At 54.9% G+C, this 57,671-nt stretch carries 56 protein-coding genes (2 of these 56 running past the window's edge); 42 read left to right on the plus strand and 14 right to left on the minus strand.

The features are described from left to right. A protein-coding gene (locus QE396_RS02935; protein ID WP_230075024.1) for an HD domain-containing phosphohydrolase crosses the window boundary here: on the minus strand, positions 1–1,749 show its 5' portion. 351 nt of this gene lie to the left of the window's left edge; only the first 1,749 of its 2,100 coding nucleotides appear in the window; the start codon lies at positions 1,747–1,749; its stop codon lies off the left edge, out of view. A gap of 301 nt (positions 1,750–2,050) precedes the next feature. Here QE396_RS02935 and QE396_RS02940 point away from each other — a divergent pair, with 301 nt between their 5' ends. The 3 genes from QE396_RS02940 (at position 2,051) to QE396_RS02950 (ending at position 3,284) form a co-directional block, all read left to right on the plus strand. Next, positions 2,051–2,689 carry an RpiB/LacA/LacB family sugar-phosphate isomerase gene (locus QE396_RS02940; protein WP_020883367.1) on the plus strand — a complete coding sequence of 213 codons (639 nt, stop codon included), beginning with the start codon at positions 2,051–2,053 and terminating at the stop codon, positions 2,687–2,689. Between the two features lie 150 nt (positions 2,690–2,839). After that, complete coding sequence (gene azuC, locus QE396_RS02945) at positions 2,840–2,923, plus strand: stress response protein AzuC (protein ID WP_014832437.1); 84 nt, start codon at positions 2,840–2,842, stop codon at positions 2,921–2,923. Positions 2,924–3,032: 109 nt separating this feature from the next. Continuing rightward, positions 3,033–3,284, plus strand: coding sequence for a DUF2766 family protein (locus QE396_RS02950; RefSeq protein WP_014170688.1), 252 nt, complete (start codon positions 3,033–3,035; stop codon positions 3,282–3,284). A gap of 49 nt (positions 3,285–3,333) precedes the next feature. On the opposite strand, the gene QE396_RS02955 is transcribed toward QE396_RS02950, so the two are convergent. Further along, positions 3,334–4,677, minus strand: a complete 1,344-nt coding sequence (locus tag QE396_RS02955; protein WP_020883368.1) for an anaerobic C4-dicarboxylate transporter — start codon at positions 4,675–4,677, stop codon at positions 3,334–3,336. 175 nt (positions 4,678–4,852) lie between these two features. Continuing rightward, complete coding sequence (locus QE396_RS02960; protein WP_020883369.1) at positions 4,853–5,356, minus strand: non-heme ferritin-like protein; 504 nt, start codon at positions 5,354–5,356, stop codon at positions 4,853–4,855. 506 nt (positions 5,357–5,862) lie between these two features. Here QE396_RS02960 and QE396_RS02965 point away from each other — a divergent pair. The 6 genes from QE396_RS02965 (at position 5,863) to otsA (ending at position 12,686) form a co-directional block, all read left to right on the plus strand. Beyond that, entirely contained in the window at positions 5,863–6,420 is a 558-nt protein-coding gene (locus QE396_RS02965) for a DJ-1 family glyoxalase III (protein WP_020883370.1), read from the plus strand. A gap of 316 nt (positions 6,421–6,736) precedes the next feature. Further along, positions 6,737–7,726: an arabinose ABC transporter substrate-binding protein AraF gene (gene araF, locus QE396_RS02970; protein ID WP_020883371.1), complete on the plus strand. Its 990-nt coding sequence runs from the start codon at positions 6,737–6,739 to the stop codon at positions 7,724–7,726. A 71-nt stretch (positions 7,727–7,797) separates the two neighbouring features. Continuing rightward, positions 7,798–9,312, plus strand: a complete 1,515-nt coding sequence (gene araG, locus QE396_RS02975) for an L-arabinose ABC transporter ATP-binding protein AraG (protein WP_020883372.1) — start codon at positions 7,798–7,800, stop codon at positions 9,310–9,312. 14 nt (positions 9,313–9,326) lie between these two features. Continuing rightward, entirely contained in the window at positions 9,327–10,307 is a 981-nt protein-coding gene (gene araH, locus QE396_RS02980; RefSeq protein ID WP_014884358.1) for an arabinose ABC transporter permease AraH, read from the plus strand. Between the two features lie 176 nt (positions 10,308–10,483). Then, a complete protein-coding gene (otsB, locus tag QE396_RS02985; RefSeq protein WP_020883373.1) occupies positions 10,484–11,287 on the plus strand; it encodes a trehalose-phosphatase in 804 nt (267 codons plus the stop codon). After that, the gene (otsA, locus tag QE396_RS02990; RefSeq protein ID WP_014170680.1) at positions 11,262–12,686 is read left to right on the plus strand and encodes an alpha,alpha-trehalose-phosphate synthase; all 1,425 of its coding nucleotides are present in this window, start codon (positions 11,262–11,264) and stop codon (positions 12,684–12,686) included. Before otsB ends, otsA begins: the two co-directional genes overlap by 26 nt. A gap of 15 nt (positions 12,687–12,701) precedes the next feature. On the opposite strand, the gene uspC is transcribed toward otsA, so the two are convergent. Beyond that, positions 12,702–13,130, minus strand: a complete 429-nt coding sequence (gene uspC, locus QE396_RS02995; protein WP_014170679.1) for a universal stress protein UspC — start codon at positions 13,128–13,130, stop codon at positions 12,702–12,704. Between the two features lie 796 nt (positions 13,131–13,926). Here uspC and flhD point away from each other — a divergent pair. From flhD to cheW, 6 genes are all read left to right on the plus strand, one after another. Beyond that, the gene (gene flhD / locus QE396_RS03000; protein WP_020883374.1) at positions 13,927–14,277 is read left to right on the plus strand and encodes a flagellar transcriptional regulator FlhD; all 351 of its coding nucleotides are present in this window, start codon (positions 13,927–13,929) and stop codon (positions 14,275–14,277) included. Positions 14,278–14,279: 2 nt separating this feature from the next. Next, entirely contained in the window at positions 14,280–14,858 is a 579-nt protein-coding gene (gene flhC, locus QE396_RS03005; RefSeq protein WP_014170677.1) for a flagellar transcriptional regulator FlhC, read from the plus strand. A gap of 123 nt (positions 14,859–14,981) precedes the next feature. Next, positions 14,982–15,869, plus strand: coding sequence for a flagellar motor stator protein MotA (gene motA / locus QE396_RS03010; RefSeq protein ID WP_008500417.1), 888 nt, complete (start codon positions 14,982–14,984; stop codon positions 15,867–15,869). Next, positions 15,866–16,795, plus strand: coding sequence for a flagellar motor protein MotB (gene motB, locus QE396_RS03015; RefSeq protein WP_014170676.1), 930 nt, complete (start codon positions 15,866–15,868; stop codon positions 16,793–16,795). The genes motA and motB overlap by 4 nt, the downstream gene beginning before the upstream one ends. Positions 16,796–16,799: 4 nt before the next feature. Beyond that, entirely contained in the window at positions 16,800–18,833 is a 2,034-nt protein-coding gene (gene cheA, locus QE396_RS03020) for a chemotaxis protein CheA (protein ID WP_014170675.1), read from the plus strand. A 19-nt stretch (positions 18,834–18,852) separates the two neighbouring features. Next, positions 18,853–19,356 (plus strand): chemotaxis protein CheW, encoded by a 504-nt coding sequence (cheW, locus tag QE396_RS03025; RefSeq protein WP_014170674.1) that lies wholly within the window; start codon positions 18,853–18,855, stop codon positions 19,354–19,356. A 189-nt stretch (positions 19,357–19,545) separates the two neighbouring features. Here the strand turns inward: cheW and QE396_RS03030 are convergent, their stop codons facing one another. Continuing rightward, positions 19,546–20,805 (minus strand): dicarboxylate/amino acid:cation symporter, encoded by a 1,260-nt coding sequence (locus QE396_RS03030; RefSeq protein WP_025203835.1) that lies wholly within the window; start codon positions 20,803–20,805, stop codon positions 19,546–19,548. A gap of 430 nt (positions 20,806–21,235) precedes the next feature. Here QE396_RS03030 and QE396_RS03035 point away from each other — a divergent pair, with 430 nt between their 5' ends. The 16 genes from QE396_RS03035 (at position 21,236) to QE396_RS03110 (ending at position 39,739) form a co-directional block, all read left to right on the plus strand. Then, positions 21,236–21,808 (plus strand): spore coat protein U domain-containing protein, encoded by a 573-nt coding sequence (locus QE396_RS03035; RefSeq protein ID WP_020883378.1) that lies wholly within the window; start codon positions 21,236–21,238, stop codon positions 21,806–21,808. Between the two features lie 12 nt (positions 21,809–21,820). Continuing rightward, positions 21,821–22,369 (plus strand): spore coat U domain-containing protein, encoded by a 549-nt coding sequence (locus QE396_RS03040; protein WP_014170670.1) that lies wholly within the window; start codon positions 21,821–21,823, stop codon positions 22,367–22,369. 16 nt (positions 22,370–22,385) lie between these two features. Beyond that, a complete protein-coding gene (locus tag QE396_RS03045; RefSeq protein WP_014170669.1) occupies positions 22,386–23,147 on the plus strand; it encodes a molecular chaperone in 762 nt (253 codons plus the stop codon). Further along, entirely contained in the window at positions 23,123–25,507 is a 2,385-nt protein-coding gene (locus QE396_RS03050; RefSeq protein ID WP_014170668.1) for a fimbria/pilus outer membrane usher protein, read from the plus strand. Before QE396_RS03045 ends, QE396_RS03050 begins: the two co-directional genes overlap by 25 nt. Then, on the plus strand, positions 25,504–26,466 hold the full coding sequence (locus tag QE396_RS03055; protein ID WP_032680768.1) for a spore coat U domain-containing protein: 963 nt from the start codon (positions 25,504–25,506) through the stop codon (positions 26,464–26,466). Before QE396_RS03050 ends, QE396_RS03055 begins: the two co-directional genes overlap by 4 nt. 84 nt (positions 26,467–26,550) lie before the next feature. Beyond that, entirely contained in the window at positions 26,551–28,215 is a 1,665-nt protein-coding gene (gene tar, locus QE396_RS03060) for a methyl-accepting chemotaxis protein II (RefSeq protein WP_020883382.1), read from the plus strand. A gap of 44 nt (positions 28,216–28,259) precedes the next feature. Beyond that, entirely contained in the window at positions 28,260–29,861 is a 1,602-nt protein-coding gene (gene tap / locus QE396_RS03065; RefSeq protein ID WP_041162739.1) for a methyl-accepting chemotaxis protein IV, read from the plus strand. A 19-nt stretch (positions 29,862–29,880) separates the two neighbouring features. Further along, positions 29,881–30,747 (plus strand): protein-glutamate O-methyltransferase CheR, encoded by an 867-nt coding sequence (gene cheR / locus QE396_RS03070; RefSeq protein ID WP_014170664.1) that lies wholly within the window; start codon positions 29,881–29,883, stop codon positions 30,745–30,747. Then, the gene (locus QE396_RS03075) at positions 30,744–31,793 is read left to right on the plus strand and encodes a chemotaxis response regulator protein-glutamate methylesterase (RefSeq protein ID WP_014170663.1); all 1,050 of its coding nucleotides are present in this window, start codon (positions 30,744–30,746) and stop codon (positions 31,791–31,793) included. The genes cheR and QE396_RS03075 overlap by 4 nt, the downstream gene beginning before the upstream one ends. A gap of 17 nt (positions 31,794–31,810) precedes the next feature. Further along, the gene (cheY, locus tag QE396_RS03080) at positions 31,811–32,200 is read left to right on the plus strand and encodes a chemotaxis response regulator CheY (protein ID WP_000763862.1); all 390 of its coding nucleotides are present in this window, start codon (positions 31,811–31,813) and stop codon (positions 32,198–32,200) included. 13 nt (positions 32,201–32,213) lie between these two features. Then, the gene (cheZ, locus tag QE396_RS03085) at positions 32,214–32,858 is read left to right on the plus strand and encodes a protein phosphatase CheZ (protein WP_013096065.1); all 645 of its coding nucleotides are present in this window, start codon (positions 32,214–32,216) and stop codon (positions 32,856–32,858) included. A 277-nt stretch (positions 32,859–33,135) separates the two neighbouring features. Beyond that, a complete protein-coding gene (gene flhB, locus QE396_RS03090; protein WP_014170659.1) occupies positions 33,136–34,284 on the plus strand; it encodes a flagellar biosynthesis protein FlhB in 1,149 nt (382 codons plus the stop codon). Beyond that, positions 34,277–36,355: a flagellar biosynthesis protein FlhA gene (flhA, locus tag QE396_RS03095; RefSeq protein ID WP_014170658.1), complete on the plus strand. Its 2,079-nt coding sequence runs from the start codon at positions 34,277–34,279 to the stop codon at positions 36,353–36,355. The genes flhB and flhA overlap by 8 nt, the downstream gene beginning before the upstream one ends. After that, complete coding sequence (locus QE396_RS03100; RefSeq protein ID WP_123266835.1) at positions 36,352–36,747, plus strand: flagellar protein FlhE; 396 nt, start codon at positions 36,352–36,354, stop codon at positions 36,745–36,747. The genes flhA and QE396_RS03100 overlap by 4 nt, the downstream gene beginning before the upstream one ends. A gap of 264 nt (positions 36,748–37,011) precedes the next feature. Beyond that, positions 37,012–38,595, plus strand: a complete 1,584-nt coding sequence (locus tag QE396_RS03105) for an MFS transporter (protein WP_025203842.1) — start codon at positions 37,012–37,014, stop codon at positions 38,593–38,595. Between the two features lie 4 nt (positions 38,596–38,599). Continuing rightward, a complete protein-coding gene (locus QE396_RS03110) occupies positions 38,600–39,739 on the plus strand; it encodes a glycoside hydrolase family 105 protein (RefSeq protein ID WP_309949888.1) in 1,140 nt (379 codons plus the stop codon). A gap of 34 nt (positions 39,740–39,773) precedes the next feature. Here the strand turns inward: QE396_RS03110 and argS are convergent, their stop codons facing one another. Further along, the gene (argS, locus tag QE396_RS03115; RefSeq protein WP_014170653.1) at positions 39,774–41,507 is read right to left on the minus strand and encodes an arginine--tRNA ligase; all 1,734 of its coding nucleotides are present in this window, start codon (positions 41,505–41,507) and stop codon (positions 39,774–39,776) included. A gap of 239 nt (positions 41,508–41,746) precedes the next feature. Between argS and QE396_RS03120 the strand changes: the two genes are divergently transcribed. Beyond that, positions 41,747–42,307, plus strand: a complete 561-nt coding sequence (locus tag QE396_RS03120) for a VOC family protein (RefSeq protein ID WP_020883387.1) — start codon at positions 41,747–41,749, stop codon at positions 42,305–42,307. 76 nt (positions 42,308–42,383) lie between these two features. Then, positions 42,384–43,127: a copper homeostasis protein CutC gene (cutC, locus tag QE396_RS03125; protein WP_020883388.1), complete on the plus strand. Its 744-nt coding sequence runs from the start codon at positions 42,384–42,386 to the stop codon at positions 43,125–43,127. A gap of 177 nt (positions 43,128–43,304) precedes the next feature. Here the strand turns inward: cutC and cmoB are convergent, their stop codons facing one another. The 5 genes from cmoB to QE396_RS03150 are packed head-to-tail and all read right to left on the minus strand — an operon-like array spanning position 43,305 to position 46,885. Further along, positions 43,305–44,276, minus strand: a complete 972-nt coding sequence (gene cmoB / locus QE396_RS03130; protein ID WP_020883389.1) for a tRNA 5-methoxyuridine(34)/uridine 5-oxyacetic acid(34) synthase CmoB — start codon at positions 44,274–44,276, stop codon at positions 43,305–43,307. After that, positions 44,273–45,016 carry a carboxy-S-adenosyl-L-methionine synthase CmoA gene (gene cmoA / locus QE396_RS03135; protein ID WP_020883390.1) on the minus strand — a complete coding sequence of 248 codons (744 nt, stop codon included), beginning with the start codon at positions 45,014–45,016 and terminating at the stop codon, positions 44,273–44,275. The genes cmoB and cmoA overlap by 4 nt, the downstream gene beginning before the upstream one ends. Positions 45,017–45,056: 40 nt before the next feature. Next, on the minus strand, positions 45,057–45,452 hold the full coding sequence (locus QE396_RS03140; RefSeq protein WP_020883391.1) for an MAPEG family protein: 396 nt from the start codon (positions 45,450–45,452) through the stop codon (positions 45,057–45,059). A gap of 51 nt (positions 45,453–45,503) precedes the next feature. Continuing rightward, the gene (locus tag QE396_RS03145) at positions 45,504–46,322 is read right to left on the minus strand and encodes a DUF72 domain-containing protein (RefSeq protein ID WP_020883392.1); all 819 of its coding nucleotides are present in this window, start codon (positions 46,320–46,322) and stop codon (positions 45,504–45,506) included. Next, the gene (locus QE396_RS03150; RefSeq protein ID WP_014170646.1) at positions 46,319–46,885 is read right to left on the minus strand and encodes a hydrolase; all 567 of its coding nucleotides are present in this window, start codon (positions 46,883–46,885) and stop codon (positions 46,319–46,321) included. The genes QE396_RS03145 and QE396_RS03150 overlap by 4 nt, the downstream gene beginning before the upstream one ends. Before the next feature lie 264 nt (positions 46,886–47,149). On the opposite strand from QE396_RS03150, the gene aspS reads away from it, so the two are divergent. The 6 genes from aspS (at position 47,150) to ruvB (ending at position 52,417) form a co-directional block, all read left to right on the plus strand. Next, complete coding sequence (gene aspS / locus QE396_RS03155; RefSeq protein ID WP_309949892.1) at positions 47,150–48,937, plus strand: aspartate--tRNA ligase; 1,788 nt, start codon at positions 47,150–47,152, stop codon at positions 48,935–48,937. A gap of 1 nt (position 48,938) precedes the next feature. Continuing rightward, on the plus strand, positions 48,939–49,382 hold the full coding sequence (gene nudB, locus QE396_RS03160) for a dihydroneopterin triphosphate diphosphatase (RefSeq protein ID WP_014170644.1): 444 nt from the start codon (positions 48,939–48,941) through the stop codon (positions 49,380–49,382). 27 nt (positions 49,383–49,409) lie between these two features. Next, a complete protein-coding gene (locus QE396_RS03165; RefSeq protein WP_014170643.1) occupies positions 49,410–50,150 on the plus strand; it encodes a YebC/PmpR family DNA-binding transcriptional regulator in 741 nt (246 codons plus the stop codon). A gap of 34 nt (positions 50,151–50,184) precedes the next feature. Beyond that, positions 50,185–50,706: a crossover junction endodeoxyribonuclease RuvC gene (ruvC, locus tag QE396_RS03170; protein WP_020883394.1), complete on the plus strand. Its 522-nt coding sequence runs from the start codon at positions 50,185–50,187 to the stop codon at positions 50,704–50,706. Between the two features lie 80 nt (positions 50,707–50,786). Beyond that, positions 50,787–51,398, plus strand: coding sequence for a Holliday junction branch migration protein RuvA (gene ruvA / locus QE396_RS03175; protein ID WP_020883395.1), 612 nt, complete (start codon positions 50,787–50,789; stop codon positions 51,396–51,398). 8 nt (positions 51,399–51,406) lie between these two features. Beyond that, the gene (gene ruvB / locus QE396_RS03180; RefSeq protein WP_014170640.1) at positions 51,407–52,417 is read left to right on the plus strand and encodes a Holliday junction branch migration DNA helicase RuvB; all 1,011 of its coding nucleotides are present in this window, start codon (positions 51,407–51,409) and stop codon (positions 52,415–52,417) included. 39 nt (positions 52,418–52,456) lie between these two features. On the opposite strand, the gene znuB is transcribed toward ruvB, so the two are convergent. Both znuB and znuC read right to left on the minus strand, forming a co-directional pair. Next, positions 52,457–53,242, minus strand: coding sequence for a zinc ABC transporter permease subunit ZnuB (gene znuB / locus QE396_RS03185; protein ID WP_014170639.1), 786 nt, complete (start codon positions 53,240–53,242; stop codon positions 52,457–52,459). Next, positions 53,239–53,994: a zinc ABC transporter ATP-binding protein ZnuC gene (gene znuC / locus QE396_RS03190; RefSeq protein ID WP_020883396.1), complete on the minus strand. Its 756-nt coding sequence runs from the start codon at positions 53,992–53,994 to the stop codon at positions 53,239–53,241. The genes znuB and znuC overlap by 4 nt, the downstream gene beginning before the upstream one ends. 77 nt (positions 53,995–54,071) lie before the next feature. On the opposite strand from znuC, the gene znuA reads away from it, so the two are divergent. The 3 genes from znuA (at position 54,072) to lpxM (ending at position 57,442) form a co-directional block, all read left to right on the plus strand. After that, entirely contained in the window at positions 54,072–55,016 is a 945-nt protein-coding gene (gene znuA / locus QE396_RS03195; protein ID WP_025203849.1) for a zinc ABC transporter substrate-binding protein ZnuA, read from the plus strand. Positions 55,017–55,031: 15 nt separating this feature from the next. Beyond that, the gene (gene mepM, locus QE396_RS03200; RefSeq protein ID WP_014170636.1) at positions 55,032–56,351 is read left to right on the plus strand and encodes a murein DD-endopeptidase MepM; all 1,320 of its coding nucleotides are present in this window, start codon (positions 55,032–55,034) and stop codon (positions 56,349–56,351) included. Between the two features lie 119 nt (positions 56,352–56,470). Then, on the plus strand, positions 56,471–57,442 hold the full coding sequence (gene lpxM, locus QE396_RS03205; RefSeq protein WP_020883398.1) for a lauroyl-Kdo(2)-lipid IV(A) myristoyltransferase: 972 nt from the start codon (positions 56,471–56,473) through the stop codon (positions 57,440–57,442). Between the two features lie 52 nt (positions 57,443–57,494). Here the strand turns inward: lpxM and pyk are convergent, their stop codons facing one another. After that, on the minus strand, positions 57,495–57,671 hold the final stretch of the coding sequence (pyk, locus tag QE396_RS03210; RefSeq protein WP_020883399.1) for a pyruvate kinase. It continues 1,266 nt past the right edge of the window; 177 of the gene's 1,443 nt are visible here — the last part of the coding sequence; the start codon falls outside the window, past its right edge; it ends in the stop codon at positions 57,495–57,497.

Below are 57,671 nucleotides of genomic sequence, written 5' to 3' on the forward strand. Positions count from 1 at the left end.
CTCGTCCTGGGTCAGTGGGCCTTGCTTACGCAGAATACGCTCTGGCACGGCAATTTTTCCGACATCGTGAAGTGAGGCAAAATGTTCTATCTCACGGGTCATTTTGCGCGAAAGCCCAAGCTCACGCGCCATCAAGCCGCAATATCGGGCGACGCGCTGAATATGGCTGCCGGTCTCGTCATCGTGCGCGCGGTTTACCTTCTCCAGCGCCTGCACCATATTGCGGTTAACCATCCGGTTCTGGCGTAAATGGCGACGCATCATGATCAGCATACCGATGCTGAACAGGGCCACGATCAGCAAAATCACGCTGATAATCTTCAGCGTGTTTTTAGAAAAATCGGGTAAGTAACTCTGCTCATCCTGACGTTCTATTTGCGTGCGGTATTCTGACAGGCGATGAACCTGAGTCAGCAGATGAAAGAGCGGATGCTGCGGATCCACCCAGGGGCCAATAATAAATTCAGAGCGGGTGACCCCCGCGACTTTCAGCACCCCGCGAAACAGTTCGTTGCCGCGAAGCGTGGACTCCAGCGAACTGAGGTCGCCCAGAATATAGTCAATCTCATCGTTCTCAATCGCGTCGATAAGACCGTCAATGGTTGGCCGGGTCACGATGATCACATCGCTGCCAAAACGCTGGCGTAAATAGGCTGCGGCAAACGAACCGTCGATTACGCCGACGCGCTGGCTGCGAATACTCTCTTCGTTCCACAAGAAGGGCTGACTGCTGCGATTGTAATAGGCGTTGTGCCAGGCGATGTCGGGGCCGATACGACCCTGTGCATGCGCACTGTCGCTTCGATCAACGATATCAATCAATCGAACCGCCCACTGCTGTCGCGGAAGACTCGAATAGTGATCGATAAAATTGACATCAACCTTCATGCCCAGTAAATCGCGCATGTCGTTAATCATATCAATGGCTGTGCCGTGGTAGCCCTTGCTGTCCCGCCAGATAAGCGGGGCAAAATTCTCGTTTTTGGGCAGGTTGATCTGCAGGCGGTTATGCGCGATCCAGGTTCGCTCCTCCTCTGACAGGGTGATACGGCTTAGCAGGTAATTGCGCTTGCTCTCCTCCAGCATCGTGTTGATTTCGCCGTTGCGATACCAGGTGCCAATCAGCGCATTGATTTTATCCCGCAAGGGAAGCAGGTCAGGGCTGAAGGCGAGGACGACAGGAATGCGTAGCTCAGGAAAGGGCCGGGAGACCAGATAATAGCGCTGGGTATTCTCCATCTCCGGAGCGTCATTAATATAGAAATCAGCCTGGTTGTCGCTCAGTAAGCGAAAAGCCTCGTCGCTGGTGGCGACGAGGCGCAGAGAACGAAATTTAAGGTCGGGATAACGTTGTTGCACACTGTCGAGCGTCGCGTCATCTTTACGGAACAGCACCCGGGCATGGCTGAGCTGTTCGGCAGTTGTCACCGTCATCGATGGACTGGCGGCCACCACGTCGTTATCAAACAAACGTGCTGAGAGAATTTTGGTTCTGGCTCGCTTCTCCGTGCGCAATACCCCGGCATACACGCCATACTCATTTTGTGCAAAACGCTGGCTAATATCGGCTCCGGAGAGCGGTCGCAGCTGCAGCTGCGTACCCGCCTGTTTATTGATGGCCTTAATCAGTTCAGGATAAAAACCCTGCCACTCTCCTTGCGGTGTGCGCCAGAATTCGAAGTTGTTAGCATCAAAGATCCAGACCGGTACAGGCTCTTCTGCCCGGGCAGGGGGGCAAGCAAGCAACATACCCGTCAACGCGAGTAGAAAGAGGGAGCGAAGCATCCGGCAGCGCTGATTCACAGGTCAACCCCATACGGTTTTAGCGTGTACTTTTGCAGTCTAGCTAACGGGCTGAAGCGGCAACAGGTTTGCTTTAACTTTTTAATGCACGTTTGGCGTACGGTCTCATTCTCGCTAAATTGTGAACCCGTCTTTGTTTTTTAAAACAACCTTTCATTTAATTTGAAAGGTTGTTTGTTTGATAGTAGGGTGAACAGGTAAAGGTATCCATAGCGGGATCTCCCGCCACGCATTCAGGAGAGATGAAATGAAAATTGCACTGATGATGGAAAACAGCCAGGCCGCGAAAAACCCAGTGATACTGAAAGAGTTGAAAACGGTAGCCGATGAAAAAGGGTTCCCGGTTTATAACGTGGGCATGAGCGACGAGAATGACCATCACCTGACCTATATCCATCTGGGGATTATGGCGAGCATTTTACTGAATGCGAAAGCCGTTGATTTTGTTGTGACCGGCTGCGGTACGGGGCAGGGGGCATTGATGTCGCTGAACATCCACCCGGGTGTTATCTGCGGCTATTGCATTGATCCTGCGGATGCGTTCCTGTTTGCTCAGATCAACAACGGTAACGCGCTCTCCCTGCCGTTTGCCAAAGGCTTCGGTTGGGGGGCTGAACTGAACGTTCGGTTTATCTTTGAAAAAGCGTTCACTGGTCGAAACGGTGAAGGTTATCCGCCCGAGCGCAAGGAGCCGCAGGTGCGTAATGCCGGTATTCTGAACCAGGTTAAAGCGGCGGTCGTGAAAGAGAACTATCTGGATACGCTGCGCGCAATCGATCCCGAGCTGGTGAAGACGGCCGTTTCGGGTCAGCGTTTCCAGCAGTGCTTCTTTGAGAATTGCCAGGACAAAGAGATCGAAGCTTTTGTTCGCGGGATCGTAGGCTGACGCTTTAAGGTGCCGTGAGCCCCACTTTTCAGGTTTGGCAGGAAGAATAAAATTGTGATGTACGTCACAAAAATATTGATTTTTGTGACGATGGTCATATTATAAGCACATTGACGATAAAGTTGTATAACAAGTTAATGGAGCTACCTGATGAAACTTCGCAAAATCCTGAAAAGTATGTGGGCTAACTACTGCAACACTTTCAAAGATGTGCCACCGGGCGCAATGTTCTGATGAAAAAAACCTGCTTCGGCGGGTTTTTTTGTGCCCGTAAGCGACGAGAGGGAGATGAAAGGGCCTTCGTTTTGTTACTATGGCGGCCTTTAAATAAGGAGAAAGCCCCATGTCACAAAACCTGAGCGCCGATCAGGAGCTGGTGTCTGACGTTGTCGCCTGTCAGTTAGTTATCAAACAAATCCTTGATGTCCTGGACGTTATTGCGCCGGTTGAAGTGCGCGAGAAGATGTCCACGCAGCTGAAAAATATCGATTTCAACAGCCATCCCGCTGCGGCTGACCCGGTCACGCTTCGCGCTATTCAGAAAGCCATCGCGCTGATTGAACTGCGATTCACGCCGCAGGGCGAGTCTCACTAAAGCCCGCCTGACGCTAAAAAGGGCGACCGTTTGTCGCCCTTCGCTCACCTTAAAAGAACGTCTGTACCAGCAGATAGCTCGCCGCACACGCGCAGCTTACGCCAATTAATCCCGGCAGAATAAAGCTGTGGTTAATGATAAATTTGCCGATGCGGGTTGTGCCCGAACGGTCAAAGCCGATGCAGGCTAAATCGCTTGGGTAGGTCGGCAGGACAAAATAGCCGTAAGAGGCCGGGAAAAAGGCGATCAGCATTTTCGGGTCGATTCCCAGCATCAGTCCCATAGGCGCAACGGCCGTCAGGGCTGCCGCCTGGCTGTTCACCAGCTTTGATACCAGGAACAGCACAATCGCGTAGGTCCACGGATGGCTTTTCACCACGCCTTCCAGCGCCAGCTTTAACTCATCAAGATGCGCCTGGAAAAAGGTATCGCTCATCCACGCCACCCCGAACACCGAGAAGATCGCGACCATACCCGCCTTAAACACCGCGCCGTTAGAAATGGCAGACGCATTGACCTTGCAGGCCATCAGCATTACGGCACCGGCAATTAACATCATCATCTGGATGACAAGGTTCATCGACAACGCCGTCATTTTTCCTTTTATCTCAAATGCAGGGCGCAGGTCAGGGAATGCCCCCAGCAGGACAACCACGGCAATGCCGGCGAAGAAAATCCACGTGGACCAGTAGGCCTGTTTTGGAAAACGTTGATTCATTAACGTTTCCGTCCCGCCGTAGATGAATTCACGCTGCTTCGGATCTTTGAGCTTTTCCTGAAACTCCTTATCGTCCGCTAGCGCTTTCCCACGACGCAAACTCCACAGCGCAGCAATCGCCACACCGAACAGTGAGGCAGGAACCGAGACGGCGAGAATTTCCAGTATTCCCCACGCGTGGCCGAGCCCATGCTGCGCGCCCAGAATGGAGACCAGTGACACAACGGCCACGGAGACCGGCGAGGCCGTAATTGCCATCTGCGATGCCACTGATGCCACGGCCATTGGGCGTTCCGGGCGGATCCCTTTTTTCAGGGCGATATCCGCAATGATGGGAAACATGGTGTACACCACGTGTCCGGTCCCGCAAAGAAAGGTCAGCATCCAGGTGGTAAAAGGGGCGAGAAGCGTGATGTGTTGAGGATGTTTGCGCAGCAGGCGCTCAGCAAATTGCATCATGACGTTCAGGCCGCCTGCGGTCTGAAGCGTTGCGGCACATCCAATGACGGCGAGAATGGTCAGCATCACGTCAACCGGCGGTTTGCCGGGTTGCAGACCAAAGACAAAACATAAAATAAAAAGCCCAATACCGCTTATCAACCCAAGTCCCATGCCGCCGAAACGCGTACCTGTCAGCAGGCAGAGGAGGATGACAATAAACTCAATGGTGATCATGATGCTCCCTCGTCAATGATAATGTAATTAAATAAATCATTACATGTTGTGTGGTTAATCATTGAGAGCGAGATCTGATTTGTTAAATCTTAGCAAAAGCAGAAGGTTGGCGACGAGAGGGGGAACCTGCTCCCGGTAGGCCGAAAAGCGCGCCTGGCAGGGAGCAGGAAAATGATCAGTGGTGCTGTACCGTCACAAGGTCAAGCAGATGACGGTCGGTTTGTTCCGGACATAAACCCGCCTGCTGCGCGTTATGGATTTCGTCCGCCAGCGTTTTGAGCAGCATGCCGTCCTGCTGTTGCGCTTTATCCATATCGCGTAAGAATTTAAGGGTTTTGGTGTCGTGTTGTGCTCTGGCTTCATCGGCCAGCTTGTTAAGCGTGCTGCAACGCTGTTCGTACTGTTCCAGCGTTTTCTCAAACAATTCTTCCAGAGAAGAGTAGTTATCGTCGATCGTATCAAGCGCTTTTACGGTTGGGTTCGCCCCTGCGGCTTTCATGAAGTTAAAAACACGCATCATATGGGTGACGTTGCTTTGCGCCTGGCTGCGAAAAAAAGTGGCGGAGCCATTGAGACTGTTTTCGGAACACCACGAGCTGATATGCAGGTGCAGATTCGAGGCATAGAACTCGAGGTTCAACTGGGCATTGAGTTTTTGCATCATCGTTTGGGTAGTCATACTCATATCCTTATTGACTGTGGGACGTGATGTCCGCGGCTAACCTGACCCGGCAGACACATCTAATGGAATGCAGAAATGGCATTTCTGCGGCGACAAAAGTCGATCGAATATTCACTTCCTGTGTTCGATATAAATAAGCATACCCTTGTATTCTTTCTAAGAAAACTCTTAATTAGGCTGTGTTTACCATACATTACAAAATTTAATATAGTACAGAAATGAAAACAGGTGGATATAAATTAACACATTAATAACTAATTGATTTTTATGTGTTTGTGTATTGTTTGTCTCGTTTTTTCAAGAGTGAAAATATTAAGGCAACAGAATCTTCTGTGACGATGTGAAAAACAGATCAATCAATCAGGATATATTTTGAGGAATAAAATTGCGCTAAATCAATTTATCGCAAAAAGGCGAGTGTGTGATCGCTGTGCAAGATTGTTCTTAATGATTATGTAAAAATGAAACACTGTTTTATCTTGTTTCAATCATTGAGGTCTATGATGGCAAAGGTTGCGGTGCTGTTGGCACCCGGTTTTGAGGAAGCAGAGGCGATTATCACCATTGATATTTTGCGCCGGCTGAACATCGACGTGGAAACTCTGGCCTGCGCGCAGTCGCGTGCAGTGGTCAGTTACCATAACATTTCCATGGTGGCAGACAGCACCTTATCAGAACGCCGTGATTCGCTTTACGATGCGATTGTTCTACCTGGGGGACCCCAGGGCAGCGCAAATCTGGCCGCGGATCCGCAGGTTATCCGTTTTATTTCTGCACATGACGCGCGCGGAAAGCTGATTTGCCCTATTTGTTCAGCAGCGGCGCGCGTGCTGGGGGGAAATGGGCTGCTTCGGGGGCGTCGCTACGTCTGCTCAGGGGATTTATGGGAGACGGTAAAAGACGGTGAATATGTGGATGCACCGGTCGTCCAGGATAAAAACCTGCTCAGCGGCAAAGGTCTTGGTCATGCGTTTGACTTTGCGCTGGCCCTTGCTGCTCGACTGTTGGGTGACGAAACGCCCGTTCGCGATCATGCTGACCACATCTATTACGCCTGGTAAATTTCCCGCCGGATGCTAGAGCGTCCGGCGCTCAGGGACTTCTTAGCTGATCTTATGGATAATTCTGCTTAACCCCGTTTCATTTGTCCGACAATTCCTGCCGTTTTTATGTCATTTTCCGCTGAATTTATGTACGCAATTACTGTAATTCTGCGGTGTGATGGCGCTCTCTTATGGATGATTAATTTCCCGCTAAAACTATCACCAGCAATAACGCTTATGACGAGGTAAGCGCTAATGCCTTGTTTTAAGTCCGATTAAATAAGAAGCACGCAAATATTCCCTACAGAAAAGAATGCTAAAGCTGGAGTTTACCATGCACAAATTTACTAAAGCGCTGGCGGCCGTTGGTCTGGCTGCTGTTATGTCACAATCCGCTATCGCAGAGAATTTAAAACTCGGTTTTTTGGTAAAACAGCCAGAAGAGCCGTGGTTCCAGACTGAGTGGAAATTCGCCGATAAAGCCGGAAAAGATTTAGGTTTTGACGTCATTAAAATCGCCGTGCCTGACGGTGAAAAAACCCTGAACGCCATCGACAGCCTGGCGGCCAGCGGTGCGAAAGGTTTCGTTATCTGTACACCCGATCCAAAACTGGGGTCGGCAATTGCGGCTAAAGCGCGCGGTTACGACATGAAGGTTATTGCCGTTGACGATCAGTTCGTCAATGCCAAAGGCAAGCCAATGGACACCGTGCCGCTGGTAATGATGGCCGCGACCAAAATTGGTGAGCGCCAGGGTCAGGAACTCTATAAAGAGATGCAAAAGCGCGGCTGGGATGTAAAAGAGACGGGCGTCATGGCCATCACGGCTGATGAGCTGGATACTGCACGTCGTCGTACTACCGGTTCCATGGACGCTCTGAAAGCCGCCGGCTTCCCGGAAAAACAGATCTATAAAGTTCCTACCAAATCCAACGATATCCCCGGCGCGTTCGACGCCGCGAACTCAATGCTGGTTCAACACCCGGAAGTTAAACACTGGCTGGTGGTCGGTATGAACGACAACACCGTGCTGGGTGGCGTGCGTGCGACAGAAGGTCAGGGCTTCAAAGCTCCGGATGTTATCGGTATCGGTATCAACGGCGTTGACGCCGTCAGCGAACTGTCCAAAGCGCAGGCGACCGGCTTCTACGGCTCTCTGCTGCCAAGCCCGGACGTACACGGCTACAAATCCAGTGAAATGCTCTACAACTGGGTGACCAAAGGGGCTGAACCGCCGAAATTTACTGAAGTGACCGACGTGGTGCTGATTACCCGCGACAACTTCAAAGAGGAACTGGCGAAAAAAGGACTGGGCGGTAAGTAATACGCTGTGATTGCGCCCCTCATTCACCATGAGGGGCCAGACGTACACACTACAGGAATCACGGAGACGTTATGCGACAGTCTGATCCGTATCTCTCATTTCGCGGCATCGGGAAAACGTTCCCCGGTGTTAACGCGCTGACCGATATCAGTTTCGACTGCTATGCCGGCCAGGTTCATGCCCTGATGGGTGAAAACGGCGCGGGAAAATCCACGCTGTTGAAAATCCTCAGCGGCAACTATTCCCCTACGACCGGCACATTGGCCATTCGTGGCGAAGAGGTGGCTTTTGCTGATACCACGGCGGCGCTTAATGCCGGGGTGGCCATTATCTATCAGGAACTGCACCTGATCCCAGAGATGACCGTGGCCGAGAACATCTATTTAGGACAGCTCCCGCACAAAAGCGGCGTGGTTAATCGTTCGCTACTTAATTATGAAGCAGGGCTGCAGCTTAAACATCTTGGGCTGGACGTCGATCCTCAGACGCCGCTGAAATACCTCTCCATCGGCCAGTGGCAGATGGTTGAAATTGCCAAGGCTCTGGCGCGTAACGCCAGAATTATTGCCTTTGACGAACCCACCAGTTCGCTTTCCGCACGTGAAATCGAAAACCTGTTCCGCGTGATCCGGGAGTTGCGCCAGGAAGGCCGCACGATTTTGTATGTTTCGCACCGTATGGAAGAGATATTTGCCCTGAGCGACGCCATCACCGTGTTTAAAGATGGCCGCTATGTGCGCACCTTTAGCGATATGGCGCAGGTGAACCATGACCAGCTTGTCCAGGCGATGGTCGGACGCGATCTGGGGGACATTTACCACTGGAAACCGCGTGAGTACGGCCCTGAACGCCTGCGACTGGATAATGTAAAAGCGCCGGGAGTACGCATGCCGGTTTCGTTATCGGTACGCAGCGGTGAAATCGTCGGGCTGTTCGGCCTGGTGGGCGCAGGGCGTAGCGAGTTAATGAAAGGGTTGTTCGGCGGCACGCGCATTACCGAAGGCGTGGTGTCTATTGACGGCGCAGCGGTGGATATTCAGAAGCCCGCCCACGCGATTAAGGCAGGCATGATGCTCTGCCCGGAAGATCGCAAAGCGGAGGGGATTATTCCGGTGCATTCGGTGCGTGACAACATCAATATCTCCGCCCGTCGCAAATTTATCCGCGCAGGATGCCTGATCAACGATAGCTGGGAATCGAGCAATGCCGATCACCACATTCGTTCACTCAATATCAAAACGCCGGGACCGGAACAGCTGATCATGAATCTTTCCGGGGGCAACCAGCAGAAGGCCATTCTGGGCCGCTGGCTGTCGGAGGATATGAAGGTCATTTTACTGGACGAACCGACGCGCGGTATCGATGTGGGGGCAAAACACGAGATTTATAACGTGATCTATGAACTGGCAAAACGCGGCGTGGCGGTGCTCTTCGCCTCCAGCGATCTGCCTGAAGTGCTTGGCGTCGCCGATCGCATTGTCGTCATGCGTGAAGGTGAAATTGCCGGTGAATTGCTTCATGAACAGGCGAATGAACAACAGGCGTTGAATCTCGCCATGCCTAAAGTCAGCCAGGCTGTCGCCTGAGTAAGGAGTTAATGATGTCCTCTGTTACTACATCCGGAGCGCCAAAGTCGGCGTTCAGTTTTGGCCGAATCTGGGATCAGTACGGCATGCTGGTGGTTTTTGCCGCCCTGTTTGTCGCCTGTGCGATCTTCGTTCCTAATTTTGCCACCTTTATTAATATGAAAGGGCTGGGGCTGGCCATTTCCATGTCCGGCATGGTGGCCTGCGGTATGCTGTTCTGTCTGGCCTCGGGCGATTTTGACCTGTCGGTGGCCTCGGTTATTGCCTGTGCCGGTGTCACCACGGCTGTGGTAATCAACATGACGGAGAGTCTGTGGATTGGCGTGCTGGCGGGTTTGTTACTGGGCGTGCTCAGCGGTCTGGTGAACGGCTTTGTCATTGCTCGTCTGAAGATTAACGCCCTGATCACAACGCTTGCGACCATGCAAATTGTGCGAGGTCTTGCCTATATCATCTCTGACGGTAAAGCGGTGGGGATTGAAGACGAGCGCTTCTTTACCCTCGGTTACGCTAACTGGCTGGGGCTGCCAGCGCCAATCTGGCTGACCGTGGCCTGTCTTATCCTGTTCGGGTTCCTGCTCAACCGGACCACGTTTGGCCGTAATACCCTGGCTATCGGGGGCAATGAAGAAGCCGCACGTCTGGCCGGTGTGCCGGTGGTGCGTACCAAGATTATTATCTTTGTTCTCTCCGGGCTGGTCTCTGCAGCCGCAGGGATTATTCTGGCGTCGCGAATGACCAGTGGCCAGCCAATGACCTCTATCGGTTATGAGCTGATCGTCATTTCAGCCTGTGTTTTGGGGGGCGTTTCCCTGAAAGGCGGCATCGGAAAAATCTCATATGTGGTGGCCGGTATCCTGATCCTGGGGACGGTAGAGAACGCCATGAACCTGCTCAATATTTCGCCGTTCTCTCAGTACGTCGTTCGTGGCCTGATCCTGCTGGCAGCGGTGATATTCGACCGTTACAAGCAAAAAGCGAAGCGCACCGTCTGAGGTTTTTCCTATCTTTATATTGCTCAACTAATAACCTTAGCTGACCCCCGAACCGCCTCGCCAGTTTTGCTGGCGAGGCGGTTGTCAAATGGCGAGCGACGTCACACTGTCTATACTTACATGGCTATGAAAGAGGTAAAGGCGTTTACCTCTCGTAAACCGTAAGGAGGAATAGGGTGGCTGACTTGTTAACTGCACCGCCTGTACTGCCCGGACACTATGCTTTCTTTTTTGATCTCGACGGTACGCTCGCCGAGATAAAGCCGCATCCTGACCTGGTGGCGATCCCCGCCACGGTTCTTCAGAAGTTGCATCAGCTCTCGCAGATGACTGAGGGAGCAGTGGCATTGATATCAGGGCGCTCGATGGCCGAACTGGACCAGCTTGCCAGGCCTTATCGCTTTCCGCTGGCCGGTGTACACGGAGCGGAGCGCCGCGACATCCATGATCAAACGCATATCGTTTCACTCCCCGACGCATTAATCCAGGCGCTACAGGTACAACTCTCGTCTGCGCTGGCAGAACTGCCCGGTACGGAGCTTGAAGCCAAAGGGATGGCTTTTGCCCTGCATTATCGCCAGGCGCCGCAGCACGAAGCGGCTGTGCTTGCGCTTGCGACCGCTATAGCAAATGCACATCCGGAGCTGGCGCTGCAGCCGGGTAAATGCGTGGTGGAGCTTAAACCTAAAGGGATCAATAAAGGCGCGGCGATTGCTGCGTTTATGGCGACACCGCCTTTTAACGGCAGGACGCCCGTTTTTATTGGGGATGACCTGACCGATGAGGCAGGGTTTCGTGTGGTGAATCAGGCCGGAGGGATCGCCATCAAGGTCGGGCCTGGTGAGACTATCGCCGAATGGCGTCTGGCGGATGTCGCCAGCGTCTGGCAGTGGATATCTGACATCGCTAACCAGCAACAACAACAAATAGCGCAAAACAAAGGGGGAAACCATTATGGGTCGCTTAGTCGTCGTCTCTAACCGAATTGCACCGCCTGATGATAAAAAATCCAGTGCAGGTGGCCTGGCGGTTGGGGTATTAGGTGCCTTAAAAGCCGCCGGTGGGCTGTGGTTTGGCTGGAATGGTGAAATCAGTGAAGAACAGAAACCGCTCAAGAAAGTGACGCGCGGAAATATTACGTGGGCGTCGTTTGCGTTAAACGAAAAAGATTATGACGAGTATTACTCGCAATTCTCCAATGCTGTGCTGTGGCCAGCGTTTCACTATCGTCTGGATCTGGTTAAATTCCAGCGCGAGTCCTTTGAAGGCTACACGCGGGTGAATTCGCTGCTGGCGGATAAACTGCTGCCTTTAATCGAGGAAGACGATATTTTATGGATCCACGATTATCACCTGCTGCCCTTCGCCAGAGAGTTGCGTAAAAGGGGAGTGAATAACCGGATTGGTTTTTTCCTGCATATTCCGTTCCCGACGCCGGAAATCTTTACCGCGCTGCCGCCGCATGAAGAGTTGCTGGATGCGCTGTGTGACTACGATCTGCTGGGCTTCCAGACTGAGAATGATCGACTTGCGTTCCTCGATTCTGTGTCCGGCAAAACGCGAGTGGTGACCAAAGGGGGGAAAACCCATACGGCCTGGGGCAAGACATTCCACACTGAAGTGTATCCCATCGGTATTGAACCTGAAGAGATTGCCGAGCAGGCTTCCGGTCCGCTGCCGCCCAAACTGGCGCAGCTTAAGAATGAACTCAAGCACGTGAAGAATATTTTCTCGGTGGAGCGTCTTGATTATTCCAAAGGGCTGCCGGAACGTTTCCTGGCGTATGAAACGCTGCTGGAGAAGTACCCGCAGCATCACGGTAAAATCCGCTATACGCAGATAGCGCCCACCTCGCGCGGTGAAGTGCAGGCTTATCAGGATATTCGTCACCAGCTGGAGACGGAAGCAGGGCGCATTAATGGCCGCTACGGTCAGTTGGGCTGGACGCCACTGTTTTATCTCAATCAACACTTTGACCGTAAGATCCTGATGAAAGTGTTCCGCTATGCGGATGTCGGGCTGGTTACGCCATTGCGGGACGGGATGAACCTGGTCGCGAAAGAGTACGTCGCCGCCCAGGACCCCGCCGATCCGGGTGTGCTGGTGCTTTCCCAGTTTGCCGGGGCCGCCAATGAATTGACGTCTGCGCTTATCGTTAACCCTTACGATCGTGACGACGTGGCGAATGCCCTCAACCGTGCGCTGACGATGCCGCTCACGGAGCGTATTTCCCGCCATGCCGAGATGATGGAAACGATCCGTAAGAACGATATTAACCACTGGCAGGCGCGTTTTATTCGCGATCTTCGTGATATTGCGCCGCAGAGTAATGAAGGCCACCTGCAAAAAAAGATCGCGACATTCCCTAAACTCGCCTGATTTTCCTCTGGGGGTTTAACGACCCCCAAGAGGCACTAACAACACATCCACCTGGCTTGACGCCACAATCGATTTCGCCGCACAGGCTGCGCGAGAAAAAAAGCTGTGGTTATGATTCCCGCATATTACTAAATCAATATTCTGCTTACTGCATATGCTGAGAATATGCGCATTAAGCTCCCCGGTCGCAATAATGGTGTCATATATAGGATATTGCGCCTTTTCTACCAGCTCGCGCATAAATTGCTGCGTTTCTTCCTGTAAAACCTCACGAATATCTTCCAGCATGGGGGCAGCCAGTTGATTATACATCTCAGGCTCGGCCGCGAGGGTGATCAGGCTGATACGGGCATTATGCGGTCTGGCAATGGAAACCGCCCGGGCGATGAGTTCATGGCTTTCGGGCGAAACCGCAACAGAAACAAGAAGATGGGAGTAACTCATAACGCACTCCTTAGGTGTCTGAAAGACAGCGTCTTAGTCACCATTACCGCGATTTCACCGGATCTGCAAGAGGTGAATACGACATAAGTGTGAAGCTAATCATAATTATTCATTAATTATTCTTATAAGAAGAATAACGGGAAAACGTGCCTAAATGAAAAAAATTAACAACTTAACCTGAATCACACTTTTTTACGTTTCCGGTGTTAAATCGTTTTAACGCGTTATAAACACATTTCTAATGATTACCATGTGAAACAATTGTTATGGGCGTTTTGCATAACTACATGTTTTTTATAGGTAATGAAAATGTGACCTTACGATGGATTCGCTGTGACGCGCATCCGGTCGCTGACACGTTTCGAACAGCACATGTCATGCCACTGCTGCTCATACTCCTGCATGAGTATTCGCCCATAAAGAATAGAAAACAGTGTCGATCGTTCAAAAAACAACCAATTTACAAGTCATACTGATGGATTTATGGGAGATATTCACTTAAATTGTGTGACGTAGATCACATTTTTTTTAAATTTGGGGGTGGCTGCATTGTATGTGTCAAAACTGACGAGTAGAGTTTGCGTCGAATTAGGAAAAATCTTAGTTATTTGTAAGAAATGATAAAACGTGTAAGAGACGTAACCGCGTTTCAGCTGTTGCGCGTTTCAATGAATACAAACCTAAATTCGACTATGCATTTAGCCTTTTCTTTTTTATACCGGGTGATTTCCCGGCGACATCACGGGGTGCGGTCTTTCCGCATAAAAATAATAGTTGGTTATTCGGGATGGGAACAATGCATACATCCGAGTTGCTAAAACATATCTATGACATCAATTTGTCGTATTTACTGCTCGCGCAGCGTTTGATTAGTCAGGACAAGGCGTCCGCGATGTTTCGTCTGGGTATTAATGAAGAAATGGCAACCATGCTGGGTGGGTTAACCCTTCCTCAAATGGTTAAACTGGCGGAAACAAACCAACTGGTTTGCCAGTTCCGTTTTGACAATCCTCAGACTATCACGCGTCTGACGCAGGATTCCCGTGTTGACGATCTTCAACAGATCCATACCGGTATTCTTCTTTCCACTCGCTTGCTTACCGAAATCAGCCAGCCTGATGACGCAGCCCGTAAGAAAAGGGCCTAGCAATGAGCGAGAAAAGCATTGTTCAGGAAGCGCGTGACATACAGTTAGCAATGGAGCTGATTACGCTCGGTGCTCGTTTACAAATGCTGGAAAGCGAGACTCAGCTGAGTCGTGGTCGCCTCATCAAATTGTATAAAGAGTTACGTGGTAGTCCCCCGCCGAAAGGAATGCTGCCGTTTTCAACGGACTGGTTTATGACCTGGGAACAGAACATTCATGCCTCCATGTTCTGTAATGCCTGGCAGTATCTTCTCAAAACCGGTTTGTGTAGCGGCGTTGATGCCGTGATCAAAGCGTATAAACTTTACCTTGAACAATGCCCGCAGCAGGACGAGGGTCCTTTGCTGGCGCTCACCCGCGCATGGACGCTGGTGCGTTTTGTTGAAAGCGGAATGCTTGAGCTGTCGCGCTGTAACTGCTGCGATGGCAATTTTATTACCCATGCGCATCAGCCTGCAGGCAGCTTCGCCTGTAGTTTATGCCAGCCTCCATCCCGAGCAGTAAAAAGACGTAAACTTTCCCGGGAAGCTGCCGATATTATTCCACAACTGCTGGATGAACAGATCGAACAAGCTGTTTAACCCGAACGTGTGGGCAAGATTCCAGCAGCGGTAAGCAATTACCGCTGCTTTTTTTTACCCCGCAAACGGTAAACGCTGCGAGCTGAACATCCTTGCCATAGTCACTAGCGGAAGGATGATGTCGTGCTTATCTTATTAGGTTACCTGGTAGTTCTCGGTACAGTTTTCGGCGGTTACATGATGACCGGCGGGCACCTTGGAGCACTCTATCAACCGGCTGAACTTATTATCATCGGCGGCGCAGGGGTAGGGGCTTTTATCGTTGGTAATAACGGTAAATCGATCAAGGGCACGCTGAAAGCTATTCCACTGCTGTTCCGTCGCTCTAAATACACCAAAAGCATGTATATGGATCTGCTTGCGCTGCTCTATCGTCTGATGGCGAAGTCGCGTCAGCAGGGCATGTTCTCGCTTGAGCGGGATATTGAAAACCCGAAAGAGAGCGAAATTTTTGCCAGCTACCCGCGTATTCTCGCTGACGCAATGATGCTGGATTTCATCGTCGATTACCTGCGACTGATCATCAGCGGCAACATGAACACCTTCGAAATCGAAGCGCTGATGGACGAAGAGATTGAAACGCATGAAAGCGAATCCGAAGTGCCGGCAAACAGCCTGGCGCTGGTGGGCGATTCCCTCCCTGCGTTCGGTATCGTCGCGGCGGTGATGGGCGTGGTACACGCGCTGGCCTCGGCGGATCGTCCTGCGGCAGAGCTGGGCGCGCTGATTGCGCATGCGATGGTGGGCACCTTCCTCGGTATTTTGCTGGCGTATGGTTTTATCTCTCCGCTGGCCAGCGTTCTGCGTCAGAAAAGCGCGGAAACGACCAAAATGATGCAGTGCGTGAAGATCACGCTGCTCTCTAACCTTAACGGTTATGCGCCACCTATCGCAGTTGAATTCGGCCGTAAAACGCTTTATTCCAGCGAGCGCCCGTCGTTTATCGAGCTTGAAGAACACGTGCGTGCGGTGAAAAACCCAAACCAACAGACGACAACTGAGGACGCATGAAAAATCAGTCCCATCCGATCGTCATCGTAAAAAAACGCAAGCACAAGGGGCATGGGCACGGCGCGCATGGTTCCTGGAAAATCGCGTACGCCGATTTTATGACCGCAATGATGGCATTCTTTCTGGTGATGTGGCTCATCTCCATCTCCAGCCCGAAAGAGTTGATCCAGATTGCCGAGTATTTCCGAACGCCGCTGGCGACCGCCGTGACCGGTGGGCAGCGAATCTCTAACAGCGACAGCCCGATCCCTGGCGGCGGCGATGATTACACCCAGCAGAAGGGTGAGGTGAAGAAAGAGCCGAACATCGACGAGCTGAAAAAACGTATGGAGCAAGCGCGCCTGAAGAAACTGCGCGGCGATCTCGATCAGCTGATTGAGGCGGATCCTAAACTGCGTGCCCTGCGACCACACCTGAAGATCGATCTGGTGCAGGAAGGTTTACGTATACAGATTATTGATAGCCAGAATCGCCCGATGTTCAAAACGGGCAGCGCGGAAGTTGAGCCATACATGCGCGACATTTTGCGCGGCATTGCGCCAGTGCTGAACGGTATTCCTAACCGTATCAGCCTGTCTGGACACACGGATGACTTCCCATACGCCACGGGTGAGAAGGGATACAGCAACTGGGAGCTTTCTGCCGATCGTGCCAACGCCTCGCGTCGCGAGCTGGTGGCAGGTGGGCTTGATGATGGCAAGGTACTGCGCGTGGTCGGCATGGCATCAACCATGCGTGTCACTGACCGCGGGCCGGATGACGCCATCAACCGTCGTATCAGTCTTTTAGTGCTGAACCAGCAGGCGGAGCAGGCCATCCTGCACGAAAACGCCGAAAGTCAGAATGAGTCACTGGACGATTTAAAACAGCCTGGGGCCGTTCCTTCGGCTGCCGTTCCAACATCGCCACCAGCCAATCCGAGGTGATAGCGTGAGCATGGATATTAGCGATTTTTACCAGACATTCTTTGATGAAGCCGACGAATTGTTGGCCGATATGGAGCAACACTTGCTGGATTTGGTGCCTGAAGCACCGGACTCCGAGCAGCTCAATGCCATCTTCCGTGCAGCGCACTCGATTAAAGGCGGAGCCGGAACGTTTGGATTTACCATCCTGCAGGAAACGACCCATTTAATGGAAAACCTGCTGGATGAAGCACGACGCGGTGAGATGCAGCTCAATACCGACATTATCAACCTGTTTTTGGAAACCAAAGATATTATGCAGGAACAGCTCGACGCCTATAAAAGCTCGGCAGAGCCTGATGCCGCCAGCTTTGAATACATCTGCAATGCGCTGCGCCAGCTCGCGCTGGAAGCCAAAGGTGACGCAGCCGCAGCTGTTGTTCCGGCAGCCAAACTGAGCGTTGTCGATGCCGTTACCGCACAAGAGGCGGCCCCGGCCGCCGCTGCGAGTAAAGTGCGCGTGGTGCTGTCTCGCCTCAAAGAGAACGAAGTTGACCTTCTTGAAGAAGAGCTGAGTAACCTGGCGAAATTAAGCAACGTGGTGAAAGGCAAAGACAGCCTGAGTGCGACGCTGGAAGAGGGGATCAGCCAGGACGATATCGTGGCGGTCCTGTGCTTTGTTATCGAAGCCGACCAGATCGCGTTTGAAACCGAAACGGCGGCGGTGGACGTGCCAGCGGCAGTGGAAGAGGTGGCGGTTGTTCCTCAGGCGGCTGCACCTGCCGTTGCGCCTGCGGCGCCGGTATTGAAAGCGGTGCCAAAAGATGCTGCCGCGCCAGGCCGTGGTGACAAACCGGCCGCGCGTTCCAGTGAATCCACCAGCATCCGTGTCGCCGTCGAGAAAGTTGACCAGCTGATTAACCTGGTGGGTGAACTGGTGATTACCCAGTCGATGCTGGCACAGCGGTCTAACGAACTGGATCCGGTGACCCACGGCGATCTGATTACCAGCATGGGGCAGTTGCAACGTAATGCCCGCGACCTGCAGGAATCGGTGATGTCCATCCGTATGATGCCGATGGAATATGTCTTCAGCCGCTTCCCGCGTCTGGTGCGTGACTTGGCCAGTAAACTGAATAAACAGATTGAACTGACGCTGATGGGCAGCTCCACCGAGCTGGATAAAAGCCTGATCGAACGCATTATCGACCCGTTAACGCACCTGGTGCGTAACAGCCTCGACCACGGTATCGAACTGCCGGAAAACCGCATTGCCGCCGGAAAATCCCCGGTCGGGAATCTGATCCTCTCCGCCGAACACCAGGGCGGGAACATCTGCATCGAAGTGACCGATGACGGTGCGGGCCTGAACCGTGAGCGCATTCTGGCGAAAGCCATTTCGCAGGGAATGGCGGTCAACGAAAACATGACTGACGAAGAAGTGGGCATGCTGATCTTCGCGCCAGGCTTCTCGACCGCAGAGCAGGTGACGGACGTTTCCGGCCGCGGCGTGGGAATGGACGTGGTGAAGCGTAACATTCAGGAGATGGGCGGCCACGTTGAGATCAAGTCTAAGCAAGGTTCCGGCACCACCATTCGTATCCTGCTGCCGCTGACGCTGGCAATCCTCGACGGCATGTCGGTGAAAGTGGCGGACGAAGTCTTTATTCTGCCGCTGAACGCGGTGATGGAATCGCTGCAGCCGCGTGAAGAAGATCTGCATCCGCTGGCGGGTGGCGAGCGCGTTCTTGAAGTGCGCGGTGAGTACCTGCCGCTGGTCGAATTGTGGAAAGTGTTCGAAGTGGATGGCGCGAAAACCGAGGCCACGCAGGGGATCGTGGTGATCCTGCAAAGTGCGGGTCGCCGCTACGCGCTGCTGGTTGATCAGCTGATTGGCCAGCACCAGGTGGTCGTGAAGAACCTCGAAAGCAACTACCGCAAAGTGCCAGGTATTTCTGCCGCCACTATTCTGGGTGACGGTAGCGTGGCGCTGATCGTTGATGTGTCGGCGCTTCAGGGATTAAATCGTGAACAACGTGTGGCGTACACAGCCGCCTGATTAAGTAGAAGGTAATAACATGACCGGTATGAGTAATGTAACGAAACTGGCGGGCGAGCCATCAGGGCAGGAATTCCTGGTATTCACTTTAGGCGATGAGGAGTACGGCATCGATATCCTGAAAGTGCAGGAAATTCGTGGTTACGACCAGGTTACCCGCATCGCGAACACGCCTGCATTTATTAAAGGTGTCACCAACCTGCGCGGCGTGATTGTGCCTATCGTTGACCTGCGCGTGAAGTTCAGCCAGGGCGACGTGGACTATAACGAGAACACCGTGGTGATTGTCCTGAATCTGGGGCAGCGCGTGGTTGGGATCGTGGTGGATGGCGTATCTGATGTGCTGTCCCTGACGTCCGATCAAATCCGTCCGGCGCCGGAGTTTGCGGTCACGCTGTCTACCGAGTATCTGACGGGGCTGGGAGCGCTGGGTGAGCGTATGCTGATTCTGGTGAATATTGAGAAGCTGCTGAACAGTGATGAGATGGCGCTGCTGGATATCGCGGCGAATCACGTGGCGTAATGTTTCTCTAAACGGTTCTGTGAGGCTTTCGTGGAACCGTTTCGTTCAGTCGGGCATTTCGGTTATCTGATTCGCCCGCTGCGGTGAACGTATTAAGGGGGCTATTGCAGCCCCCTTATCTTATTCACTTACTGCAGACGTAGTATTTTCTGCTGGTCTTAAGGTGAACGAAACCATGCCGCCAACCCGTTATGCTTCCTGCTCTACCAGCTCAGTCTCTGCTTCACGCGCCCCTTCATTTTGCGACAGCATCGCAGTCGCAATACCGTTACCCAGCACGTTAATCGCTGAACGTCCCATATCCAGGAAATGATCGATCCCCATCAGCAGCAAAATACCCGCCACCGGAATATTGAAACTCGGGATGGTTGCCGCCAGCACCACCAGCGACGAACGAGGCACCCCCGCAATCCCTTTTGAAGCCAGCATCAGCGTCAGCATCAGCACGGTCACTTCGGTGAAGCTCAGGTGAATATTGTACGCCTGGGCGATAAACATCGAGGCGAAAGAGCAATACACCATAGAGCCCACCAGGTTAAAGGAGTAACCGATCGGCAGAACGAAAGAGGCGATATTGCGCGAGCAACCAAAACGCTCAAGCTGTTCCAGCGTTTTTGGATACGCCGCTTCTGAACTGCTGGTGGTAAACGCCACCAGCACCGGGTCCTTCAGCATGCTGACCAGGCGGAACACCTCTTTCTTCAGCACCATATAACCGACGGCCAGCAGCACCATGCAGGTGAGAAGGATTGCCACGTAGTAGCCGCCAATAAAGGAGGCATAGTTCAGCAGAATGCCCAGACCCTGAGTGGCAATCACAGATGAGATGGCGGCGAAAATGGCCAACGGGGCGACGTACATCACGTAACCCGTCACCTTCAGCATGATATGGGAGACCACATCCAGCGCGGCCACCAGCGGGGCATTGAATTTTTGCCCCAGCGACGCGCCGGCGATGCCGAAGAACATAGAGAAGACCACAATCTGCAGGATTTCATTGTTCGCCATCGCACCGGCGATACTGGTCGGAATGGTATGGGACAAGAACGCTTTCAGCGTCATCCCTCCCACCGCAAGGCCGGTGTCTACCGCCTCTTTCGGGATAGCCAGGTTCAGGCCGCTGCCCGGACGCTCCAGCGTGACGATAAACAGTCCCACCAGAATGGAAAGCACGGATGAGCTAATAAACCACACCATCGCTTTGCCGCCCACGCGACCAATGGTGGAGGTTTCACCCAGTTTCATAATGCCTACGGTCAGCGTGCTGAAGACCAGTGGTGCAATAACCATTTTAATCAGACGCAGGAAAATATCGGTCAGCAGCGTGATGTTATCCGACCATGCTTTGATGGCATCCGCAGAGGCATACTCATGAATCGCCGCCCCTGAAAGAATACCCGCCAGCATGAATATCACGATGAAGAGTGTGAGTTTGTTTGCACTTGCCACGAAAAAAGACCCTCTATGCGCTTTGGTTGCCGTCTGCGCCGATGTATATAGATTTTTTATTACGACGCAGGAAATTATTCGGCACATAAATTGAAGTAAAGCGGAGGGAGATACAACTAGTTTTTAATTTTTATTAATTTTGTTGTTAACGCCTCGACGATATATTGTGATGCAGATCACATTTCGATGGATATATCCTCTGCGTATACGAGAAATAAGGCATTCACAAAGTATTAACATCCTGTTTTATAAATAAATATTCAGTCAATAAGCCCTTAGTCTTGCCCTCCACGGCGCGGGTGGTCGAAGCGGTATCCATAAACTAAATTCTCAATAACCCCCGGAAGAGGAACGTTAAGTGGGGCTAACATCTTGAACAGCAAAAATAAAATGTGGCAAGCGAACGGAAATGTCTTCTGGAGGGTGGTAAATGAAAAGAAAACTCCTTTTGATCTGTGCAGGCACGTTGCTGACGGCGACAACAGCCCAACAGGCGCTGGCGGTGACCAGCAGCGGTACTATTGGCGCGACGTTAACCCTGACGAACGGTTGTCTGATAAACGGCTCGCCCACGCAAAATGGCATTAACTTCGGGACCCTGGATTTCGGCACCCATCCCGCAACGTTTTCCACCCTGACGACGCAGCTGACCGGTGCCAGCGGCGGTAACACGTTCACCATTCAATGTACGACCGCCAGCTATACGGTGGCGATCACCGGGAATACCAACTCCACCGCGCCGGGTACCGTTGTGGGGACGCCAGGCACGCCTGCGCGCTATCTGGTCAACACCACCAATGCTGCACAGGGTGTGGCTTACAGCCTGTATAGCGACAGCGGATTTAACAACGTCGTTGCCAATAACGCGGCACTGCCAATAGCGTCAACCGCCGGGGGCATCGACAGTTACACACTTTACGGGCGCATTACCGGGGGCGGTAACAGCGTTACGGTCGTTCCGGGCACCTACACCGACACGATTAACGTCAGCGTCACCTACTAGTTTCATGCAGCCATGAAGGCATCCATTTTGCGTCTGCGCAACAGCGCGGAGGGGATCGTGCACCCTTTGTACGCGCTGATCGTCTGCCTGATGCTGGTGCCTGCGGCGGGTGCTGTGACGTCACAGTCATTTAAGGTCAGCGCGACCATTGTGCCCGGGTGCGCGGTATCCGCGGGCAGCGGAGGACTTTTCGGTACGCTCGATTTCGGTACCCATAACGGGGTGGAGAGTGCCCCGGTGAGCACCAGTTTTGTGCCTAACGGGGCCTTGTCCATCGCCTGCACGCCCGGCGTGGCGCTGAGTATGAGCATTAACGGCGGACAGAATTACTCCTCCGTTCGGCGTATGAAGCGCTCAGGGGGAACGGAAGTGGTGGGATATCGCCTTTACAGCAGCAGTTCGCTGGCGGCGAACAGTGAAATTGGCGTCAATCAGGCAATACCGGTGACCTATACCAACAGTAATAACATTGCGCTGCCGCTTTTTGGCGTGGCGCTGCTGACCGGGTTTAGCCCGGCAGGAACGTATTCTGATCAGCTCACCGTGACCTTGTCATGGTGATAAAGGGAGACAGTCGATGAAGCCATTTTTCAGACACCTTTGTCTGGTGAGTTTGTTGGGGGGAATGGCTGCGGCGACAGGCCAGGCGCAGGCGGCGGCAACCATTCTGTTGTGGCCCATCGATCCGTGGCTGTCAGCGGATGCCAAAGCCACTGAATTATGGATCCAGAATCAGGGGAACAGCGCAACGACAATGCAGGTTCGCATTGTGCGCTGGAAGCAGGAGGGCGGTTATGAACGCTACTCCGCACAGCAGGACGTGGTGGCCAGCCCGCCCATCGTCACCATTGGCAAAGGCAGTAAGCAGCTTATTCGTCTGATTAAGCAGGGTACGGTGCCGCTCGGCGTCGAACAGGCCTACCGCATTATTGTGGATGAAATCCCCCAGCCGGATGCCAAAGCCGAGCCGGCCATTGGCCTGAAATTGCAAATGCGCTACTCCATTCCTTTGTTCGTTTATGGGCAGGGGATCCCGACCCTAAAAGAGGGGGCGCATCATGCGCTGGTGGAGACCAAAAATCTGAGCTGGCGGGTGACGCAGGAGAAGGGACATCCTGCCCTGGAGGTCCGTAATCAGGGGGATGTGCACGTCAAACTCAGCCAGGTGGCGCTTGAGCAGGGCGGGCAGAAGCGGACGGTTGCAGACGGATTACTCGGGTATGTTCTTGCGGGCAGCACCCGCACCTGGTCAATCCCGGCCGGAATAGGCCAGCCAGACCGGCTGAGCGCGCAGATTAATGCCAGGGATACGCAATGGCAGTCGACGCCCGTCAACTGAAACCGGCGATGATGATCCTGCTCTGCGTCAGTACCAGCACCTGGGCTGAGCCCGGCGATGACAGTTTACCGCCGCCGCCGCAGGCTCAGGCGTTGAACGGCGAAGCGGTCTTTCAGCTCTCGATTGTGTTGAATCACTACGACACCGGTATGGCGGTGCCCGTGACGCAGCGCGAGGGGGCATTCTTTATTTCCAGCGCCGACCTGCTGCGGGCAGGGCTTCCGCCGGAGCATGTGCCTGCCGGAGACGTGAACCTTTCTACCCTGCCGCAGGTGCGCGTAGAGTACGATAGCGCGGCGCAGCGTCTGCTGCTGGGCGTTCCGGCCGACTGGGTCGCCTCACGCGTGACCCCTTTCAGCGGACAAATGTCACAAAGCAAACCACACTTCGGGCGTGGAGCGCTGCTCAATTACGATCTCTACACCAACCATACGGAACATGTCGGCGGACAGGCCTCGCTCTGGCATGAATTCCGCTACTTCAATGAGAACGGCTCCTTTTCTTCAACCGGCTATGCCCGGGAAAATTTCACCGGAAACGACGGTCAGCAGGAAGGGTATGTGCGCTATGACACGACGCTTCTGATGACGAACGAGGACGAGGCAACGACCTGGACCGCCGGGGATGTGATCAGCGATGCCCTGAGCTGGAGCACCAGTGTGCGCATGGGCGGGATCAGCTACGGGCGGGATTTCTCCCTGCGTCCTGACCTCGTGACCTGGCCACTCCCAGAGTTCTCGGGCGAAGCGGCGGTTCCCACCTCGGTGGATCTCTTTATCAATGGCTATCGTTCCGGCTCGACCCAGCTTCAGCCGGGACCGTTCACCCTGACCAATCTGCCCTATATCAACGGAGCAGGGGACGCGGTACTGGTCACCACCGATGCGCTGGGCCGCCAGGTGAGTACCACGCTGCCGTTTTACGTCACCAGCGAATTGCTGAAACAGGGCCTGAGCGACGGGGCGGTGACGCTCGGCAGCCTGCGGCGTAATTACGGCATAAAGAATTTTGACTACGGCCCGGCGGCGGGTAGTGGGTCGTATCGCTATGGCGTTACGGACTGGCTGACGCTGGAGGGCCATGCCGAAGGGGCAGAAGCGCTGGCGCTGGGCGGGATGGGGACGGTGGTTAAATTGGGTCGGTTTGGCGTCGTGAATACCGCGTACTCTCAAAGCCGCATGCGCGGAGATAATGGCGGGCAAATCAACTGGGGCTATCAGTACAGTACCAGTGAATTTAGTGTAGCGACACAGCATACGCGGCGCGATCGCGACTTTGGCAACCTCGCCCTCTACGACCAACCGACGGTATATGACGAAAATGACCGGCCCATCGCCAGTTTTAGTCGCAACACCGACCAGTATTCTCTCACCTTTAACCTGGGCGAGTATGGCAGTCTCGGTGCTGCGTGGATCGGCGTGGAGAGCTTTGACAACCAAAAAACCGAACTGCTGAATCTCTCCTGGAGCCGCAATCTGTGGGGGGCGAGCAGTATTTATCTGGCCGCAAGCCGCGATCAGCAGCGGGGAGACTGGACGGTGGCCATGTCGCTTCAGGTGCCGCTGGGAGAGCGTGACAGTGCCGCCGTAACCTATGAAAACACGCCAGATGCCGGCAGCACGCAGCGTATCAACTACAACCACTCCATGCCTTCCGACGGTGGCTTTAGCTGGAACATGGCATGGGCCAACCAGTCGAAAGCCAATGATTATCAGCAGGGAACGCTGGGCTGGCGCAATAACAACATCGAACTTCAGGGCGGTGGTTATGGCGAAAGGGGCATGATGACCTGGTGGGGAGAGGCGATGGGCGCGGTTGTGCTGATGGACGGCGAGCTGTTTGCGGCAAACAAAATCAACGATGCGTTTGTGGTGATCAGCACCGACGGTCACCCGGACGTTCCCGTCAGCTATGAGAACCAGCCGGTCGGCAAAACGAACAATAACGGCTACCTGCTGGTCAGCGGTGTATCGGCTTATTACCCGGCCAGTTATCGCATTGACACCCTGAATCTGCCCGCGGATACCCGGCTGAAAGAGACAGAGCGGCGGATCGCTATTCGCCGCCACAGCGGTTATCTGGTCGATTTCCCGATGGAGCAGGAGCGGGTGGCAAGCGTCATTCTGCATGACAAGCAGGGGCAGGCTATCCCGGTAGGCAGCCAGGTTCGACGCGCCTCGCGCAACAATGCGGTGGTGGGGTATGACGGCATCGCCTGGCTGGAAAATCTCAACGATGTGAACCCGCTTGAGGTGATTACGCCAGACGGAAAACACTGCTCGGCCACGCTGACCGTGGGGGCCAATCCGGAACATAAACTGCAGACATACGGACCGCTGATTTGCCGGGAGGAACGGTGAAGCGCTTACTGCTGTTGATGCTGCTGCTGTTTTCCGGCGGCGGCTGGGCGGCGTGTACCGTCAGTACGGTAAATGCGTCATTTGGTAGCGTCACCTCGTTCGCGCTCAGCGGAACCGGGGAGGTCGAAACCACCGGCAGGCTGATCGTGGCATGCGACGCTGTGCTCAATCTTCTGACCAACGACTCGGTGACGCTGAACTACACCGCAGCGTCGGTTTCAGGCAACAGCCGTGCCACCATGAAACGCACCGACAATGCGGCCATCACGGATGTGATCCCCACCCGGTTGTGCGGGTTAACGGGGTGTTCGGGCAATAGCGAAGTGCAAATCAGCAAAGCTTATACCTGGAGCGGCAACACCCTGCTGGGATTACTGGGGTCAAAACAGTACAGCATTCCGCTTTATTTCCGCACCGTTGCCGGACAAAACGTCACGGCCGGGCCCTATCAGGTGCTGCTCACCTTCAGCATCAACTACAGCGTCTGTTCCGTGGGCGTGCTGGGCCTTTGCACCGTTCCCCAGACAGGCACGGCGACCACCAGTATTCTTCTCAACATGACCGTTACCAACGACTGCAGCGCCATGACCACGCCGGACGTCAACTTCAACAGTGCGCCGCTGGTGCAAAGTTTCCCCACTGTCTCGCAGGCGATTGCCGTCACCTGTACCAAAGGAAGCACTTACACTATCGGAATTAATAATGGTGCCAACGCGCTGAATAACGTTCGCCGCATGGTGAGCGGCAGTAACTACATGAGTTACGACATTTATAAAGAAGCCACGACCAACCGTTGGGGTGGCAGCGGTACCGAGCGCTGGACCAGCGCAACCTCCTCGCAGGTCAGTACCGACGGTTTATTGCGAACCTACAACTACACTGCCAAAGTCCTTACCAGCCAGTCTACGCCGCCTGCCGGCACCTATACCGATACGCTGATCGTTGACGTTGCGTTTTAACCCCGCGCTTTTCCCTTTCTCAAATGTAAAGTTCCTGTAGTCAGTGCCGATAACACCGTTAATAAATCTATGAGAAGGTGTTGTATGTTGAACCGTATCCGCGTTGTCACAATGCTTATGATGGTGCTGGTCATTTTCGCACTTCTTCAGCTTACCTCCGGCGGGCTTTTTTTCTCGTCACTTAAACAAAACCAGGACAGTTTCGCCGCCTCGAACGATCTCCGCGTACAGCAGAGTGAACTGACGTCGACGTGGGATCTGATGCTGCAAACGCGTATCAACCTGAGCCGCTCTTCCGCCCGCATGATGATGGATCCAAATAATCAGCAGAGCAGTGCGAAAACGGAACTGCTGAAAAATGCGCGGGCGACCCTTGCTGACGCCGCGAAACACTACGACGCCTTTAAGAAAATCACGCCACAGCCTGCCATGGCGCAGGTGAGCCAGAATATCGATGAAAAGTACAACGCCTACTATGCCGGTCTGACGGAGCTTATTCAGTTCCTGGAAAGCGGCAACATGGACGCGTATTTCGCGCAACCTACCCAGGGGATGCAAAACGCCCTTGGTGCGGCACTCGGGGAATACGCCAAAGCCAGTGGCGACCTGTATCACTCGGCCTTTACGCAAAGCCAGAATGATTACCGCTTTGCCAAATGGCAGATGGCCGTCATGGCGCTGGCGCTGGTCATCGTGCTGGTGGGCGTGTGGTACGGCATTCGCCACATCCTGCTTAATCCTCTCGGTCGCGTCATTGCCCACATTCGCGAGATTGCCGGTGGTGACCTGACCAAAACGCTGACCGTCTCCGGGCGCAATGAAATTACCGAGCTGGCAAACAGCGTTGATCATATGCAGCGCTCGCTAATTGAGACCGTCGCCAACGTGCGTAACGGATCGGAAGCGATTTATACCGGTACCAGCGAAATTGCGATGGGCAACAACGATCTGTCGTCGCGCACCGAACAGCAGGCGTCGGCGCTCGAAGAGACCGCCGCCAGCATGGAGCAGCTTACCGCGACCGTGAAGCAGAACGCGGACAACGCCCGTCAGGCCTCACAGCTGGCGGAAAGCGCGTCCGAAACGGCGCAGCGAGGCGGTCGCGTGGTGGACGGCGTGGTGAAAACCATGCACGAAATCGCCGACAGTTCGAAGAAAATCGCCGACATCATTAGCGTTATCGACGGCATCGCTTTCCAGACCAATATCCTCGCCCTCAACGCCGCCGTTGAAGCCGCACGTGCGGGCGAGCAGGGGCGCGGGTTTGCCGTGGTGGCCGGGGAAGTGCGCAACCTTGCCAGCCGCAGTGCCAACGCGGCGAAAGAGATCAAGGCCCTGATTGAAGACTCCGTTTCCCGCGTCGATACCGGCTCCGTGCTGGTAGAAAGCGCAGGGGAAACCATGAATGACATCGTGAATGCCGTTACCCGCGTAACGGACATCATGGGTGAAATCGCCTCTGCGTCTGATGAGCAGAGTCGTGGTATCGACCAGGTCGCTCTGGCGGTATCGGAAATGGATCGCGTGACACAACAAAACGCCGCGCTGGTGCAGGAGTCCGCTGCGGCGGCCGCTGCGCTGGAAGACCAGGCAAGCCGTCTGAAGATGGCCGTCTCGGCGTTTCGTCTCGCTTCACTCGCTGGAAACACGGTCACCCCGCAAGCAACGTATCTCGCGCCTGCCGCAGCAGCGGCAGCGACCCGTAAACCTGCAGCGACGACCGGACATGAAAACTGGGAAACATTTTGACTGACATTTAAACCGCGGCTGCTTGCCGCATGATGGGAGCGTGGATGTTAAATCGTATTCGTATCTCGACCACACTGTTTTTGATTCTGATCCTTTGCGGTGTGTTGCAGGTTGGCAGTAACGGGTTGTCTTTTTGGGCGTTTCGCGATGGCTATCAGAATTTGCAGGAAGTTGAGGCGAGTAACCAGCAGCGCGCCGCCGTGGCACAGACGCGCGCCGTACTGTTACAGGCAAGCACGGCGCTGAACAAAGCGGGAACCTTAACCGCCCTGAGTTATCCGCCGGATGACATCAAGGCGTTGATGGTGACCGCGCGCGACAGCCTGAAGCTGGCTGACGCGCAGTTTAACGCCTTCGCGGCACAGGAAGCCGGCAGCGCGGAAGTGAAAGCGCTGAAAGTCGCGATGAAGAAGCGTTTTGATCAGTGGCACAGCGACCTGGATCACCAGGCGACCTGGCTTGAGAACAACCAGCTCTCGGACTTTATGACCGCGCCGGTCCAGGCGTCCCAGGCGGCGTTTGATGCGAGCTTTAATGCCTGGCAGCAGAACATTAACCAGTTTGTCCAACGCGCCGGGAATGACAGCCGTAAAAACTACCATATGTCAGGCGTGATTTTTGCTGTGGTGGTGATTCTGGCGGTGCTGCTGACCGGCGGTGCCCTGTACTGGTCGCGCAGAATGATTGTGCAACCGCTGGCGATCGTCACCAGCCACTTCGACAGTATTGCGAAGGGTAACCTGGCGCGTCCGGTGGCGGTGTACGGCAAGAACGAAATTTCGGCGATTTTTGCCAGCCTGAAGGCGATGCAGGGCGCCCTGCGGGAAACGGTCTCCGATGTGCGACAGGGCAGTTATGCCATGCACACCGGGATCTCGGAGATTGCGGCAGGCAATAACGATCTCTCGTCGCGCACCGAGCAGCAGGCTGCTTCGCTGGCGCAAACGGCTGCCAGCATGGAGCAGCTCACCGCGACGGTAAGCCAGAACGCGGATAACGCGCGTCAGGCGTCTGACCTGTCCAGACAGGCGGCGATGACGGCGAAGAAGGGGGGCGATCAGGCCTCTCACGTGGCCAGTACCATGCAGGATATTGCCGCCAGTTCACAGAAAATTGGCGACATCATCAGCGTGATTGACGGTATTGCGTTCCAGACCAACATTCTGGCGCTGAACGCGGCCGTTGAAGCGGCACGAGCCGGTGAGCAGGGGCGTGGTTTTGCGGTTGTGGCCGGTGAAGTCCGTAATCTGGCGAGCCGCAGCGCCAACGCCGCGAAAGAAATTAAAGGACTGATTGAAGAGTCCGTTTCGCGCGTCCAGCAAGGCTCTGCCCTGGTGGACACGGCGGCGAAAACCATGCACGAAATCGTCACCTCCGTTACGCGGGTTAACGACATCATGGGCGAGATTGCTTCTGCGTCCGATGAACAGCGTCGCGGAATTGAGCAGGTGGCCCAGGCGGTAAGCCAGATGGATCAGGTCACGCAACAAAACGCCTCGTTAGTGGAGGAAGCGGCAGCGGCAACCGATCAGCTGGCCAGCCAGGCGGATCATCTGACCGGGCTGGTCGCGGTATTTAATGTGAAAGAGCACGTTGAAGCAGTAACAGAAGTCGGGCGGTCGCAGGCCGTGCCAGTTGTATCCTGAATGTAATTAAGAAGGCGCTATGACATCACCAATGCCCCCAGGGCAAACGTCATTACTGTTGCAGATGACACAGCGCCTCGCGCTGTCCGACGCGCATTTTCGTCGGATATGTCAGTTAATCTACCAGCGTGCGGGGATTGTGCTTGCCGATCATAAGCGAGACATGGTCTACAACCGTCTGGTGCGGCGCTTGCGTACGCTGGGGCTGGACGATTTTGGTCGCTATCTGAGCATGCTCGAAGCGAACCAGAACAGCGCAGAGTGGCAGGCTTTTATTAACTCGTTAACCACCAACCTGACCGCATTTTTCCGTGAAGCTCACCACTTCCCGGTCCTGGCGGAGCACGCGCGTCGCCGCAGCGGGGAGTATCGCGTCTGGAGTGCGGCCGCCTCAACCGGGGAAGAGCCGTACTCGCTGGCGATCACCCTTGCCGACACGCTGGGCATGGCGCCTGGACGCTGGAAAGTCTACGCCAGTGATATTGATACCGAAGTGCTGGAAAAGGCACGCAACGGCGTGTATCGCCAGGATGAACTGAAAACGCTGTCACCTCAGCAGTTGCAGCGTTACTTCATGCGCGGAACCGGCCCGCATGAAGGCCTGGTGCGCGTGCGCCAGGAGCTGGCGAACTGTGTCGAATTCGCGCCCGTTAACCTGCTGGATAAGCAGTACAACGTGCCGGGGCCATTCGACGCTATTTTTTGCCGTAACGTCATGATCTATTTTGATAAAACGACGCAACAGGACATTCTGCGTCGGTTTGTTCCGTTGCTCAAGCCTGACGGTTTACTGTTTGCCGGGCACTCGGAAAACTTCAGCAACCTCGTGCGTGAGTTTAGCCTGCGTGGGCAAACGGTATATGCGCTGAGTAAGGAAAAAGCATGAGTAAAATCAGGGTGTTGTCTGTCGACGATTCTGCGCTGATGCGCCAGATCATGACTGAAATTATCAATAGCCACAGCGACATGGAGATGGTGGCGACAGCGCCTGATCCGCTGGTAGCGCGGGATTTAATTAAAAAATATAACCCCGACGTGTTAACGCTGGATGTCGAAATGCCGCGCATGGATGGCATTGATTTCCTGGAAAAATTGATGCGCCTGCGGCCCATGCCGGTGGTGATGGTCTCATCCCTGACCGGAAAAGGATCTGAAATTACCCTGCGTGCGCTGGAGTTAGGGGCGGTGGATTTTGTCACCAAACCTCAGCTTGGCATTCGTGAAGGGATGCTGGCGTACAGCGAAATGATCGCCGAGAAGATCCGCACCGCGTCACGTGCGAAGCTTGCCGCGCACAAACCGATGGATGCACCGGTAACGCTGAAGGCCGGTCCTTTACTCAGTTCGGAAAAACTGCTGGTGATTGGGGCGTCAACCGGGGGAACAGAGGCAATTCGTCATGTACTCCAGCCATTGCCGCTTTCAAGTCCGGGTATTCTGATCACGCAGCATATGCCGCCAGGCTTTACCCGCTCGTTCGCCGAGCGTCTGAACAAGCTGTGTCAGATCAGCGTGAAAGAGGCGGAAGACGGTGAGCGCGTACTCCCCGGCCATGCGTATATCGCACCGGGTGACAAGCATATGGAGCTGGCGCGCAGTGGCGCTAACTATCAAATCAAAATTCATGACGGGCCGCCGGTAAACCGGCACCGTCCGTCGGTGGATGTGCTGTTTCATTCGGTGGCGAAACATGCGGGGCGCAACGCCGTTGGGGTGATCCTGACGGGGATGGGTAACGACGGTGCCGCCGGAATGCTTGCAATGCACCAGGCTGGCGCCTGGACGATTGCGCAGAATGAAGCAAGTTGTGTGGTGTTCGGCATGCCGCGCGAGGCCATCAATATGGGTGGCGTGAGCGAAGTGGTCGATCTTAGCCAGGTAAGCCAGCAGATGCTGGCGAAAATCAGTGCCGGACAGGCAATACGTATTTGACTCAGGAGTATTATTTTATGGCGGATAAAGAGCTTAAGTTTTTGGTTGTGGATGACTTTTCCACCATGCGTCGTATCGTACGCAACCTGCTGAAAGAGCTGGGCTTCAACAACGTTGAAGAAGCAGAAGACGGCGTTGATGCGCTGAACAAACTGCAGGCGGGCGGGTTTGGTTTTGTTATCTCCGACTGGAACATGCCAAACATGGACGGTCTGGAACTGCTGAAAACCATCCGTGCGGACGCGGGAATGGCATCATTGCCGGTTCTGATGGTGACCGCAGAAGCGAAAAAAGAGAACATTATTGCCGCAGCACAGGCGGGCGCTAGTGGCTATGTTGTGAAGCCGTTCACTGCGGCCACCCTGGAAGAGAAGCTCGGTAAGATCTTCGAGAAACTCGGCATGTGAGGTGTTGGTTATGATGATGCAACCTGCTATGAAACCCGTTGAAGAACACTCGCCCAGCGATATCATTGCCCGCATCGGCAGCCTGACACGCATGCTGCGTGACAGCCTGCGTGAACTGGGGCTGGACCAGGCAATTGCTGAAGCGGCGGAAGCCATTCCGGATGCCCGCGATCGTCTGGACTACGTTGTGCAGATGACCGCTCAGGCGGCTGAACGTGCGCTGAACAGCGTTGAAGCGTCACAACCGCATCAGGATGCGATGGAGAAAGGCGCGAAAGCGCTGACCAAACGCTGGGATGAGTGGTTTGAGAATCCAATCGAGCTGGCGGATGCCCGCGAGCTGGTCACGGATACCCGTCAGTTCCTGGGCGATGTGCCGGGCCACACCAGCTTTACCAACGCGCAGCTGCTGGACATCATGATGGCGCAGGATTTCCAGGACCTCACGGGCCAGGTTATCAAGCGCATGATGGATGTGATTCAGGAAATTGAACGTCAGCTGCTGATGGTGCTGCTGGAGAACATTCCGGAACCGGCCGCTCGTCCAAAACGCGAGAACGAAAGCCTGCTCAACGGTCCACAGCTCGACGCCACCAAAGCGGGCGTTGTGGCAAGCCAGGATCAGGTAGACGACCTGCTGGACAGCCTTGGTTTCTGATTGAGGTGATGACCCTCAGGTTGCGTACGCAACCTGAGGGTATGCCGCTTAATTTTGAGTGCATAACGCTGGGGTGGCTGGCCCTTGCTCACGCCCTGCTTGCTGACAGTGTTGCCAAACGCTATCTCAAATTTTTTTTTTGCCGTTTTTTACTCATCACCCGATTGCTCCGACGCTGAACTGGCTAAAAGAACCCGGTTATTGGGTTTTTTCAACCCATTGATGAAAGGTCAGGCTGGCATGATACCCGTGACTAAATGGGCTGCGAGCAGGCACTGTGGCAGAAGAGAACGACGACAAAACGGAAGCCCCCACACCCCACCGACTAGAAAAAGCGCGTGAGGAAGGGCAGGTCCCCCGATCCCGAGAACTGACATCCCTGCTGATCCTCATCGTAGGCGTGTGCATTATCTGGTGGGGTGGGGAGGCGCTCGCCCGCAAACTGGCGGGAATGCTCTCGGCTGGCCTACGTTTTGACCACAGTATGGTCAACGACCCTAACCTGATCCTCAGCCAGATAATCCTGCTCGTTAAAGATGCCATGCTTGCGCTGTTGCCCCTGATTACCGGCGTCGTGCTGGTGGCGCTGGTCTCGCCCGTGATGCTGGGCGGTCTGGTGTTTAGCGGGAAATCGCTGCAACCCAAGTTTTCGAAACTGAACCCGCTGCCGGGGATTGCGAAAATGTTCTCGGCGCAAACCGGTGCGGAGTTGCTTAAAGCGATTCTTAAATCGGTCCTGATGGGCAGTACCGGCGGTTTTTTTCTGTGGCACCACTGGCCGGAAATGATGCGCCTTATCAGCGAATCGCCGTTAACCGCGATGAGCAATGCGCTGAACCTGGCCGGGCTCTGTGCCCTGCTGGTGGTGCTCAGCATTATTCCCATGGTGGGTTTTGACGTTATCTTCCAGCTTTACAGCCACTTCAAGAAACTGCGCATGTCTCGTCAGGATATTCGGGATGAATATAAGCAGATGGAAGGTGACCCGCACGTGAAAGGGCGTATCCGCCAGATGCAGCGTGCTGCCGCCCGTCGACGGATGATGGAAGATGTGCCAAAAGCCGACGTCATTGTGACTAACCCGACACACTATTCCGTTGCGCTGCAGTACGACGAAAACAAAATGAGCGCGCCGAAAGTGGTGGCGAAAGGGGCGGGGCTTATCGCCCTGCGTATTCGTGAAATTGGTACCGAAAACCGGGTGCCCATACTCGAAGCGCCTCCGCTGGCGCGCGCGCTGTATCGCCATGCGGAAATTGGACAACAGATCCCAGGACAACTCTACGCCGCGGTGGCGGAAGTGCTGGCCTGGGTATGGCAGTTGAAACGCTGGCGTCTGGCTGGCGGTCAACGGCCTGTGAAACCTGAGAACCTTCCGGTGCCTGACGCGCTGGATTTTATGAACGAGAAGGACACTGATGGCTAATCTGGTGGCAATGTTGCGCCTGCCCGGCAACCTGAAATCGACGCAATGGCAGATCCTTGCCGGACCGATTCTCATCCTGCTAATTCTGTCGATGATGGTCTTGCCGCTTCCGGCGTTCATCCTCGACCTGCTTTTCACATTCAACATTGCGTTGTCCATTATGGTTTTGCTGGTGGCGATGTTCACCCAGCGCACCCTTGAGTTCGCCGCATTCCCGACCATTCTGCTGTTTACCACCTTGTTAAGGCTGGCGCTGAACGTGGCGTCAACCCGTATCATTCTGATGGAAGGCCATACCGGTGCTGCTGCGGCGGGTAAAGTGGTTGAGGCATTCGGCCACTTCCTGGTCGGCGGTAACTTTGCCATCGGTATCGTGGTGTTCGTCATTCTCGTCATCATTAACTTTATGGTTATCACCAAAGGTGCCGGACGTATCGCGGAAGTGGGCGCGCGTTTTGTGCTTGACGGGATGCCGGGCAAGCAGATGGCCATCGACGCGGATCTGAACGCCGGGCTTATTGCCGAAGATGAAGCCAAAAAGCGCCGCTCGGAAGTGACGCAGGAAGCTGACTTCTACGGCTCAATGGACGGTGCGAGTAAGTTTGTTCGCGGTGATGCCATTGCGGGCATCCTGATCATGGTGATTAACGTGGTCGGCGGCCTGCTGGTGGGCGTGCTGCAGCACGGTATGGACATGGGCCACGCGGCGGAAAGCTATACGCTGCTGACCATTGGTGACGGTCTGGTGGCTCAGATCCCGGCGCTGGTCATCTCAACGGCGGCGGGGGTTATCGTGACCCGCGTCAGTACCGATCAGGATGTTGGCGAGCAAATGGTCGGGCAGCTCTTCAGCAACCCGCGCGTGATGCTGCTGGCCGCTGCGGTGCTGGGCCTGCTCGGTTTGGTGCCGGGAATGCCAAACCTGGTGTTCCTGCTGTTCACTGCGGCATTGCTGGGCCTTGCCTGGTGGATGCGTGGACGTGAGATGACCCCGGCAGCGGAACCTGCTCCGGTAAAAATGCCGGAGAACACGCAGGCCGTGGAAGCGACCTGGAACGACGTTCAACTGGAAGATTCGCTGGGAATGGAAGTGGGGTATCGCCTCATCCCGATGGTCGATTTCCAGCAGGATGGCGAACTGTTGGGCCGAATCCGCAGCATCCGTAAAAAATTCGCCCAGGACATGGGCTTCCTGCCGCCGGTGGTTCACATCCGCGACAATATGGATCTGCCGCCTGCGCGCTATCGTATTCTGATGAAAGGCGTAGAGATTGGCAGCGGTGATGCTTATCCTGGCCGCTGGCTGGCCATTAACCCAGGCACCGCGGCGGGTACGCTGCCAGGCGAGCAAACCATCGACCCGGCCTTTGGCCTGGCTGCTATCTGGATTGAAAGCGCGCTGAAAGAGCAGGCGCAAATTCAGGGCTACACCGTGGTGGAGGCGAGTACCGTGGTGGCGACCCACCTGAACCATCTGATTGGACAATTCTCTGCAGAGCTGTTTGGTCGTCAGGAAGCCCAGCAACTGCTCGATCGCGTCACGCAGGAGATGCCGAAGCTGACGGAAGATCTCGTGCCAGGCGTCGTGACGCTGACCACGCTGCACAAGGTGTTGCAAAACCTGCTCGAGGAAAAAGTGCCGATCCGCGATATGCGTACCATTCTGGAAACCCTCGCCGAGCATGCACCGTTGCAAAGCGATCCGCACGAACTGACGGCGGTGGTGCGTGTGGCACTGGGACGGGCGATCACGCAGCAGTGGTTCCCGGGCACCGGGGAAGTGCAGGTTATCGGCCTCGATACGCCGCTTGAACGTCTGCTGCTGCAGGCTCTGCAGGGCGGTGGAGGGCTGGAACCTGGCCTGGCCGACCGTCTGCTGGAGCAAACACAAGAGGCGCTGGCGCGTCAGGAGATGCTGGGGGCGCCACCGGTTCTGCTGGTGAACCATGCGCTGCGTCCGCTGCTGTCACGCTTCCTGCGCCGTAGCCTGAACCAGCTGGTCGTGCTGTCGAATATGGAGTTGTCGGATAACCGTCATATCCGTATGACGGCGACGATCGGAGGAAAATAATGCGTAAGTGGTTATGGATTTTACTTTTTCCGCTGGTGGCCCAGGCCGCCGGGGAAGGGACCTGGCAGGCCAGCAGCATTGGCGTGACCCTCAGCAACCGCGGTGTCGCCATGTCTTCGCGACCGCTATCACCGACTGAGCCGGTGTCCGGTCTGATGACCCTGGTGGTCTGGAACTACACGCTTATTGGCCCAACGCCTGCAGGGCTTCGGGTACGGCTGTGCTCCCAGACACGCTGTACGGAAATTGACGGAGAGAATGGCACCACTCAGGCCTTCAACGGCGTGCCTGCTGTCGAACCTTTGCGCTTTATCTGGGAAGTGCCGGGCGGCGGACGCCTGATCCCTGCGCTGAAAGTTCAGCGTAATTCCGTTATCGTCAACTACCGCTAATACCCCGCTTTTTACGCCAGCCATCAGTCATTTCTGATGGCTGGCTCGCAAAAAATGACCTCCTCTTTTGATGTAAAAGAAACGCTGTTTTATAAATCAGTGACACGCGTAACGACACTCTTTGCATTTTTGCCAGCCGCTTGCCGGTGATGGCAAAAACAGAAAGGTATCACCAGGTCGATACTCTTACTGTAGCCGTGTAATAACTCCCGGATCAGATTTTGCTTACAGGGAGTCTCCCAAAACTGAGTAGGGTTGACGGCAATGAAAACACGAAAAATTGGACTCGCAAATTATCTTGCTTACGGGTCAGGCGATTTCCTCGGGGCGGGAACCACCGCCCTGACGGCGGCCTGGCTTTTGTATTTTTATACAACGTTCTGTGGACTCTCCCCGATTGAAGCAACCTTCATCTTTGCTGCCGCAAGGGTACTGGATGCCGTCGTCAGCCCTTTGATGGGCTTTTTGACCGATAACTTTGGCACGACCTGGCTCGGCAAGCGCTTCGGTCGGCGTAAGTTCTTTATTCTGCTGGGGATCCCGTGCGTGTTCAGCTACTCCCTGATGTGGGTGGGGGAGATGAGTTTCTGGTATTACCTGCTGACCTATCTGGTGTTCGATATCGTCTACACCATGATTCTGGTGCCGTACGAAACGCTGGTGCCGGAAATGACCGATGACTTTAAACAGAAAACCCGCTTCTCAGGTGCCCGTATCTCGATGGCGCAAATGTCTGCCATCCTGGCCTCATTCCTGCCGGGGATCCTGCTCACGCATTTCGGCAAAGACAACGCGGTCTCCTTTTTCTATGCAAGCCTGGTCTTCTCCGTGCTGTGCGCGCTGATGCTGATGCTCGTCTGGTTCTTCACCTGGGAGCGACCGCGGGAAGAGTGGAGCGAAGCCGCCCTGCGTGCCGAAGAAGAGAAGAAGAAACTGTCGCTCGGGCAGAGCCTCAACCGCCTGTTTGTGGAGTTGAGCTCTACGCTGCGCGTGAGAATTTTCCGTCAGCATCTGGGGATGTACCTTGGCGGGTATATCGCCCAGGACGTCTTTAATGCCGTGTTTACCTACTACGTGGTTTTCGTGCTGATGCAGGAAGCATCCATGGCCTCCAGCCTGCTGGGCACGATGGCCATCTTCCAGTTTATTGCAGTTATCGCCATGATCCCGCTGTGCATTCGCTTCGGACCCGCGCCGTCCTATCGAATGGTCGTGGTGCTGTTTGGCCTGGCATCGCTTTCCTACGCCGTGCTGTATTACGCGGGCCTGAGTGATATCTACTCTCTGTTATTGCTGGTCTCTGCAGTTGCCGGGCTGGGACGCGGTGGGATCAACTATGTACCGTGGAATACCTACACCTACATTGCTGATGTCGATGAAGTGATCACCGGCCAGCGCCGCGAAGGGATTTTCGCCGGCATCATGACGCTGACCCGCAAAGCCTCGCAGGCGGGGGCGGTAATGCTGGTGGGCATTGTGATGCAGATGTCCGGCTTTGTCAGCGGACAAAAGACCCAGCCCGCGGAAGTGAGCCACACCATTCTGCTGATCCTGAGCGTGGGAACGCTTCTGGTTCTGTTCTGCGGCTTCCTGGTTTCGCTGCGTTTCAAACTCAATTTGCACACCCACACCACGCTGCGTGAAGAGACCGCCAAAATGCGCGCGTCTGGCCGCGCCATTCCTGAGAGTGCGACACCAGAAGCCCGCGCCACCGTGGAGATGCTGGCCGGTATGCCTTATGCGTCGCTGTGGGGCAATAACAACATCGGTTATCTGAATCGTAATAAGCCTGCGGCACCTTCGCTGAAGGGGCGTGCGGTACTGAATTCGACATACAACAGAGGTTAAGATAATGAAAGTTTGGCCGGTCAAACACAGTCCACTCCTGCGTCAGCCTGCGCATTTCATCGCCCGGGACGAGCTGAAATCGCTGATTGAAAAGGTGACGCATAACCTCGTTAATATCCACGACACAACAGGTGAGTTTTTACTGCGCCTGGACGACGGGCGGGTCATTGACACCAAAGGATGGGCAGGCTGGGAGTGGACCCACGGCGTGGGGTTATACGGTATCTGGCAGTATTACTGCCAGACGGGCGACGAAGCGATGCGTGACATCATTGACCGCTGGTTTGCCGATCGTTTCAGGGAAGGGGCGACCACCAAAAACGTGAATACCATGTCACCGTTCCTGACGCTGGCTTATCGTTACGAAGAGACCAGAAACCCGGCCTGGCTGCCGTGGCTGGAAAGTTGGGCGGAGTGGGCCATGAATGAGATGCCGCGCACCGACCATGGCGGCATGCAGCACATCACCCTGGCGGAAGAGAATTCTCAGCAGATGTGGGATGACACGCTGATGATGACGGTTCTGCCGCTGGCGAAAATCGGCAAGCTCCTTAATAAACCGGAGTACGTTGAAGAGGCGGTGTATCAGTTTCTGCTGCACGTGCAGAACCTGATGGATCGCGAAACCGGCCTGTGGTTCCACGGCTGGAATTACGAAGGCCACCATAACTTTGCGAAGGCACGCTGGGCACGAGGCAACAGCTGGCTGACCATCGTGATCCCGGATTTCCTTGAGCTGGTGGGTTTGCCTGAACATAACGCCGTTCGTCGCTACCTTGTGCAGGTGCTGAACGCGCAGATTGCGGCCCTCGCCAAATGTCAGGACGATAGCGGCCTGTGGCATACGCTGCTCGACGATCCGCATTCCTACCTTGAGGCGTCAGCCACGGCAGGCTTTGCCTACGGTATTCTGAAAGCGGTGCGTAAACGCTATGTCGGCGCGGAATATGCTGAGGTGGCGGAGAAAGCGATTCGCGGCATTGTGGAAAATATCTCGCCGGAAGGGGAGTTACTGCAGACGTCGTTCGGTACGGGGATGGGCAGCGATCTGGCGTTCTATCGCCAGATCCCACTCACGTCGATGCCCTATGGACAGGCCATGGCAATCCTGTGTTTAACGGAATACCTGCGCAAATATTTTTGAACATAAAAAACCCGGCGATGGCCGGGTTTGTTTATTACATGCGCTCTACGGTTTCGATACCCAGGGTATCCAGACCCAGCTTCAGGGTCTTCGCCGTCAGCTGAGCCAGCTTCAGGCGGCTGTTGCGGACTGCTTCGCTTTCCGCAGACAGGATAGGGCAGTGTTCGTAGAAACCGGAGAACAGACCCGCCAGATCGTACAGGTAAGAGCACATCACATGCGGGGTACCGTCACGTGCGACAACGGCCAGCGTCTCTTCAAACTGCAGCAGACGTGCCGCCAGCTGGGCTTCGCGATCTTCGGAAATGATCACCTCAGCATTGGCCAGCGCGCTTTCATCGATACTGGCTTTACGGAACACGGAGAGCACGCGGGTGTAGGCATACTGCATATACGGCGCAGTATTACCTTCAAAGGCCAGCATGTTATCCCAGTCGAAGATATAGTCGGTGGTACGGTTCTTGGAGAGATCCGCGTACTTCACCGCACCGATACCCACGGCGTTGGCGAGTTTTTCCAGCTCATCGGCAGGCATATCCGGATTCTTCTCGGCCACCAGACGGCGGGCGCGTTCCAGCGCTTCGTCCAGCAGGTCGGACAGCTTCACGGTACCGCCCGCACGGGTTTTGAACGGCTTACCGTCTTTACCCAGCATCATGCCGAACATATGGTGTTCAAGCGGCACGGAATCCGGCACGTAGCCTGCTTTGCGCACGATAGTCCACGCCTGCATCAGGTGCTGGTGCTGACGGGAGTCAATGTAGTACAGCACGCGGTCCGCATGCAGCGTTTCGTAACGGTATTTCGCACAGGCGATATCGGTGGTGGTGTAGAGATAGCCGCCATCCTTTTTCTGGATTATCACGCCCATCGGTTCGCCTTCCTTGTTTTTATACTCATCAAGGAACACGACCGTCGCGCCTTCGCTCTCAACCGCCAGGTTTTTGGCCTTCAGGTCAGCCACAATGCCAGGCAGCATCGGGTTATAGAGGCTTTCACCCATCACATCGTCACGGGTCAGGGTGACGTTCAGACGGTTATAGGTGAGCTGGTTCTGGGACATGGTGATGTCAACCAGTTTGCGCCACATCTCGAGGAAGTACGGGTCGCCGCCCTGCAGTTTTACCACGTAACTGCGCGCGCGCTCGGCAAAAGCGTCGTCTTCGTCGTAATGTTTTTTAGCTTCGCGGTAGAACCCTTCCAGGTCTGCCAGGGCCATCTCACCCGCGTTTTCCTGTTGCTGTTTTTCCAGGTAAGCAATCAGCATCCCGAACTGGGTACCCCAGTCGCCCACGTGGTTCGCGCGGATCACTTTGTGACCGAGGAACTCCAGGGTACGCACGGCCGCGTCACCGATAATGGTGGAACGCAGGTGCCCGACGTGCATCTCTTTCGCCACGTTTGGCGCTGAGTAGTCAATCACCACGGTCTGCGCTTCTGGCTGGGAAACACCCAGACGGTCAGATTTCAGCGCCGCGTCAACGTGGCGTGCCAGGAAAGCAGGCTCAAGGAAGATGTTGATAAATCCAGGGCCGGCGATTTCAGTTTTGCTGGCAATACCGGTGAGATCCAGATGAGTCAGCACCTGCTCGGCGAGTTGTCGCGGCGGCATACCCAGTTTTTTAGCCACTGCCATCACGCCATTAGCCTGATAGTCGCCAAACTGTACTTTTGCTGACTGACGAACCTGCGGTTCGCAATCCGCAGGCGCACCTGCTGCAATCAGTGCCTGACTGACTTTTTCGGAGAGAAGAGCCTGAATATTCACCTGGATACCTTACATTTTTGATGCGGGCAAATAACCGCCCGCGCCAGTTAAAGAATTTAGGGCGGGAGTATACTGCAAATGCCTTCTGGCGTCAGCATTGCGGGGGCCGAAGATTGCTCAGAATCCAGGCTGAGAAAGCATGCATAAACATGCAGTCGTAAAAACCGCTATTCAGAGGTTGGTCGAAAGAGGGCAACAGAGTAAATTAGCGGCTTTGCGACACGATAAGAGACTGACGTATGGCGAACTGGCACTCCATTGACGAACTGCATGATATTTCCGCAGATTTACCGCGCTTCACCCAGGCGTTCACAGAACTTGCCACCCGCCTTGGTCTGGATATTGCGCCGCTTGAGGCCGATCACATCTCCTTGCGCTGCCATCAGAACGCAACCGCCGAGCGCTGGCGTCGCGGATTTGAACAGTGTGGCGAGTTGCTCTCAGAGAACGTCATTAACGGTCGCCCCATCTGCCTGTTCAAACTGCATGAACCGGTGTGCGTGGCTCACTGGCAGTTCAGTGTGGTCGAATTGCCCTGGCCGGGCGAGAAACGCTATCCGCATGAAGGCTGGGAGCATATCGAAATTGTCCTGCCGGGTGAGCCCGAAACGCTGAATGCTCGTGCACTGGCGCTGTTGTCTGATGAGGGTCTGAGCAAGCCTGGCATTTTTGTGAAAACAAGTTCCCCGAAAGGCGAACGTGAGCGTCTGCCAAATCCTACTCTGGCCGTCACTGACGGACAGGTTACCGTGAAGTTCCATCCCTGGACGATTGAACAGATTGTTGCCAGCGAAGCATAAGATGTGACCGTACGCTGAGACCGGGCGTAGCCTGCGTGTCATGATGGTGCGTTAAGTGGGTATTAAGGAGGATGTAATGGCGCTGCTGGAGATTTGTTGTTACAGCGTGGAGTGTGCCGTCACCGCGCAACAGCACGGGGCAGACCGCATTGAACTGTGCGCCGCACCCAAAGAGGGTGGGTTAACGCCTTCATACGGGATGCTGAAGTCTGCCCGTCAGGCTGTCACCGTTCCGGTACACCCGATTATTCGTCCTCGCGGCGGCGATTTCTGTTACACGCCGGGCGAGTTCAGTGCCATGCTTGAAGATATCACTCTCGTTGGCGATCTGGGATTCCCCGGCCTGGTTATTGGGTTGCTTGATGAAGACGGCAATGTCGATCTGCCGCGCATGCGTCAGGTCATGAACGCGGCAAAAGGGATGGCGGTCACTTTTCATCGCGCGTTTGATATGTGTAAAAATCCCCTGCAATCCTTTGATATTCTTGCTGAACTTGGCGTGGCGCGGGTTCTGACATCGGGTCAGCAGTCCTCTGCTGAAAAAGGACTGCAATTAATTACGGAACTAAAAGCACATTCCGGTGTTCCAATAATAATGGCGGGTGCGGGAGTGCGTGCCAGCAATATGGAACTGTTTTTAAACGCCGGGGTAGAGGAGCTTCACAGCTCTGCGGGCAAATGGATGCCATCGCCCATGCGTTATCGCAACACAGGGTTGTCAATGTCGACGGATGCTGAAGCGGATGAGTACTCACGCTACGGTGTAGAGGGAGAGTCGGTTGCGGTAATGAAATCGATGATTGAACGTCATCACGTGTAGCAACGTACCGATTTTTACCGCGCATCATGTCGCCCAATATGATGCTTGCTTGTACCAGGCCCCTGCAATTTCAACAGGGGCCTTTTTTTATGCCCCTAACCCTCTCCCCAAAGAGGAGAGGGACAGTACGGTGCGGTCTTTTCTCCCGCGCCCCTTTGGGAAGAGGACCGGGGGAATCTACGGTTTCGTCGCGATCAACACCGCGCGCATTGGCGCAGGATACCCTTCGACAGTCTTGCTGTGGTCTGCCGGGTCGAGGAATTCCGCCAGCGATTCGGTGATCATCCAGTCGGTGCGACGCTGTTCTTCAGTTGACGTTACGCAAACATCGGCAATACGGACATCCACAAAACCGCACTTCTCCAGCCAGTTTTTCAGCGCCGGCGCGGAAGGGATAAAGTAAACGTTCCGCATCTGCGCATAGCGATCGCCCGGCACCAGAACGGTATTTTCATCACCCTCTACCACCAGCGTTTCCAGCACCAGTTCGCCGCCGCTGACCAGCTGATCTTTCAGCTGCCACAGATGTTCGAGTGGGGAGCGGCGGTGGTACAGGACACCCATCGAAAACACGGTGTCAAACGCCTTCAGGGCAGGGAGCTGCTCAATACCCAACGGCAGCAAGTGCGCGCGCTGGTCGTTACCCAGCAATTTACGCACCGCTTCAAACTGGCACAGGAATAGCTGCATAGGGTCAATCCCCACCGCCAGATGTGCCCCTGCGCCAATCATGCGCCACATGTGGTAACCGCTGCCGCAGCCAACATCCAGAATGGTTCGCCCGGTCAGGTCGGAAAGGTGAGGCAGCACGCGATCCCATTTCCAGTCAGAACGCCATTCAGTATTAATGTTAACGCCGTAGAGTGAGAACGGACCTTTGCGCCATGGCATCAGGTTACGCATCAGCGTTTCAATGCGGTTTATCTGCCCGGGCGGAAGCGGCGTTTCGCTTTGCGCGGTAACGCTGTGGAGCAGATCCAGACGGTGTGGGGTCAGTTCCGGCAGAAACTCCACCGCGTTGGACCACTGCTTTAACAGACCATGCTGCTGATCCCGCTGCCAGGCAGCAATTTGTGCAGGCAGCGTCTCCAGCCAGTGGGAGAGGTGGTTTTTGGCAATCAGCTGATAGAAATTACTGAACTCGATCATGCGATGTCCCCACCTTTCAGCGCCACCAGCGAGCCGAAGTTGAAGCACTGGAACCACAGTTCGCTGTGCTCGAAGCCTGCCTGACGCAGGCGTGCTTTATGGGTTTCGACGGAGTCCGTCAGCATCACGTTTTCGAGCATGCTACGTTTCTGGCTAATTTCCAGTTCGCTATAGCCGTTGGCCCGTTTGAAGTCGTGGTGCATATTGAACAGCAGCTCACCCACTTCGGCATCTTCAAAGCTGAATTTCTCGGACAGCACCAGCGCGCCACCGGGTTTCAGGCCTTTATAAATTTTGTCCAGCAACAGCTGACGGTCTTCAGGCACCAGGAACTGCAGAGTAAAATTCAGAACCACCAGCGACGCGTTATTGATGTCGATATCACGGATATCACCTTCCACAACCTCGACTGGCGTCGGGGCTTTATACGCGTCGATGTGGCGACGGCAGCGTTCCACCATGGCCGGGGAGTTATCGACGGCAATGATTTTGCAGCCTTCATGGTGAACGTTACGACGAACAGACAGCGTTGCCGCGCCGAGCGAGCAGCCCAGATCATACACCTGCGTGCCGGGTTGAACGAAACGCTCAGCCAGCATGCCGATCATAGAGATGATATTGGAATAACCGGGAACAGAGCGCTGGATCATATCCGGGAAGACTTCGGCTACCCGTTCATCGAAGGTCCAGTCGCCCAGGCTGGCGATAGGCGCGGAAAAAAGCGTGTCGCGATCTGACATAACGTAAAAATCCGGGAAAAATAAAGTGGCGTATTGTGCGCTAATGGAAGGAGAAAACCAACTCCCACGGCATATACCAAAGGTTAGCCAGCACCATCAGCAAAAGCGAACACCAGGTCGCGCTCATGCCGGAACGACGCCAGCGGAATAAGCGGTGGTGAAAGCCGTAATAATGCATTAACCGGCCGGCAATCAGAAGCAGGCCGCAGACGTGCACCATCCAGGTTTCCGCGCCGTTCATTTCCATAAACAGCAGCAAAATTAACGCAACGGGGATGTACTCAACCGCATTACCGTGAATGCGGATAGCGCTTTGTAACTCCGAAAAACCGCCGTCACCGTAGGAAACACGATACTGCATTCGCAGGCGCACAACATCAAATGAAAACTTAATCAGCAGTAATGCACCTAACACCGCATACAGCGCGCTGACCATACTAACTCCCTGTTTTTGGCAGATGGCACCTTCCTATGATAGGGGCTGATATCAGAAAAGAGAAGATTGTTGTGGGATAGAAGGGGCGCTGCCTACAGACGGAACCGCAGCCTGCAAGGCCTGCCAGAGAACATCGACCAGTTCGGGGGCATGAGCGATATCCGGCGTATGGAGAAAGAGATACGGTGTGGTGGTTTGCTCCCATTTTGCTAATTTTTGCAGCCAGACGGCGAACATCTCCTGGTTTTGCTGCATATTATCGCTGCCGATAAACCTGACCATCGGGTTTTGCGCGGTGACCACGGCGTGAACAGGCACTCTGGGCTTTTTACGCTGGGCATCAATGATGGCCTCGTTATGCGGGATGGCGCTGTGCACGGGACGGCTGTCGAGAATCACCCGGTTCACCCCGCGCGCATGTAAGCCACGGTTAAGCGCCGTTTCAGCCTCTCCCTTGGCAAAAAACGCCGCATGTCTCACCTCAACGCCGTAGGTAAAGTCTTTGGGCAGGGTATCAAGAAACTGCCATAGCGCAGGCAGGTCGCGTGGGCTAAAGGTGGCCGGAAGCTGCAACCAGTACTGACCGATGCGGTTCGCCAGCGGCGACATCCGGCCAAAGAACTCGTCGGTCAAATCACCGCAGTTTCGCAGCGCAGCGGTGTGGGAGATCGTCGCCGGAAACTTGAAGCAGAAGCGGAAATCATCGGTCGTCTGGTCGCGCCAGCGCTCAACAATCTCTGCTCTGGGCAACGCGTAGAGGGTGGTATTGCCCTCGACACAGTTGAAATGACGGGCATATTCTTCAAGGCTGGTAATACCCAGGCGCACCCATTTCGGGTGCGACCACTGGGGCAGGCCAAGGTAGATCATAGGGCGCTTATAATGTCGTCCGTGCTACGCACGCGGCCAATGCGCGGGAAGATGTGGGTCATACTGCCCTGGTGCTGCTCCGCAGACGCTGCGCTGCATGCATCCTCAACAATCACCAGGTTAAAGCCCAGTTCCCAGGCGTTTCGGGCGGTGGATTCCACGCCAATGTTGGTGGAGATCCCACAGAGAATCAGGGTGTCGATACCGCGCCGACGCAGCTGCAGCTCAAGATCGGTGCCGTAGAATGCGCCCCACTGGCGTTTGGTCACTTCGATATCGCTGTCCCGTTTGCCGAGCGAAACCGGATAGGTCCACCAGTTTTCAGGTAGTGAATGTGCTGCAACCTGAGCATCGACAGGCTGTTTTAAGGCCTCAGCGAAATCCGCTGACCAGCCAACGCGCACCATGATCACAGGGGCACCGCTGGCACGGCATTTTTCTGCCAGACGCGCGGCGCGGCTGACAACATCTTCGGCGCTGTGCGGGCCTCCGGCAAACGGCAGGATCCCTTCCTGTAAATCAATCACCACAAGCGCGGTTTTGCGGGCATTAAGTGTTAACATGGTAACTCCAGTGAAATGAGTCGCTTCCGCTACACCTTACGACGTAATGACCTGTTATCGGTCGGATAATTTTGTTAATTTTTGTGAGAATACGCAATAAGCGCGCAGCAAACGACCGTCTGGCCGTGGTTCGCTCTTATCGTCTGGCGGAATTTCCAGTATAATAGCCGCCTTTTTTCATCCAGTTGTGACATACAGAAAGCTGCGACATAGTAGCCTGCATTCCAGGCGACATTTAGCCTGCGGCTAATTAAGGGATATCTCATGCGTACAGAATATTGCGGGCAGCTGCGTCAGTCCCACGTTGGACAGCAGGTAACCCTGTGTGGTTGGGTCAATCGTCGTCGTGATCTTGGGAGCCTTATCTTCATCGATATGCGCGACCGCGAAGGTATCGTTCAGGTGTTCTTCGACCCAGATCGCGCAGATGCGTTGAAGCTGGCTTCTGAGCTGCGTAATGAGTTCTGCATTCAGGTCACCGGCACCGTACGTGCGCGTGACGAGAAAAACGTTAACGCAGACATGGCGACCGGCACAATTGAAGTGCTGGCGTCGGATCTGGTTATCATCAACCGTGCTGAAGCGCTGCCGCTGGACTCCAACCACGTCAACACTGAAGAAGCGCGTCTGAAATACCGCTATCTGGACCTGCGTCGTCCGGAAATGGCTCAGCGCCTGAAAACCCGTGCGAAAATCACCAGCCTGGTGCGTCGCTTTATGGATGACCACGGTTTCCTCGACATCGAAACCCCGATGCTGACCAAAGCCACACCGGAAGGCGCGCGCGACTACCTGGTTCCATCCCGTGTACACAAAGGCAAATTCTACGCGCTGCCACAGTCTCCTCAGCTGTTTAAACAGCTGCTGATGATGTCCGGCTTCGATCGCTACTATCAGATTGTAAAATGCTTCCGCGACGAAGACCTGCGTGCTGATCGTCAGCCAGAATTTACCCAGATCGATGTGGAAACCTCCTTCATGACGGCCGAGCAGGTGCGTGAAGTGATGGAAGCCCTGGTGCGCAGTCTGTGGAATGACGTGAAAGGCGTGGAACTGGGTGATTTCCCCATCATGACCTTCGCTGAAGCTGAACGTCGCTACGGTTCTGACAAACCAGACCTGCGTAACCCGATGGTGCTGGTGGACGTTGCAGACCTGGTGAAATCCGTTGAGTTCGCGGTATTTGCCGGCCCGGCTAACGACCCAAAAGGTCGCGTGGCTGCCCTGCGTGTACCGGGCGGTGCGGCGCTGAGCCGTAAGCAGATTGACGATTACGGCAACTTCATCAAGATCTACGGCGCGAAAGGTCTGGCCTATATTAAAGTGACCGAACGTGCGAAAGGTCTGGAAGGCATTACCAGCCCGGTGGCAAAATTCCTGAACGCGGAAATCGTGGAAGCGATCCTCGAGCGCACCGGCGCACAGGATGGCGACATGATCTTCTTTGGTGCAGACAACAAGAAAATCGTTGCTGACGCAATGGGCGCGCTGCGTCTGAAGCTGGGTAAAGACCTGAGCCTGACGGACGAGAGCAAATGGGCTCCGCTGTGGGTAATCGACTTCCCAATGTTCGAAGACGACGGTGAAGGCGGCCTGACCGCAATGCACCACCCGTTCACCTCGCCAAAAGACATGACGGCGGCAGAGCTGAAAGCGGCACCGGAAGATGCGGTAGCAAACGCGTATGACATGGTTATCAACGGCTACGAAGTGGGTGGCGGTTCCGTGCGTATTCACAGCGGCGAAATGCAGCAAACCGTGTTTGGTATTCTGGGAATCAACGAGCACGAACAGCGCGAGAAATTCGGCTTCCTGTTGGACGCCCTGAAATACGGTACGCCGCCACACGCGGGTCTGGCATTCGGTCTTGACCGTTTGACCATGCTGCTGACCGGCACCGACAACATTCGTGATGTTATCGCCTTCCCGAAAACCACGGCTGCGGCCTGTCTGATGACGGAAGCTCCAAGCTTTGCCAACCCGGCCGCGCTGGCTGAGCTGGGCATTCAGGTGCTTCCGAAAGCTTCAAAAGAGATTTCGGAGAACGAATAATATGCAGTATAAGCGTCCCGTTTCGGTTCTGGTTGTCATTTATGCAGAAGATACGAAACGGGTGCTGATGTTGCAGCGGCGCGATGACCCTGATTTCTGGCAGTCGGTTACCGGCAGCCTGGAAGAGGGGGAGACCGCGTCGCAGGCCGCCGCGCGCGAAGTAAAGGAAGAGGTCACCATTGACGTTGCTTGCGAGCAACTGACCCTGAAGGACTGTCAGCGCACGGTGGAGTTTGAAATTTTTAGCCATTTACGTCATCGCTATGCGCCGGGTATTGAGCGCAATACGGAATCGTGGTTCTGTCTCGCGCTCCCCCATGAACGGGAGATCGTGTTTACCGAACACCTGACCTACCGCTGGGTGGATGCGGCGGATGCCGCTGCACTGACCAAATCGTGGAGCAACCGGCAGGCGATTGAAGAATTTGTAATTAACGTAGCCTGAAAAGGCGCGCTCTTTGAGGAAATTTTTATGGCAGGTCATAGTAAGTGGGCCAACACCAAACACCGCAAAGCGGCACAGGATGCCAAGCGCGGTAAGATCTTCACCAAAATTATTCGTGAGCTGGTTACAGCGGCACGTCTGGGCGGCGGCGATGCGGCGTCTAACCCGCGTCTGCGCGCGGCAGTGGATAAAGCCCTGTCCAACAACATGACGCGTGACACCCTGAACCGTGCTATCGCACGTGGCGTAGGCGGTGATGAAGACGCGAACATGGAAACCATCATTTATGAAGGTTACGGTCCTGGCGGTACGGCGGTGATGGTTGAATGTCTGTCCGACAACCGTAACCGTACCGTAGCGGAAGTGCGTCATGCCTTCAGCAAATGCGGTGGTAACCTGGGCACTGACGGCTCCGTGGCCTATCTGTTCAGCAAAAAAGGCGTCATCTCCTTCGAGAAAGGCGACGAAGACGTAATCATGGAAGCGGCGCTGGAAGCCGGTGCAGAAGACGTTGTGACCTATGATGATGGCGCAATCGACGTCTACACCGCGTGGGAAGAGATGGGCGCAGTACGTGATGCGCTGGAAGCGGCGGGTCTGAAAGCCGACAACGCTGAAGTCTCCATGATCCCGTCAACCAAAGCGGACATGGATGCGGAAACGGCACCTAAACTGCTGCGTCTGATCGACATGCTCGAAGACTGCGACGACGTGCAGGAAGTGTATCATAACGGTGAAATCTCTGATGAGGTTGCAGCGACTCTCTGATGAGAGCGTATAAACCGTTTACGGGAGACGCGTGATGTCGATTATCCTCGGGATTGACCCCGGCTCGCGCGTCACCGGTTATGGCGTCATCCGGCAGGTAGGGCGCCAGTTAACCTACCTTGGCAGCGGCTGTATTCGGACCAAAGTGGACGATCTGCCGTCGCGCCTGAAGCTAATCTATGCTGGCGTGTCGGAGATCATCACCCAGTTTCAGCCCGACTTTTTTGCCATCGAGCAGGTCTTTATGGCGAAAAACGCCGATTCAGCGTTAAAACTGGGTCAAGCACGGGGCGTCGCCATTGTTGCGGCGGTGAATCAGGATCTTCCGGTGTTCGAATACGCAGCCAGACAGGTCAAACAGACCGTCGTGGGGATTGGTAGCGCGGAGAAAAGTCAGGTGCAGCATATGGTGCGCACGCTTCTGAAGCTTCCCGCGAACCCGCAGGCAGACGCCGCCGATGCGCTGGCGATAGCCATTACCCACTGTCATATAAGCCAGAACGCGATTCAGATGAGCGAATCGCGGCTTAATCTGGCGCGAGGCAGGTTACGATAATGACAAATCAGGCTGGATGTTTATCCAGCCTTTTTTTATTATGTCGGCAGTTAATTTCTTCCAGAACGCAGGAGCGTCACGTGATAGGCAGACTCAGAGGCATCATCATTGAAAAACAACCCCCGTTAGTGCTGCTGGAAGTCGGTGGCGTGGGCTATGAAGTCCATATGCCGATGACCTGCTTCTATGAGTTGCCGGACGCGGGCAAAGAGGCGATTGTCTTTACCCAGTTTGTGGTGCGTGAAGATGCCCAGTTGCTGTATGGCTTCAACAACAAACAGGAACGGATGCTGTTTCGCGAGCTGATCAAAACCAACGGCGTCGGGCCGAAGCTGGCGCTGGCTATTTTGTCCGGCATGTCCGCTCCGCAGTTCGTCAATGCCGTTGAGCGCGAAGATCCTGCTGCGTTGATTAAACTCCCGGGTATCGGCAAGAAAACCGCGGAGCGTCTGATTGTCGAGATGAAAGACCGCTTTAAAGGTCTGCATGGCGATCTGTTTACGCCAGCCGCTGATCTGGTGCTTACCTCGCCGGGCGCACAAGCCTCTGACGATGCTGAACAGGAAGCGGTTGCTGCGCTGGTGGCGCTGGGATATAAACCTCAGGAGGCCAGCCGGATGGTGAGCAAAATTGCCAAACCGGATGCCAGCAGTGAAACCCTGATTCGTGAAGCGCTACGCGCGGCATTGTGAGGTAAAGGATGATTGAAGCAGATCGCCTGGTATCGGCAGGCACCCTTCAGGCAGAAGACGTGGTGGATCGCGCCATCCGCCCGAAACTGCTTGATGAGTATATTGGCCAGCCGCAGGTTCGTTCTCAGATGGAGATCTTCATCCAGGCGGCAAAACTGCGCGGCGATGCACTCGATCACCTGCTGATTTTTGGCCCCCCCGGTCTGGGGAAAACCACGCTGGCGAACATTGTCGCCAATGAAATGGGCGTTAACCTGCGCACAACCTCTGGCCCGGTGCTGGAAAAAGCGGGCGATCTGGCGGCAATGTTGACCAACCTTGAACCGCATGACGTGCTGTTTATCGATGAGATCCACCGTCTGTCGCCGGTCGTGGAAGAGGTGCTCTATCCGGCGATGGAAGATTACCAGCTGGACATCATGATCGGTGAAGGTCCGGCAGCACGTTCCATCAAAATCGATCTGCCTCCGTTTACCCTGATTGGCGCGACGACGCGTGCCGGGTCATTGACCTCTCCGCTTCGCGATCGTTTTGGTATCGTTCAGCGTCTGGAGTTCTATCAGGTTGCGGATCTTCAGCATATCGTTGGCCGCAGTGCCCGCTATATGGGGCTGGAGATGAGCGAGGAAGGGGCGTTTGAGGTAGCGAAGCGCTCCCGGGGGACGCCGCGTATTGCGAACCGCCTGTTGCGTCGCGTACGTGACTTTTCCGAAGTAAAACACGATGGCACGATTTCGGCTGAGATTGCAGCGCAGGCGCTGGATATGCTGAATGTGGATGCCGAAGGCTTTGACTACATGGACCGTAAGCTGTTGCTGGCGGTACTGGATAAGTTCTTTGGCGGTCCGGTCGGACTGGATAACCTGGCGGCAGCGATTGGTGAAGAGCGCGAGACAATTGAAGATGTGCTTGAGCCGTATCTGATCCAGCAGGGTTTCTTGCAACGTACCCCGCGCGGTCGTATGGCAACGGTGCGGGCGTGGAACCATTTTGGTATTACCCCGCCAGCGATGCCGTAGCAGAGGTTCCCTCTCCCGGGGGGGAGAGGGGAGAGTCGATCAGCTTGCAGGCTTCTTCATCATACTGAAGATAAACAGCAGCGCCGCACACAGCACCACAGACGGGCCGGCAGGGGTATCGTAGAACGCCGAGAAGGTTAACCCTCCCGTTACCGCAATCATCCCGATGATAACCGCCACACCGGCCATTTGCTCCGGCGTACGGGCAAAACGACGCGCAGTGGCCGCGGGGATAATCAGCAGGGAAGTGATGATCAGCGCGCCCACGAATTTCATCGCCACACCAATGGTTAACGCCGTCACCAGCATCAGCAACAGCTTCACGCGCTGCAACTTCACGCCGTCGACAAACGCCAGATCCGGGCTGACGGTCATCGCCAGCAAATTACGCCACTGCCAGAGCAGAATACCCAGCACGACCACCACACCAGCGGCGATGGAGATCAGATCTTCAGGCGTCACGGCCAGCAGGTCACCGAACAGGTAGGCCATCAGATCAACACGAATGTTCGACATCAGGCTCACGACCACCAGACCCAGCGACAGGGCGCTGTGGGCCATAATACCAAGCAGCGTATCGATGGCGAGGTGAGGGCGCTTTTCCAGCCATACCAGCCCTGCGGCCAGCAGCAGCGTGACCACAATCACCGCGTAGAAGGGATTCACGTCCAGTAACAGGCCAAAGGCAACGCCCAGCAGAGACGCGTGTGCCAGCGTATCGCCAAAATAGGACATTCTGCGCCACACCACAAACGAGCCCAGCGGGCCCGCGGCGCAGGCAAGCATAATCCCGGCCAGCCAGCCGGGCAGTAACAGTTCAATCATGAGTGTCCATTTCCCCGGCGCAGGACAATTCGTCCCTGTAAATCATGGCGGTGATTGTGATGATGGCGATAAATTCCCAGCTGCTCAGCGCCGCGAGGGCCGAACATGGAGATGAATTCAGGGTGCATTGACACCACTTCCGGCGTGCCGGAACAGCAGATGTGATGGTTAAGGCACAGCACTTCGTCGGTCTTGGCCATCACCAGATGGAGATCGTGGGAAACCATCAGCACCGCACAGTTGAGTTCGCGGCGTAGCTGGTCGATTAAATCGTAAAGTGCGACCTGACCATTCACGTCCACACCCTGCGTCGGCTCATCCAGCACCAGAAGCTGTGGGCTGCTCAACAGGGCGCGGGCAAGCAATACGCGCTGGGTTTCACCGCCGGACAGTTTCTGCAGCGGGGCATCAATCAGATGGCCTGCCTGCACGCGTTTCAGCGCCGGAAGAATATCGGCCTTATGTGTCCCGGGGCGAAGACGCAGGAAGCGGCTAACCGTCAGCGGCAGTGTGGCGTCGAGGTGGAGTTTTTGCGGTACATAGCCGATGCGTAATTTTTCCTCACGGCGGATAATCCCTTCGTCAGGTGTTACCAGACCCAGCACCACGCGCACCAGGGTGGATTTCCCTGCGCCATTGGGGCCGAGCAGCGTCAGAATTTTGCCGGGTTTCAGATCCAGCGACACGTCAGAGAGGACGCGGCGTTGGCCAAATGAGACCGAAATATTGTCGAGAGAAACCAAAGTTGTCATGTCAATTTAAGCTTGCAGAAGTCAACGAATGTTATAATATCACATCCCACGCATTCATTACGATGATTAGTCGCATTATGTTACATAAAAATACGCTTCTTTTCGCAGCATTATCCGCTGCCCTTTGGGGTTCAACAGCACAAGATGTTAACGCTGCTGTTGTCGCTTCGCTTAAACCGCTCGGTTTCATTGCTTCCGCGATTGCAGATGGGGTTACTGACACCCAGGTTCTGCTCCCTGATGGGGCTTCCGAGCATGATTATTCCCTGCGTCCATCTGATGTAAAACGCTTACAAAACGCGGACTTAGTTGTCTGGATTGGTCCAGAGATGGAAGCGTTTATGCAGAAGTCGGCAAAACAGGTGCCGGGCGAAAAACAGGTCGCCATTGCCGAACTCCCGGGCGTGAAACCGTTGCTCATGAAAGGGGCTGACGACGACGGTGATGAACATGATGCCGGACACGCCGACGGCGAAAAAGGTGATGGGGATCACCATCACGGCGAGTACAACATGCACCTTTGGCTATCCCCAGAGATAGCGCGGCTTTCGGCGGTTGCAATCCATGACAAATTAGTGGAACTTATGCCGCAAAGTCGAGCCAAACTAGACGCCAACCTGAAGGATTTTGAGGCACAATTAGCCGCAACTGATAAGCAGGTGGGTAATGAGCTCGCACCGTTGAAAGGAAAAGGGTATTTCGTTTTTCATGACGCCTATGGCTATTACGAGAAACACTACGGCCTGACCCCGCTGGGGCACTTTACCGTCAACCCTGAAATTCAACCTGGTGCGCAGCGTTTACATGAAATCAGAACACAGTTGGTTGAGCAGAAAGCGACATGCGTTTTTGCTGAGCCACAGTTCAGGCCAGCGGTCGTAGAAGCCGTGGCCAGGGGAACATCCGTGCGCATGGGAACCCTTGACCCGCTAGGAACGAATATCCAGTTGAGCAAAGCGAGCTATTCGCAGTTTCTCAGCCAACTGGCGAACCAGTATGCGAGCTGCCTGAAAGGAGATTAACGAGGAAGTGAATACGTGCAACAGATAGCCCGCTCTGTCGCCCTGGCATTTAACAATCTGCCTCGACCCCATCGCGTTATGCTGGGGTCTCTTACAGTTCTCACGTTAGCGGTCGCCGTATGGCGGCCCTATGTTTACCATCCGAGTTCTGCCCCAATCATCAAAACCATCGAGCTTGAGAAGAGCGAGATCCGCTCTCTCCTCCCTGAGGCCAGTGAACCTATCGACCAGGCGGCTCAGGAAGATGAAGCCATCCCGCAGGATGAGCTGGACGATAAAACCGAGAATGAAGCGGGGATCCACGAATATGTCGTTTCGACGGGCGATACGTTAAGCAGCGTTCTGAACCAGTACGGTATTGACATGGGAAACATCAGCCAGCTGGCGGCGGCGGATAAAGATCTTCGTAACCTGAAAATTGGTCAACAGCTCTCCTGGACGTTAACCGCTGATGGCGATCTGCAACGCCTGACCTGGGAAATGTCCCGTCGCGAAACGCGCACCTACGATCGCACTGCAAACGGTTTCAAAATGACCAGTGAAATGCAGAAAGGCGACTGGGTAAACAGCGTGATGAAAGGGACCGTAGGCGCAAGCTTCGTCTCCAGCGCGCGCGATGCGGGGCTGACCAGCGCCGAGATCAGCTCGGTAATCAAAGCTATGCAGTGGCAAATGGACTTCCGCAAACTGAAGAAAGGCGATGAATTCTCCGTCCTCATGTCCCGTGAAATGCTTGACGGCAAGCGTGAGCAGAGCCAGCTGGTGGGCGTGCGTCTGCGCTCTGATGGCAAAGATTACTACGCCATTCGTGCCGAAGACGGTAAGTTCTACGACCGCAGCGGTACCGGGCTTGCGAAGGGGTTCCTGCGCTTCCCGACGGCTAAACAATTCCGTGTCTCATCCAACTTTAACCCGCGCCGTCTGAACCCGGTCACCGGGCGTGTTGCGCCGCACCGTGGCGTTGACTTTGCCATGCCGCAGGGGACCCCTGTGCTGGCTGTGGGTGATGGCGAAGTGGTGATTGCAAAACGCAGCGGTGCAGCCGGGTATTATGTCGCGGTGCGTCATGGTCGTACCTACACCACCCGCTATATGCACCTGCGTAAGCTGCTGGTTAAGCCGGGCCAGAAAGTGAAACGTGGCGACCGTATCGCGCTCTCCGGGAATACCGGGCGCTCTACCGGGCCGCATTTGCACTATGAGGTGTGGATTAACCAACAGGCAGTGAACCCGCTTACGGCGAAACTGCCGCGTACCGAAGGCCTGACAGGTAAAGATCGTTCCGATTACCTGGCGCAGGTGAAAGAGGTGATTCCACAGCTGCGCTTTGATTAAGCCCTCTGTTTTGTGAAAAAGCCGGCCTCAGTATGTGCCGGCTTTTTGTTTTGTGCGCGAGCGGCTGCCTCGCTACACTATCTGAATGAAATTTTGCGTCACCAGACCCTGGAACCAGCATGGAAACCCAAAAAAACAATATTGAGTACATTCCTGAGTTTGAAGAATCTTTTCGCCACCCGCGCAACTGGAGTGCCTGGCTTGGCGTTTACGCATTTGCGGGGATTGCGATGTTACCTGCCTCGGTTCGCGATCCGGTACTGGGAAAAATAGGCCGCCTGGCGGGCCGGTTTGGTAAAAGTGCCCGTCGCCGTGCGCAGATTAACCTCCTGTACTGTTTCCCGGAGAAGAGTGACGCCGAGCGCGAAGCGCTGATTGACGACATGTATACGACCGCGCCTCAGGCCATGGCAATGATGGCCGAACTGGCGCTCAAAGGGCCGGAGAAAGTTCAGACGCGTGTTGACTGGAAAGGGCTGGAAATTATCGAAGAGATGCGCCGCAACAACGAGAAGGTGATCTTCCTCGTTCCTCACGGCTGGGGCGTAGATATTCCTGCGATGCTGATGGCGTCACAGGGGCAGAAAATGGCGGCAATGTTCCATAACCAGGGCAATAAGATCTTTGATTACGTCTGGAACACCGTGCGTCGCCGTTTTGGTGGCCGTCTGCATGCGCGTAATGATGGCATTAAACCGTTTATACAGTCCGTGCGTCAGGGCTACTGGGGTTACTATCTGCCGGATCAGGACCACGGCCCCGAGCACAGTGAGTTTGTGGATTTCTTCGCGACGTATAAAGCCACGTTGCCGGCGATTGGCCGCCTGATGAAAGTCTGCCGTGCGCGCGTGATTCCGCTGTTTCCGGTATACGACGGGAAAACCCATCGCCTGAGCATTGAAGTGCGTCCACCGATGGATGATTTACTGACGGCGGACGATCACACCATTGCGCGTCGAATGAACGAAGAGGTCGAAATTCTGGTGGGACCGCATGCTGAGCAATACACGTGGATACTGAAGTTGCTCAAAACGCGTAAGCCCGGTGAAACAGAGCCGTATAAACGCAAAGAGCTTTTCCCGAAGAAATAAGCAGAAAAAAAAGCCCGCTCCGAAAAGAGCGGGCTTTTTAACAGGGGCGTACTTACTCGACGGTCAATACGCGAGTGGTATTGGTCGAGCCGATGGTGCTCATCACGTCACCCTGAGTCACAATCACGATATCACCGGAGACCAGATAGCCTTTGTCGCGCAGCAGGTTCACGGCGTCGTGGGCAGCCGCGACACCGTCGTTGGTGCTGTCGAAGTGAACCGGCGTGAC

This window comes from Enterobacter sp. SORGH_AS_0287 (genome assembly GCF_031453695.1).
Classification (GTDB): domain Bacteria; phylum Pseudomonadota; class Gammaproteobacteria; order Enterobacterales; family Enterobacteriaceae; genus Enterobacter; species Enterobacter ludwigii.

Excerpts from the sequence above, each read along its gene's own strand:
- QE396_RS02940 (WP_020883367.1), top strand. The coding sequence starts at position 2,051 with ATGAAAATTGCACTGATGATGGAAAACAGCCAGGCCGCGAAAAACCCA.
- azuC (WP_014832437.1), top strand. The coding sequence starts at position 2,840 with ATGAAACTTCGCAAAATCCTGAAAAGTATGTGGGCTAACTACTGCAAC.
- QE396_RS02950 (WP_014170688.1), top strand. The coding sequence starts at position 3,033 with ATGTCACAAAACCTGAGCGCCGATCAGGAGCTGGTGTCTGACGTTGTC.
- QE396_RS02955 (WP_020883368.1), bottom strand. The coding sequence starts at position 4,677 with ATGATCACCATTGAGTTTATTGTCATCCTCCTCTGCCTGCTGACAGGT.
- QE396_RS02960 (WP_020883369.1), bottom strand. The coding sequence starts at position 5,356 with ATGACTACCCAAACGATGATGCAAAAACTCAATGCCCAGTTGAACCTC.
- QE396_RS02965 (WP_020883370.1), top strand. The coding sequence starts at position 5,863 with ATGGCAAAGGTTGCGGTGCTGTTGGCACCCGGTTTTGAGGAAGCAGAG.
- araF (WP_020883371.1), top strand. The coding sequence starts at position 6,737 with ATGCACAAATTTACTAAAGCGCTGGCGGCCGTTGGTCTGGCTGCTGTT.
- araG (WP_020883372.1), top strand. The coding sequence starts at position 7,798 with ATGCGACAGTCTGATCCGTATCTCTCATTTCGCGGCATCGGGAAAACG.
- araH (WP_014884358.1), top strand. The coding sequence starts at position 9,327 with ATGTCCTCTGTTACTACATCCGGAGCGCCAAAGTCGGCGTTCAGTTTT.
- otsA (WP_014170680.1), top strand. The coding sequence starts at position 11,262 with ATGGGTCGCTTAGTCGTCGTCTCTAACCGAATTGCACCGCCTGATGAT.
- uspC (WP_014170679.1), bottom strand. The coding sequence starts at position 13,130 with ATGAGTTACTCCCATCTTCTTGTTTCTGTTGCGGTTTCGCCCGAAAGC.
- flhD (WP_020883374.1), top strand. The coding sequence starts at position 13,927 with ATGCATACATCCGAGTTGCTAAAACATATCTATGACATCAATTTGTCG.
- flhC (WP_014170677.1), top strand. The coding sequence starts at position 14,280 with ATGAGCGAGAAAAGCATTGTTCAGGAAGCGCGTGACATACAGTTAGCA.
- motB (WP_014170676.1), top strand. The coding sequence starts at position 15,866 with ATGAAAAATCAGTCCCATCCGATCGTCATCGTAAAAAAACGCAAGCAC.
- cheW (WP_014170674.1), top strand. The coding sequence starts at position 18,853 with ATGACCGGTATGAGTAATGTAACGAAACTGGCGGGCGAGCCATCAGGG.
- QE396_RS03035 (WP_020883378.1), top strand. The coding sequence starts at position 21,236 with ATGAAAAGAAAACTCCTTTTGATCTGTGCAGGCACGTTGCTGACGGCG.
- QE396_RS03040 (WP_014170670.1), top strand. The coding sequence starts at position 21,821 with ATGAAGGCATCCATTTTGCGTCTGCGCAACAGCGCGGAGGGGATCGTG.
- QE396_RS03045 (WP_014170669.1), top strand. The coding sequence starts at position 22,386 with ATGAAGCCATTTTTCAGACACCTTTGTCTGGTGAGTTTGTTGGGGGGA.
- QE396_RS03050 (WP_014170668.1), top strand. The coding sequence starts at position 23,123 with ATGGCAGTCGACGCCCGTCAACTGAAACCGGCGATGATGATCCTGCTC.
- tar (WP_020883382.1), top strand. The coding sequence starts at position 26,551 with ATGTTGAACCGTATCCGCGTTGTCACAATGCTTATGATGGTGCTGGTC.
- tap (WP_041162739.1), top strand. The coding sequence starts at position 28,260 with ATGTTAAATCGTATTCGTATCTCGACCACACTGTTTTTGATTCTGATC.
- cheR (WP_014170664.1), top strand. The coding sequence starts at position 29,881 with ATGACATCACCAATGCCCCCAGGGCAAACGTCATTACTGTTGCAGATG.
- QE396_RS03075 (WP_014170663.1), top strand. The coding sequence starts at position 30,744 with ATGAGTAAAATCAGGGTGTTGTCTGTCGACGATTCTGCGCTGATGCGC.
- cheY (WP_000763862.1), top strand. The coding sequence starts at position 31,811 with ATGGCGGATAAAGAGCTTAAGTTTTTGGTTGTGGATGACTTTTCCACC.
- cheZ (WP_013096065.1), top strand. The coding sequence starts at position 32,214 with ATGATGCAACCTGCTATGAAACCCGTTGAAGAACACTCGCCCAGCGAT.
- flhA (WP_014170658.1), top strand. The coding sequence starts at position 34,277 with ATGGCTAATCTGGTGGCAATGTTGCGCCTGCCCGGCAACCTGAAATCG.
- QE396_RS03105 (WP_025203842.1), top strand. The coding sequence starts at position 37,012 with ATGAAAACACGAAAAATTGGACTCGCAAATTATCTTGCTTACGGGTCA.
- QE396_RS03110 (WP_309949888.1), top strand. The coding sequence starts at position 38,600 with ATGAAAGTTTGGCCGGTCAAACACAGTCCACTCCTGCGTCAGCCTGCG.
- QE396_RS03120 (WP_020883387.1), top strand. The coding sequence starts at position 41,747 with ATGGCGAACTGGCACTCCATTGACGAACTGCATGATATTTCCGCAGAT.
- cutC (WP_020883388.1), top strand. The coding sequence starts at position 42,384 with ATGGCGCTGCTGGAGATTTGTTGTTACAGCGTGGAGTGTGCCGTCACC.
- cmoB (WP_020883389.1), bottom strand. The coding sequence starts at position 44,276 with ATGATCGAGTTCAGTAATTTCTATCAGCTGATTGCCAAAAACCACCTC.
- cmoA (WP_020883390.1), bottom strand. The coding sequence starts at position 45,016 with ATGTCAGATCGCGACACGCTTTTTTCCGCGCCTATCGCCAGCCTGGGC.
- QE396_RS03140 (WP_020883391.1), bottom strand. The coding sequence starts at position 45,452 with ATGGTCAGCGCGCTGTATGCGGTGTTAGGTGCATTACTGCTGATTAAG.
- QE396_RS03145 (WP_020883392.1), bottom strand. The coding sequence starts at position 46,322 with ATGATCTACCTTGGCCTGCCCCAGTGGTCGCACCCGAAATGGGTGCGC.
- QE396_RS03150 (WP_014170646.1), bottom strand. The coding sequence starts at position 46,885 with ATGTTAACACTTAATGCCCGCAAAACCGCGCTTGTGGTGATTGATTTA.
- aspS (WP_309949892.1), top strand. The coding sequence starts at position 47,150 with ATGCGTACAGAATATTGCGGGCAGCTGCGTCAGTCCCACGTTGGACAG.
- nudB (WP_014170644.1), top strand. The coding sequence starts at position 48,939 with ATGCAGTATAAGCGTCCCGTTTCGGTTCTGGTTGTCATTTATGCAGAA.
- QE396_RS03165 (WP_014170643.1), top strand. The coding sequence starts at position 49,410 with ATGGCAGGTCATAGTAAGTGGGCCAACACCAAACACCGCAAAGCGGCA.
- ruvC (WP_020883394.1), top strand. The coding sequence starts at position 50,185 with ATGTCGATTATCCTCGGGATTGACCCCGGCTCGCGCGTCACCGGTTAT.
- ruvB (WP_014170640.1), top strand. The coding sequence starts at position 51,407 with ATGATTGAAGCAGATCGCCTGGTATCGGCAGGCACCCTTCAGGCAGAA.
- znuB (WP_014170639.1), bottom strand. The coding sequence starts at position 53,242 with ATGATTGAACTGTTACTGCCCGGCTGGCTGGCCGGGATTATGCTTGCC.
- znuC (WP_020883396.1), bottom strand. The coding sequence starts at position 53,994 with ATGACAACTTTGGTTTCTCTCGACAATATTTCGGTCTCATTTGGCCAA.
- znuA (WP_025203849.1), top strand. The coding sequence starts at position 54,072 with ATGTTACATAAAAATACGCTTCTTTTCGCAGCATTATCCGCTGCCCTT.
- lpxM (WP_020883398.1), top strand. The coding sequence starts at position 56,471 with ATGGAAACCCAAAAAAACAATATTGAGTACATTCCTGAGTTTGAAGAA.